Here is a 57,671-nt window from a genome sequence, read left to right on the forward strand (position 1 = left end):
CCAGATGTGGAAGCCCGGTAACGGGTGAAGCTGACTGGTACTAATAGGCCGAGGGCTTGTCCTCAGTTGCTCGCGTCCACTGTGTTAGTTCTGAAATAACGAACGGCTGTGATTACACGCCAGCGTTCTAATTTCATAGTGTTTCGGTGGTCATAGCGTTAGGGAAACGCCCGGTTACATTCCGAACCCGGAAGCTAAGCCTTTCAGCGCCGATGGTACTGCAGGGGGGACCCTGTGGGAGAGTAGGACGCCGCCGAACAATCATTGCGGAAGCCCCGCACCAGACCCGTAAGGGTCCGGTGCGGGGCTTTTCTGCGTTCACGGGCCGTTCGGGGCGCGCCGCCCCAAGTGGCGGGCCGGCTGGTCGGAGACTGGGGGGTCGCGCCGATCGGGTTTCGGAGAGCTGCCCATGCTGGCTTTGCTGGTTGTGCTGTCCCTGCTGTTCGCCTGGGCCCTCGCGGCGGACCGACTGGTCCGCTGGAGCATCACCGCCCCGCTCGCCTTCGCCCTCGCAGGCATCGTCCTGACCCGAGGCTACGATCCCGCCGTCCCCCTCGACCTGGAAGCGCACAGCACCCACCGCGGGGTCGAACTCGTCCTCGCCGTTCTGCTGTTCGTCGACGCCACCGAGGCCGAACACTACGAGGAACTGGGGCAACGCTCCGTCGGGGAGGGCAGGCTGCTGTTCCTCGCGCTGCCGGCGTCGGTCGTCCTCGCGACGCTGGCCGGGGCGGCTGTGTTCCCGGGGACGAACTGGTGGCTGCTCGGGGTCACGGCCCTCGTCGTCATGCCCATGGACCTCGCGCCGATCTCCATGTTCCTGCGTGACCGGCGGGTGCCGCTGCGGGTGCGCGCCGCACTGAACATCGAGGGCGGCTTCAGCGACGGACTGATCTCCCCCGTCTTCGTGTTCTGCATCGCCAACCTGGTCAGCGCCCACTCCAGCTCCTTCGGCGACCTCGTGGTGCACGCCGTGAAGGAAGCCGGGCTCGCGGTGCTCGTGGGGGTCGTGCTCGGCTACCTCGCCTCCCAGCTGGTACGGCGGGCACTCGACGCCGGATGGGCGAGCGCCGGGACCCTGCGGCTGGCGAGCGTCGCGCTGCCCTTCATGGCGTATGCGACCTCCGTATTGGTCGGAGGAAACGGCTTCGTCGCCGCGTTCGTCACAGGCCTGTGCTACTCGGCCGCCGCGCACGCCGTCGGCGGGAACAACCTGGAACTCGTGCACGACACGGCGCAGCTGATGGCCTTCGCCGTGTGGTTCACCTTCGGCAAGCTCACGGCGGACGAGTTCGCGAGCGGCATCGGATGGGCCGTGGTGCTGTACGGGCTGCTGGCGCTGACCGTGCTGCGGTTCGTCCCCGTCTACTTCGCGGTGGTCGGCAAGGGGTTCGACCGGCCCGAGCGGTGCGCGATCGGTTGGCTCGGCTCGCGCGGAGTGACGTCCATCGTGTTCGCGGTCCTCGCCGTCGCGCAGCTGCCGCACGCGGAAGGCCGGTTCGTCGTCAACGCGATGTGCGCGACCGTGCTGCTCAGCGTGGTGCTGCACGGTGTGTCGGTCGTACCCGTCGCCCGCTGGTTCGAGCGGCGGACGACGGCGGGCCCGAAATGAATCACAGGCGGCCGGCGGCCTTGAGGGCGAGGTAGGCGTCGGCCAGGGAGGGGGCCAGGGTGTCCGGGGTGGCGTCGACCACGTGGACGCCGTGCCGGGTGAGCTGGTCCGCCGTGCGGCGGCGCTGGGCCTGGGACTGGGTGCCGGCCGCGGCCTCGTACACGGCTTCCGTGCTGCCGCGGGACGTCGTCATCTCCGCCACGTGGGGATCCGCCACCGAGGCCAGCAGGACCGTGTGGCGCTGTGTGAGGCGGGGGAGGAGGGGCAGCAGGCCCTCTTCGATGGGGGCGGCGTCCAGGCTCGTCAGAAGGACGACCAGGGACCGGCGCGGGGCGTTGCGCAGGATGGTGGAGACCAGGGTGCGCGAGTCCGTCTCGACCAGTTCGGGTTCGAGGGTGGCCATCGCGTTGACGAAGGACGGCAGGATGTCGGCCGCCGGGCGGCCCTGGACCTGGGCGCGGGGGCGGCGGTCGTGGGCCAGCAGGTCCACGCGGTCTCCGGCGCGGGTGGCCAGCGCGGCGAGGAGCAGGGCCGCGTCCATCGAGGAGTCCAGGCGGGGCGCGTCCCCGACGCGGCCCGCCGAGGTGCGGCCGGTGTCCAGGCAGATCAGGATGTGCCGGTCGCGTTCGGGGCGCCACGTGCGGACGGCCACCTTGTGCTGGCGGGCGGTGGCGCGCCAGTCGATGGAACGGGTGTCGTCGCCGGGGACGTAGTCGCGCAGGCTGTCGAACTCGGTGCCCTCGCCGCGGGTCAGGAGGCTCGTGCGGCCGTCCAGTTCCCGCAGGCGCGCGAGGCGCGAGGGGAGGTGTTTGCGGCTGGTGAAGGGCGGCAGGACGCGGACCGTCCAGGGGACGGTGTGCGCGCCCTGGCGGGCCCACAGGCCGAGCGGCCCGTACGAGCGGATGGTGACGCGGTCGGCCCGGCGGTCGCCGCGACGGGTGGGGAGCAGGCGGGTGGTCAGGCGGCGGCGTTCGCCGGCGGGGACGTCCAGCTTGTGGCGGGAGGCGGCCGTCTCCGTTCCCGGGACCCAGCTGCTCGGGGGCCAGGCGTCGCGGACGCGGGCGCGCAGGCGCCGGCCGCTCGGGTTGGTGACGGTGAGGTGGACGTCCGCCGGTTCGCCGAGGCGGACCGAGGTGTCGCCCGAACGGGTCAGGCGCAGGGAACGGACGGGCGCCGCCAGGGCGCAGTCGACCGCGCACGCCAGGGCGAGCGGGCCGTTGACGGCGAGCATCCCCGTCCAGCTCGGTTCGAGGATGCCGACGGGGATGCTGCCGAGGGCCGCCAGGAGGGCGGTGCGTCCGGTGAGGGCCATTACCGGGGGACGGGGACGTGGGAGAGGATCGCGGTGATGACGGCGTCGGCGGTGACGCCCTCCATCTCCGCCTCCGGGCGCAGCTGGACGCGGTGGCGCAGGGTCGGCAGGGCCAAGGCCTTGACGTCGTCGGGGGTGACGTAGTCGCGGCCGGTGAGCCATGCCCAGGCGCGGGAGGTGGCCAGCAGTGCGGTCGCGCCGCGCGGGGAGACGCCGAGGGTGAGCGAGGGCGATTCGCGGGTGGCGCGGCAGATGTCGACGACGTAGCCGGCGATCTCGGGGGAGACGGTGACCTTGGCGACGGCCTCGCGGGCGGCTTCGAGCTGGGCCGGGCCTGCCACGGGACGGATGCCCGCGGCGTGCAGGTCACGGGGGTTGAAGCCGGCGGCGTGCCGGGTCAGGACGCCGATCTCGTCGGCGCGGGAGGGCAACGGCACGGTGAGCTTGAGCAGGAAGCGGTCCAGCTGGGCTTCCGGGAGGGGGTACGTGCCCTCGTACTCGAGGGGGTTCATGGTCGCGGCGACGAGGAAGGGCTCGGGGAGCGGGCGCGGGATGCCGTCGACGGTGACCTGGCGCTCCTCCATCGCCTCGAGGAGCGAGGACTGGGTCTTGGGAGGGGTCCGGTTGATCTCGTCCGCGAGGAGGAGGTTGGTGAAGACCGGGCCGTTCTGGAAGGAGAACTCGGCGGTGCGGGCGTCGTAGACGAGGGAGCCGGTGACGTCGCTGGGCATCAGGTCGGGGGTGAACTGGACGCGCTTGGTGTCGAGTTCCAGGGCGGCGGCGAGGGCCCGTACGAGGAGGGTCTTCGCGACGCCGGGGACGCCTTCGAGGAGTACGTGGCCGCGGCACAGGAGGGCGACGACGAGTCCGGTGACGGCGGAGTCCTGGCCGACCACGGCCTTGCCGATCTCGGTGCGGAGCGCTTCGAGGGAAGCGCGGGCGCTGTCCGCGGCTGCGGACTCGGTGGCCGGGTACGTCATGACGTACGGACCTCTCTTTCGAGGGCGTCGAGGTGGTCGGCGAGCGCGACGAGTGCCGCGTCGTCGGAGGGTGTGGGGCCGAACAGGGTGCTGGTCACGTCGTGGCCGCCGTCGCCGAGCCGGGAGGACACGGCGGGAACCAGGGTGGCGGGGTCGTGGGCCTGGGAGGCCGGTACGCCGACCAGGGCGGCCAGGCGTTCGCGGGTGGCGGCGCGCAGCACGGTGGAGGCGCGGTCGCGGGCGCCGGCCTTGCGGTAGAGGCGGGCGCGGCCTTCGGTGGCCTCGGAGGCGCGGATGACGACGGGCAGCTTCTCGGTGACGAGGGGGCCGAGCCGGCGGGCGCGCCAGAGGGCGGCGAGGGCGGCGGCGACGAAGAGCTGGAGCAGGGCCCAGTTCCAGCCGATGGGGACGAGGTCGAAGAGGCTCTGGTCCTCGCTGTCGCCGTCGGCGGCGGGGTCGGCGTCCGCGAGGGAGGGGATGTACCAGACGAGCTCTGGGCGGGAGCCGAGGAGTTGGAGGGCGAGGGAGGCGTTGCCGTCCTCGGCGAGGCTCTCGTTGAGGAGGATCGTGCCGGAGCCGAGGAGGACGGTGTCGCCGCCGGTGCCCGCCGGGAGGACGAGGAGGGTGGGGTCGCCGTCGCTGGGGTAGCAGGCGGTGGCCCGGGGCAGGCCGGTGCTGTAGCGGCGGTCGTCGCCGGTGGCGGCGGGGCCGGCGGAGGTGGCTGCGGGCAGCGTGCAGGCCGGGGCGAGGGTGTCGGCTTCGGTGGCGCTTTCGGTGCGGACGCCGGGGGCCAGGTCGGTGAGGCTGTGGCTGCCGGGGGCGAGGAGGACGGTGCGGCCGCCGGAGAGGTCCATGGCCGAGCGGATGAGGCCGCGCTGGCGGGTGCCGAGGCGGTCGGGGTCGGTGACCAGGAGGGTGGTGCGGGGTCCGGTGGCGTCGGCGGCCTCGCGGGCGGTGGTGACGACGCGGGTGGTGACACCGCGGTCCTTGAGGAGTTCGGCGACGGCCCTGCTGCCGTAGGGGTCGGCGGAGCGCGGGTCGAGGAGGCCGTGGCGGGTGCCGGAGTTCAGGGCGGCGAGGGCCACCGCGCCTGCTGCGAGGACGGCGGCGAAACCGAGGATCCGCCGGGTTCGCCGGGCGCGCCGGGCGCGGTCCGGGGCGAGGGCGGTGCCCGTCGGGGCGGTTTCCGCCGCCGCGGGTGCCTCGGTCGTGCCGGGGCCGCCGGGGGTGGGGGGCGGCGGCGTGTGTGCGCCGGAACCGGGGGCGGTCATGCGGCGGGTCCCGTCAGGAGCGGCTTGGCGCGGTCCAGGGTGAGGTCGAGGGTGCGCAGGCGGGCGTAGGTGTCGGCGTCGGCGGAGCGGCCGCCGTAGGTGACGTCGTCGAAGGTGCGGGCGGCCGCGCGCAGGTCCCCGGCGTGCTCGGGGAGGGAGACCGCGGCTTCGGCCGCCGCCTCGTCGGCGGTGCGGCCCGGGCGGGGGTCGAGCAGGGTGCGCTCCTCCAGGGAGCGGACGACGGCGCGCATGCGCTCCTGGACGGCTTCGGTCCAGCGGCCCGCGGCGGCGTGGGCGTCGGCGGCCGCGCGGTGGTCGGCGGCGCTGCGGATGCCGTCGTCGAAGAGGACGCCCGCACCTGCGGGGATCCGGGCGGGGGCGCCGAGGCGCCACCACAGGGCGCCGATGGCCAGGGCGACCAGGAGGACGCAGACGGCGAGGCCGAGCGTGCCTCCGGGGGTCGCCCCGGAGGCAGCCTCGAAGAGGCCGTCGATCCATTCGAGGACCTTGCGCAGGGCGCGGTCCAGGAGACCCGGGTCGTTCTCGTGGTACATCGGTTTGGACAGTTCGCGCTCGGCCGCCTCCTGGGCGGGCTCGCGCGGTGTCGTGACCGGTGGTGTCTCGGCGCCCGGCAGGAGCGCCGTGGCGCGGGTGATGAGGCCCCCCGTGCTCATCATGGGTGTGTCAGCCTCCGGTCGTGCCGTAGTTCTCGATGCCGGCGGCCCGGGCGAGCTCCAGGTCGAGTCCCTCGCGGCGGATGCGCTGGTCCACGTAGAGCAGGACGGTGACGCCGGCCAGGATCGGCATCACGATCGTCTGCGCGATGATCGAGCCGATGCCGGAGAGGACGAGCGCTCCCCAGGCGGTGGAGGCGGTGCCGTCTTCCAGGCCGGCGAGGCCGCCTCCGTAGACGGCCATGCCGACGATCGTCAGGGGCCACACGATGATCGCCGAGACGATGCCGGTGATGATGTTGGTGAGCAGGGTGATGCCGAAGATCCGCCACCAGGTGCCCTGGACCAGCTTGGAGGAGCGGCCGAGGGCCTTGAAGACGGTGCTCCGCTCCAGCATCAGCGCGGGCGAGGCCAGGCTGAACTTGATCCACAGCCAGGTGATCAGCGGGAACATCACGATCGCGCCCACGGCGAACAGGCCCGGGTCCTCGGCGATGAGGCCCGGTGCGAGCAGTACGGCGCCCAGCAGGATCGCGCCGAGGCCCATCAGGAGCGTCAGGCCGAACAGGCGCAGCAGCTGGGGACGGGACTCGCGCCAGGCGGCGGAGACCGTGGAGGTGGTGCCGAGGACCGCCCGGCTGTAGATCATCGTGAGCATCGCGGTGGCCACGATGCCGCCGAGGGCCGCGAGGAAGCCGATGCCGACCAGCGCTCCCAGGGCGACGACGATGTCGTTGACCGCCTCGTCGATGTCCGTCCCGCTCTCGCCCGCGACGGCGAGGTCCCCCATGGCGTACTTCTGCGTGAGCAGGCTGAGCACCTGCACCACGGTGGCCACGACCAGCGTGATGGGCAGGACCGAGCGCCAGTGGGAGCGCATGGTGGCGACGGCGCCGTCCAGGATTTCGCCGAGGCCGAGCGGGCGCAGCGGGATCACGCCGGGCTTGGCGGCCGGGGGCTGGCCCCACTGGCCGGGCCCGCCGGGGTAGCCGTACTGACCGCCGTACTGGCCGGGGTAGCCGTACTGCCCGTACTGGCCGCCGTACTGTCCCGGGTGCTGTTCCCAGCCCTGGCCCTGCTGGGGCTGCGGGGGCGGGTCCTGCGGGGGCGGGGCCTGCCCGGGGGCCGGGCTGGTCCACTGGCCCGCAGGCGGCTGTTCGGCCGACCACTTCGGGCCGTCGGAGGCCGGCCGGTCGGTGGGCGCCCCGGGCCGCTCGCCGTCGGAGGGATCGGATCCGGGCGTAGCCCAGCCCGGAGAGTCGTTCATCGTCGCTCCTTCACGTGAACCTGCTGCGGCGGGGGCGCTGGTCGCTGCCATCGTGCCACGTGGGTCACACGGACGGACCAGCGTCCCCCCGGATGATCGGCAGCCCGTACCTTCAATTGTCACCCGGATCCGGGGCAGACTGGTCGACCTGAACTCCACGCAGGTCCGAGGGGCGATTTCCAGCCCTTTTGGCTGTGGGACAGCTCACCGCCAGGTAACGATTAGCTAATGGGATGATGTCAACCATGAAGGGACGCGTCCTTGTCGTCGACGACGACACCGCGCTGGCCGAGATGCTCGGCATTGTGCTGCGTGGAGAAGGTTTTGAGCCGTCGTTCGTAGCGGACGGTGACAAGGCACTTGCTGCCTTCCGGGAGGCGAAGCCGGACCTGGTGCTGCTCGACCTCATGCTGCCCGGACGGGACGGCATAGAGGTGTGCAGGCTGATCCGGGCCGAGTCCGGCGTGCCGATCGTGATGCTCACCGCCAAGAGCGACACGGTCGACGTCGTCGTGGGCCTGGAGTCCGGTGCCGACGACTACATCGTCAAGCCGTTCAAGCCGAAGGAGCTGGTGGCCCGCATCCGGGCCCGCCTGCGCCGGTCGGAGGAGCCCGCGCCCGAGCAGCTGGCCATCGGTGACCTCGTCATCGACGTGGCCGGGCACTCGGTCAAGCGGGACGGCGCCTCCATCGCCCTGACCCCGCTGGAGTTCGACCTGCTGGTCGCCCTGGCGCGCAAGCCCTGGCAGGTGTTCACCCGTGAGGTGCTGCTGGAGCAGGTCTGGGGCTACCGGCACGCCGCGGACACCCGTCTGGTGAACGTGCACGTGCAGCGCCTGCGCTCCAAGGTCGAGAAGGATCCCGAGCGCCCCGAGATCGTCGTGACGGTGCGCGGTGTCGGCTACAAGGCCGGACCCAGCTGAGGTGCAGTCCGGCAAGGGCCGGGGCGGCTCCCGCTGGGGGAGCCTGCGGGCCGGCCGGCTGCTCCAGGAGGGAGCGCCCGGTGCCTCCGTGCTGCGGTTGTGCGTACGTCTCGTCCGCCGGCCGCTGCTCCCGGCTGTCCGGCTGTGGCGGCGCAACATGCAGCTGCGGGTGGTCGCCGCCACCCTGCTGATGTCGCTCGCCGTGGTCCTCGCGCTCGGCTTCGTCGTGATCGCGCAGGTCAGCGAGGGCCTCCTGGACGCCAAGGAGGAGGCGGCGCAGAGCCAGGCCGCCGGCGGGTTCGCGGTCGCACAGGAGAAGGCCAACGCCCCCGCGACCGTCGACGGGCCCGACGCCGCCGACAACAAGGTCGGCCTGGACGCCAGTACCTGGATGAACTCGCTGGTCAAGCAGCTGGCCAGTGGCGGGCAGACCGCCTTCGAGGTGGTCGCGCTCGGCGCGGGGACCGGCGAGCAGGTCCTGCCCGGCACCCAGGGGGTCAAGGGCGCCCGCGCCTCGGGCAACGTGGATCCGACGGCCAGCGTGCCCGTCAAGCTGCGCCGGGCCGTCAACCACTCGGCCGGCACCTTCAAGACCTTCTCGCAGATCCGGTACACGGCCGGGGCCGGCGCCGGGGACAAGGCCCCCGAGTCCGCGCTGGTCGTCGGCAAGCGGCTCACCGACATCAACGGGGACCCGTACGACCTGTACTACCTCTTCCCGCTCACCCAGGAGGAGGAGTCCCTCAACCTGGTCAAGAGCACCATCGCCACCGCCGGGCTGTTCGTCGTCGCGCTGCTCAGCGCCATCGCCTGGCTCGTGGTGCGGCAGATCGTCACGCCCGTGCGGATGGCCGCGGGGGTCGCCGAGCGGCTGTCGGCCGGACGGCTCCAGGAGCGGATGAAGGTCACCGGTGAGGATGACATCGCCCGGCTGGGCGAGGCCTTCAACAAGATGGCCCAGAACCTCCAGAACAAGATCCAGCAGCTGGAGGACCTGTCGCGGATGCAGCGCCGGTTCGTCTCGGACGTCTCGCACGAGCTGCGGACGCCGCTGACGACGGTACGGATGGCCGCGGACGTCATCCACGACGCCCGGGTCGACTTCGACCCGATCACGGCGCGCTCCGCCGAGCTGCTCGCCGGGCAGCTCGACCGCTTCGAGTCGCTGCTGGCCGACCTGCTGGAGATCAGCCGCTTCGACGCGGGTGCGGCCGCCCTGGAGGCGGAGCCCATCGACCTGCGGGACGTCGTACGCCGCGTCATCGACGGGGCCGAGCCGCTCGCCGAGCACAAGGGCAGCCGGATCCGGGTGCTCGGCGACACCCAGCCGGTCATCGCCGAGGCCGACGCCCGGCGGGTGGAGCGGGTGCTGCGCAACCTGGTCGTCAACGCCGTGGAGCACGGCGAGGGACGCGATGTGGTGGTCCGGCTGGCGTCCGCGGGCGGGGCCGTCGCGGTCGCCGTGCGGGACTACGGCGTCGGGCTCAAGCCCGGCGAGGCCACGCGCGTGTTCAACCGCTTCTGGCGGGCCGACCCGGCCCGTGCGCGGACGACGGGAGGTACGGGCCTGGGCCTGTCCATCGCCGTCGAGGACGCCCGGCTGCACGGAGGCTGGCTGCAGGCCTGGGGCGAGCCGGGCGGCGGCTCGCAGTTCCGCCTCACCCTGCCGCGTACGGCCGACGAGCCGCTGCGGGGCTCGCCCATCCCGTTGGAACCCGAGGATTCCCGGGCCAACCGGGCCAGGGCCGCCGCCGAGGCCGCGGGCAGCGCGGCGGACCGACGGCAGCCGGCGGACGCGGGGGACCGGTCACCGATCCCGCCGCGGCCCGCGGCGGGATCGGCGCAGTCCGTACCCGCCGACCCGACGGCCCTGCCGGGCAGCGGCGCCAGGGTCGTGGCCCGGCCGGCCGAGCAGGCACCACAGGAGGAACGAACCGATGCCGATGCCGATGCCGACACCCCGTAGGCCCAGGCCCGCGAGGGCGCGTGCCGGGGCCCGCGGCAGGCGGCCGGGCACCCTGCGGGCGTACGCACTGGCTGTGGCCGGGCTGCTGCTGGCCGGGTGCGCGTCGATGCCCGACCACGGCGAGATCCGCCGGGTGCAGGCCTCACAGGGCGTCGACTCCCAGGTGCGGGTGTTCGGCGTACCTCCCGCCGACAAGGCCAGCGCGGGCGAGATCGTCGACGGCTTCCTGGAGGCGATGACCAGCGACGACCCGCAGCTGGAGACCGCCCGCAAGTACCTGACCGAGGACGCGGCGAAGAGCTGGCGCCCCGGCACGGCCGTCACCGTGCTCTCGGCCGGCCTCGACCGGTTCCCGGTCCGTACCGAGAAGGACCCGGACGGGCCGCGCTGGAAGGTGACCGGCAAGAAGCTCGCGACCGTGGACGAGCGCAGCGCCTACCAGCCGCAGACCGGCGAGTACGCGGAGTTCCTCCAGCTCGTGCAGGAGGACAAGCAGTGGCGGATCTCCACTCCGCCGAGCAGCCTGGTGCTGAGCGAGTCGGACTTCCAGCGCATCTACATGCCGGTCAACAAGTACTACTTCGCGGGCGGAAGCCTGGTCGCCGATCCCGTGTACGTGCGCCAGCGCAGCGACCCCGACTCCCGGATGGACCCCACCACGCAGACCGTGCAGTCGCTGCTGGCCGGGCCCTCCAGGTGGCTGGGGCCGGTCGTCGAGTCCAGCTTCCCCACCGGTACGGAGCTGCGGCAGGGCACCAAGTCCCTTTCGTACGACGGCCAGAACACGCTGCGCGTGCCGCTGAACGACAAGGCCGACAACGTCGCCTCGCCGCAGTGCCAGAAGATGGCGACCCAACTCCTCTACACGGTCAAGGAGCTGACGGCCTCCCGGCTGGACCGGGTCGAACTGCTGCGCTCCGACGGGAAGTCCTCCTCGCTGTGCTCGGTGACCGAGGTGACGGCGGCGGTCATCGCCAACCGGCCCCGGACGCCCGAGTACCAGTACTACGTCGACAACGACCGGCTGGTCCGGATGAAGCTCGACATCACCGCCGAGGACCACCAGCCCAAGTCCGAGCCGGTGCCGGGGCCGCTCTCGGCGGCCGTCGGGCTCAAGGTGAGCTCCGCGGCCGTCTCGTACGACGAGCGGCGCGCGGCCGTGGTCTCCGACGACGGGCACGGGCTGTACGTGGCGTCGCTGACGGGGCCAGGGACGGGGACCCCTCCGCAGCTGGTGCTGACCGGCAAGGGGGCCAAGCCGAACACGCTGACCGCGCCCAGCTGGGACGCGGCGGGCGACCTGTGGGTCGCCGACCAGGATCCGCAGCACCCGGGGCTGTGGCGGGTGCCGAACGGGACCGGGAGCCCCGAGAAGGTGCAGGTGGCCGGGCTCGACGGGCGGATCACCTCGCTGAAGGCCTCCTCCGACGGGGCGCGCATCGCGCTGCTCGTGGAGAACAAGGACCGCCGCAAGGACCTGTGGGTGGGGCGGATCGAACGGCCCGACCCCAAGGGGGACGGTTCGGCGGTGTCGGTGCGCGAGCTGCGCCCGGCGGCCCCGCAGATGGCGGACGTGACGGCGATGAGCTGGGCGCCGCGGGGCCGGCTGCTGGTGGTGGGCCGGGAGAGCGGCGGGGTCGTGCAGGCCCGCTACATGCTGGCGGACGGTTCGGTGGTCGCGGCGAGCCTGCCCGGCGCGACCGGGCTCGTCGCGGTCGCGGTGGCCGCCTCGGAGGACGAGGCGAAGCCGAAGCCGGTGGTGGGGTATTCGGAGGACGGCATCGTGTGGCTGCCGCCGGGGGCGCAGTGGCGCACGGTGTCGGCGGGCGGCCGGGCCCCGGTGTACCCGGGCTGACCTGCGCGTCCCTGGTCGTCCACAGGGGTGGCGGGTCCTGGTGGGGCCCGCCACAGTGGAGGCATGCGGGGGTGGTGGCAGGAGCTCGCCGGGCTGGTCCTGCCGGTGGACTGCGCGGGCTGCGGGGCGGCGCGGGTGCTGCTGTGCGACGGCTGCCGGGAGGCACTCGGCGGGGCCGGGGCGGTGCGGGCGCGTCCGTTCCCGCGGCCCGCGGGGCTGCCGGTGGTGTACGCCGCCGCCGCGTACGAGGGGCCCGTACGGGCCGTTCTGCTGGCGCACAAGGAGCGCGGGGCGCTGCCGTTGGCCGGGGCGCTCGGAGCTGCCCTGGCCGTGGCGGTGGCCGCGGCGGTGGCGGGAGCGGGCGGGCAGGGCGGCGCGGGAGGGTGGCAGGGCGGCGCGGGAGGGTCCGGGGGCGAGGTGGCGCTGGTGCCGGTCCCCTCGGCGCGGCGGCAGGTCAGGGCGCGCGGGCACGACCCGGCGCGCAGGATCGCGCTGGCCGCGGCGGGCCGTCTGCGGCGGGCCGGTGTGGCCGCGCGGGTGGCGCCCGTACTGCGGCTGCGCCGGGCGGTGGCGGACCAGGCGGGGCTGGGGGCGCGGCAGCGCCGGGAGAACCTCGCGGGGGCGCTGGAGGTGCGACCGGGCGGGGCGCGGCTGACGGGCGGGGCCGTGCTCGTGCTCGTCGACGACGTGATCACCACGGGGGCCACGCTGGCCGAGGCGGCCCGGGCGGTGCGGGCGGGCGGTCTGGGCCGGGGGGCCACGCCGCGGGCGGCGGTGGTGGCCGCAACTCGGACAGAGCAAAAAACCCGTGAATAGATTTGGAACTGCCGGGGAAGGCCCATCGTTGCAGGTAGTAAGAGTGGCGGCCACCGGAACGGAAGTACGTTCCGGTAGCGGGTGCCGACAACCGTCATAGAGGGATATGTTCGGTGGTGAGGACTGGCGAGCCTTGGGCCCCACGCATCGCTGTCGCTCGACTCCGAAGTCGGTGGGGTGTTGATCTTGCCGATGGGGGATGAGGAGGTGGAAGTCGCCAAGTCCGAGGCTCCGGCCTTCACCGGAGTCTGGTGCGAAAGGGAGACGCTTCGCCCCGTCGGCGGAGCTATCCGGGAACGGAGTTCTGCGTGGACATCGTCGTCAAGGGCCGCAAGACCGAGGTGCCCGACCGGTTCCGCAAGCACGTGGCCGAGAAGCTGAATCCGGAGCGGATCCAGAAGCTCGACGCCAAGGTGATCAGCTTGGACGTCGAGGTGTCGAAGGAGCACAACCCGCGCCAGGCCGACCGTTCCGACCGCGTGGAGATCACTCTGCGCTCGCGGGGCCCGGTGATCCGTGCCGAGGCCGCTGCCGCCGACCCGTACGCGGCGCTGGACCTGGCTCAGGACAAGCTGGAGGCCCGGCTGCGCAAGCAGCACGACAAGCGCTACACCCGCAGGGGCGCGGGCCGGCTCTCGGCGGCAGAGGTCGCCGACGTCGTGCCGGACGCCGCGCAGCTGAACGCGAATGGCGAGCCGTTTTCCGAGGAGAAGGCGAACGGGGTTCCGATCACCCGGATCGGTTCCATCGAAGTGCAGGGCGAAGGCCCGCTCATCGTCCGCGAGAAGACCCACTCGGCCGCACCCATGTCGCTCGACCAGGCTCTCTACGAGATGGAGCTGGTCGGTCATGACTTCTATTTGTTCGTCGACTCCGAGACCAAGCTTCCCAGCGTCGTCTACCGACGTCACGCGTACGACTACGGCGTGATCCACGTGAACCCCGACGGGGCCTCCAGCTCGGAGGAGCCGCGCGGTGGGGCCGGCGGCGCGCTCGGCGGCTGAGCACCGCACCCATGCCACGTGCCCCCGCGGGACGTTCCGGCGTCCTGCGGGGGCCTTTGTGTGGCGTGTATGCGCCGGGCGGTCCGCGGCGGCCCCCCGCGCCGCGCCGCGGGCATGGAATCATGGCGGGCAGTCAACCGGCGGCGCGGCCGGTCCGGTTGACCCGGCAGCTCGGCACATGCAGGGGGAGGAACGATGGCGGACAGCTTCGGGCCGGTACGCGGTGACGACGGTGCGGGCTGCCGTGGGGCGGACCCGGCGGCGGAGTCCGCCGGTTCGTCGGCGGGGGAGCCCATCCGGGTCCTCGTGGTCGACGACCACGCGCTGTTCCGGCGCGGGCTGGAGATCGTCCTCGCCCAGGAGGAGGACATCCAGGTCGTCGGCGAGGCCGGAGACGGCGCGGAGGCCGTGGACAAGGCGGCCGACCTGCTGCCGGACATCGTGCTGATGGACGTGCGCATGCCCCGGCGCGGCGGGATCGAGGCCTGCACCTCGATCAAGGAGGTGGCGCCCTCCGCGAAGATCATCATGCTGACGATCAGCGACGAGGAGGCGGACCTCTACGACGCGATCAAGGCGGGGGCGACGGGGTACCTCCTGAAGGAGATCTCCACGGACGAGGTGGCCACGGCGATCCGGGCGGTGGCGGACGGCCAGTCGCAGATCAGCCCGTCGATGGCGTCGAAGCTGCTCACCGAGTTCAAGTCGATGATCCAGCGGACCGACGAGCGGCGGCTGGTGCCGGCGCCGAGGCTGACGGACCGGGAGCTGGAGGTCCTGAAGCTGGTGGCCACCGGCATGAACAACCGGGACATCGCCAAGGAGCTGTTCATCTCGGAGAACACCGTGAAGAACCACGTGCGCAACATCCTGGAGAAGCTGCAGCTGCACTCCCGGATGGAGGCCGTGGTCTACGCGATGCGCGAGAAGATCCTGGAGATCCGCTAGTCGCCTCCGACGCGGTGCGAGGTGCGCGGTCCGCGGGGTGCGGTGGGCAGAGTCCGGCCCCGCCGGGGCGTCGGCCGTCGGCCGGGCTGGGCCGGCGGGGGCCGCCAGGGGTGCCGCGCTTACGTGCGGGGGTGCGGTGGGCGACGCTGCCGCTCCGCCCCTTGTGGGACTGCCGGCCGCGCTGGAACCGGCCGCCCGGCGGCTACGGGCGGCGTGCGCGGAGTTCCGCCGTGACGGCCTCGGCCTCCTGCGGGGTGGGGGCGCGCTCCACGCGCACCTCCTCGCAACCCACCCACCGGGCGGCCTCCCACAGGGCCTCGGCCATGGCGGGGGCGGCCTGCGGGGAGACCAGCGACAGCTGGCGGGCCACCAGGGTGCGGCCCTCGCGGGCCGGGTCGACGCGGCCCTGCAGGCGGCCGCCCGCCAGCAGCGGCATCGCGAAGTACCCGTGTATCCGCCGGGGCTTGGGGACGTAGGCCTCCAGGCGGTGCGTGAAGCCGAAGACCCGCTCCGTGCGGGGGCGGTCCCAGACCAGCGAGTCGAAGGGGGAGAGCAGCGTCGTGCGGTGGCGGCCCCGGGGGGCCGTCGCGAGCGCCGCCGGGTCCGCCCAGGCCTGCTTCCCCCAGCCCTCCACCGTGACCGGGACCAGCCCGGAGTCGGCGATCACCGCGTCGACCTGCTCCCCCTTGAGGCGGTGGTAGTCGGCGAGGTCCGCGCGGGTGCCCACGCCCAGCGACTGCCCGGCCAGGGCGACCAGCCGGCGCAGGCACTCGCGGTCGTCCAGGTCGTCGTGGAGCAGCGCGTCGGGCACGGCGCGCTCGGGGAGGTCGTAGACGCGCTTCCACCCGCGGCGCTCGCTGCACACGACCTCGCCGGTGTCGAGCAGCCACTCCACTGCGATCTTGGTCTCGGACCATTCGAACCACTCGCCGCCGTTCTTGGCGCCGCCCAGCTCGGTGGAGGTCAGCGGACCGTCGGCCCGCAGCCGGTCCAGGACCGCCTTCGTCGAGCGGTCCTTGTCCTTGAGGACGTGCCAGCGGTGCCCCCGTGCGTAGCGGGCGCGGCGCCGGAAGGCGAAATGCGGCCATTCCTCGATGGGCAGGATGCAGGCGGCGTGCGACCAGTACTCGAAGGCGTGCCGGTCCGACCAGTACGCCTTCTCCACCGTGTCCCGGCCCACCGCGCCGAGCCGCGCGTACGGGATCAGCTCGTGCGACCGGGCCAGCACCGAGATCGTGTCCAGCTGTACGGCGCCGAGGTGCCGCAGGACGCCCCGTACGCCGGCGCGCCGGTCGGGCGCGCCGAGGAAGCCCTGCGCGCGCAGGGCGATCCGGCGGGCCTCGTCGGCGGACAGGGACAGGGTCGGCTGCGGCAGGCTCGTCATGGTCCGCAGCCTAGGACGCACCACTGACATCGGCGGGCAGGTAGGGGAGCGCGGGAGTCAGCCCCAGGTCGGAGGGGAGCAGGGCGCCGATCCAGCAGTCGCGCGCGGTGCCGTTCCTGATGATGCCGGCGCGCAGCAGGCCCTCCATGCGGAAGCCGACCTTCTGTGCGACGAGGCGGGAGCCCGCGTTGCCGGCCTCGGCCCGCCACTCGAGGCGTACGGCCCCGACTTCGGTGAAGGCCCAGCGGGCCACGGCGCCTGCGGCCTCGGTCATGTAGCCCTGCCCGCGGTGTTCCTTGACCGCCCAGTAGCCGATCTCGTACGAGTCGGGCCCGTGCACGTGGATGCCGACCGCGGCGACCAGCGGGCCGCCGCCCTCCAGGCGCACGGCGAAGGCGTACGCGGTGTCCTCGCGCCAGCCGTTCGGCACGATCTCGTTCACGAAGCCGTGGGCGTGCGCGCGCTCGTAGGGGGAGGGGACCAGAGTCCAGCGCTGGATGTCCGGGTCCAGGCAGGCGGCGTACACCTCGTCCTCGTCGGCGGGGACGAAAGGCCGCAATTCGAGTCGGTCCGTCTTCAGTGTCGTGGGCTCCATGAACGGATTCTGGTGCCCGGGCGGGTGCCGGGGGAACTCTTTTTCACATCCGTGGGCGGGAACAGCGGCACCTTCGGCGTCCCCCGTACGTTCTCAATCCGGGCGCCCACGCCCTTACGGCTACGGCGGACCTCCCGACGCGACCACGTCCTCGCTTACGATGGCCGTTGCGGTGGGGCCCACCTGCCGTGCCCGTGTACGAACAGTGCCCAGGCCCGACCGGCAAGGAGACAAACCTCGGTGTCCGTCTTCAACAAGCTCATGCGTGCAGGCGAAGGCAAGATCCTGCGCAAACTGCACCGCATCGCGGACCAGGTCAACTCCATCGAAGAGGACTTCGTCAACCTCTCCGACGCCGAGTTGCGGGCGCTCACGGACGAGTACAAGCAGCGGTTCCAGGACGGCGAGAGCCTGGACGACCTGCTGCCGGAGGCGTTCGCGACCGTGCGCGAGGCCGCCAAGCGCGTCCTCGGCCAGCGGCACTACGACGTCCAGATCATGGGCGGCGCGGCGCTGCACCTCGGCTACGTGGCCGAGATGAAGACCGGTGAGGGCAAGACCCTCGTCGGCACCCTGCCCGCCTACCTGAACGCGCTGTCCGGCAAGGGCGTCCACCTGATCACGGTGAACGACTACCTCGCCGAGCGCGACTCCGAGCTGATGGGCCGGGTGCACAAGTTCCTCGGCCTGGAGGTCGGCTGCATCCTGGCGAACATGTCGCCCGCGCAGCGTCGCGAGCAGTACGCCTGCGACATCACCTACGGCACGAACAACGAGTTCGGCTTCGACTACCTGCGCGACAACATGGCGTGGTCGAAGGACGAGCTGGTCCAGCGCGGCCACAACTTCGCCGTGGTCGACGAGGTCGACTCGATCCTCGTCGACGAGGCCCGCACCCCGCTGATCATCTCCGGCCCGGCCGACCAGGCCACGAAGTGGTACGGCGACTTCGCGAAGCTGGTGACCCGCCTGACCAAGGGCGAGGCCGGCCAGCCGCTGAAGGGCATCGAGGAGACCGGCGACTACGAGGTCGACGAGAAGAAGCGCACCGTCGCCATCCACGAGGCCGGTGTCGCCAAGGTCGAGGACTGGCTCGGCATCGAGAACCTCTACGAGTCGGTGAACACCCCGCTCGTCGGCTACCTGAACAACGCCATCAAGGCGAAGGAACTGTTCAAGAAGGACAAGGACTACGTCGTCCTCGACGGCGAAGTCATGATCGTCGACGAGCACACCGGCCGTATCCTCGCCGGCCGCCGCTACAACGAGGGCATGCACCAGGCGATCGAGGCGAAGGAAGGGGTGGACATCAAGGACGAGAACCAGACCCTCGCCACGATCACCCTGCAGAACTTCTTCCGCCTCTACACGAAGCTGTCGGGCATGACCGGTACGGCCATGACCGAGGCCGCCGAGTTCCACCAGATCTACAAGCTCGGTGTCGTCCCGATCCCGACCAACCGCGCCATGGTCCGCAAGGACCAGCCGGACCTGATCTACCGCACCGAGGTCGCGAAGTTCGCCGCCGTCGTCGACGACATCGCGGAGAAGCACGAGAAGGGCCAGCCGATCCTCGTCGGTACGACGTCGGTCGAGAAGTCCGAGTACCTCTCCCAGCAGCTTTCCAAGCGCGGCATCCCGCACGAGGTGCTCAACGCCAAGCAGCACGACCGCGAAGCCCAGATCGTCGCCCAGGCCGGCCGCCGCGGCGCCGTCACCGTCGCCACGAACATGGCCGGCCGCGGTACCGACATCAAGCTCGGCGGCAACCCGGACGACCTCGCCGAGGCCGAGCTGCGCCAGCAGGGCCTGGACCCGGAGGAGCACATCGAGGAGTGGGCGCACGCCCTTCCCGCGGCGCTCACCCGGGCCGAGGCGGCCGTGAAGGCCGAGTTCGAAGAGGTCAAGGAGCTCGGCGGGCTGTACGTGCTGGGCACCGAGCGGCACGAGTCGCGCCGTATCGACAACCAGCTGCGCGGCCGCTCCGGCCGACAGGGCGACCCGGGCGAGTCCCGCTTCTACCTGTCGCTCGGCGACGACCTGATGCGCCTGTTCAAGGCGCAGATGGTCGAGCGCGTCATGGCCATGGCCAACGTGCCGGACGACGTGCCGATCGAGAACAAGATGGTGACGCGCGCGATCGCGTCGGCCCAGTCGCAGGTCGAGACCCAGAACTTCGAGACGCGCAAGAACGTCCTGAAGTACGACGAGGTCCTCAACAGCCAGCGCGAGGTCATCTACAGCGAGCGCCGCCGCGTCCTGGAGGGCGAGGACCTCCAGGAGCAGGTCCGCTTCATGATGGACGACACGATCGACGCGTACATCGCGGCCGAGACGGTCGAGGGCTTCGCCGAGGAGTGGGACCTGGAGCGCCTGTGGGGCGCCTTCAAGCAGCTCTACCCGGTGAAGGTCACCATCGAGGAGCTGGAGGAGGCCGCGGGCGACCGGGCGGGCATCACCGCCGAGTTCATCGCGGAGTCCATCAAGGACGACATCCACGAGCAGTACGAGGCGCGCGAGAAGGCGCTGGGCTCCGACATCATGCGCGAGCTGGAGCGGCGCGTGGTGCTGTCGGTGCTGGACCGCAAGTGGCGTGAGCACCTGTACGAGATGGACTACCTGCAGGAGGGCATCGGCCTGCGGGCGATGGCCCAGAAGGACCCGCTGGTCGAGTACCAGCGCGAGGGCTTCGACATGTTCAACGCCATGCAGGACGGCATCAAGGAGGAGTCCGTCGGCTACCTGTTCAACCTGGAGGTCCAGGTCGAGCAGCAGGTCGAGGAGGTCCCGGTGCAGGACGCGGCGCCGTCGCTGACGAAGGAGCCGGTCCGTCCGGAGATCCGGGCCAAGGGGCTGGACGCTCCGCAGCGCCCGGACCGGCTGCACTTCTCGGCGCCGACCGTCGACGGTGAGGGCGGTGTGGTCGAGGGCGACTTCGAGTCCGACGGCGCCGCCGGTGACGGTGACGGGATGACGCGGGCGGAGCGGCGCAAGGCCGCCAAGGCCTCCGGCGGGCGCCGCCGCAAGAAGTAGCCCCCGCGGGGCGACGTTCACGGCCGGGGCCGGGCACCGAGGGGTGTCCGGCCCCGGCCGCTGCCGTTCGCCGCCGGCCCGGCCCGGCCCGGCGAGGCTGGGGTGGCGGTGGACTGCCGGGGCCGGTGGGTGGGGCCGTGCGGCGCCGCTGCGGGGCTCTGCCCCGAACCCCGCGCCTCAAACGCCGGCGGGGCTGGAGGTGGCCCGTGCCTCCTGCGTGGGCGGGGCTGGAGGTGGCCCGCGCCTCCGGCGCCGGTAGGGCTGGGGTCAGGGGCGGGGGCCCTGGAGTTCTACTGCTGCGCAGCGCCAGCGCAGGTCCGGGCCCTGTTCCAGGCGGAAGGCCATCGCCGTCATGCGGTCGCCCGTGGCGATGCGGGCGAAGGCCTCGATGACGCCCGGGCCCGGGGTGAAGCGCCCGCACTGGCGGACGACGGGCCGCAGGCGGTCGCGGAGGTGCTCCGCGTCGGCCAGGGTGACCAGCTGCTCGTAGGCGGGGCCGACGGTGTGGCCGAGGAGCGAGTGGACCGGCCGCAGGCCGCTGACGACCGCCAGGAGGCGTTCGGCGAACCAGTGGTGCGGGCCGAGCCGCAGGGTCCGCGGCGGGGTCGCCGGGCGCCGGGTGTCGCGCCGCCCGGCGGGGCGGGTCCGGGACTGGCCGCCGACCCGGCGGCGGGCCGCCTCGCCGCCGATCGTGCCGCGCATCGTGGTGTCCATCGCGATCTGCCCCCGAACAGGCCGGGCCCGGCGGTACCGGGCGGTAACTTGGTGGGCTTCATTTATGGCGGATCCCTTGCTGTGCGCAATCGGCCGATCACACATCGTGAGGGGTCGGTTCCGTTCACCTATCTGAGTGGCGAGGGGGCTTTCCCGGGGCTTCCGCGGTGCTCCGCCCGGGACCGGAGTGGACGCGGCAGGGGCCCGGCCCCGCACCCCGAAGGGGGACCGGCCGTCACCCGGAGGGCGGCCCGCCGCCGCAGGGGCGACGGGGTCGGCGGTGAGAGGGCGGACCGCCCCGCCGGGGCCGAGGGTGCGCGGCGGTGGCGTGGCCGGCGCACTCCCCGTGGCCTGGGGTGCAGTCGTATCCTGGGGGCGTTTCCGACTACCGAAAGCAGCCGGCCCATGCGCGTGTACGTTCCTCTGACCCTCCCCGGTCTCGCCGAGGCGCACCAGGCGGGTGAGCTGGGCCCCGGCCCGCTGCGTGCGTACGCCGTGACCCCCGGGCTGCGCGAGTGGTACGTGTCGGACGACATCGAGGAGCTGGAGTACGCGGCCCTGAGCCGCGCCGCGGCCGCCTCGCTCCGCCTGATCGCCGCCGACCCGGCCGCGCCGCCCCGGCGGGTCGTCGTCGCCCTGGACGTCGCCGACAAGGCCGCCACCGCCACGCCCGGCGTGGACGAGGCGACCCTCGGTCAGGTCGCCCTCGCCGACGCCGTACGGCTCGCCGTGGCCGCCGCCGTGCACGTCGACGCCGACGACGCCGAGGCGGACGTGTCCGCCGCCGCACGGGCCGTCGAGGCCGCCGACGCGGGGGACGGCGACGCGCAGTTCACCGTGGACGGCGCCGAGGACCACGAGCTGCTGTGGTTCGGGGTGCAGGAGATCCCGGGGCTGCTGAAGTGACGGCGCCCACGCACATCGTGTGGGACTGGAACGGCACCCTCCTGCACGACATCGACGCCGTCATAGCCGCGACCAACGCCTCCTTCGCGGAGCTCGGCCTCGCGCCGATCACCCTCGAGACCTACCGCGACCTGTACGTCGTACCGGTGCCCAAGTTCTACGAGCGCCTGATGGGCCGGCTGCCGACCGACGACGAGTGGCTGGTCATGGACGACGCCTTCCACCGGCACTACTGGGTCGCCGCCGAAGCCGCCGGGCTCGCCGACGGCGCCCGCGAGCTGCTCCAGGACTGGCAGCGCGCCGGACTCACCCAGTCCCTGCTGTCCCTCGCGCCCCACGACAAGCTCGTACCGCTGGTGCGCCTGCACGGCATCGACGGGCACTTCCTGCGCGTCGACGGGCGGACCGGGCCCTCCCACACCAGCAAGGCGGGGCACCTCGTACGGCACATGGCCGCCCTGGACGCGACGGGAGTGACGGCCGCGCGTACGGTCCTCATCGGAGACGCCGTGGACGACGCGCTCGCCGCCGCCCACGTCGGCGCCCGGGCCGTCCTCTACACGGGCGGATCGCACAGCCGCCGCAGTCTGGAATCGGCCGGCGTGCCCGTCGTCGACACCCTGGCGGAGGCCGTCCGCACCGCTCGTGAACTGGCCGAATAGCGACTGCTCCGCAGCCGCGCCCCCGACTCCTCCCCGTCGCTGTCCAGAACGTCAAAGTTAAACCTCAAGTTTTGTACACATCCATGACGTGTGCGGGGTGGGTGGAGATAGCCTGGTACCCGTGATCAGCGCGATAGTCATCGGGGGCACCGACGCCTCCGGCCTGCGCCCGAGGCACCACCGTGCCCGGGCCCTCGCTGGTCCCCGCTGCCGGGACGTGGCGCCTATGGCTTATTCCCTCCCGGCCGGCTCTCTCCACGGCGCAGCGCCGGTTTCGAACGGACACCCCGTCTCGCGGTGCGATGCCACTTCCTTCACCTACGTCACGCAATGGCGCGCGACAGGAGCCAGAGGACATGCAGACCAAGCTGGACGAAGCAAAGGCCGAGCTGCTCGCGCGGGCGGCCCGGGTAGCTGAGAACAGCCCGGCCGGGGGGCTACTTCCGACTGGGTCCGAGCAGGGGGAGCGTCCCGACCGGGACACAGTGCTCGCCTACCTCCAGCGCTACTACCTGCACACCGCCCCCGAGGACCTCTTGGACCGGGACCCGGTCGACGTGTTCGGGGCGGCGCTCTCGCACTACCGGCTGGCCGAGAACCGGCCGCAGGGCACGGCGAACGTGCGCGTGCACACACCGACCGTCGAGGAGAACGGCTGGACCTCCAGCCACTCCGTCGTCGAAGTGGTCACCGACGACATGCCCTTCCTCGTCGACTCCGTCACCAACGAGCTGTCCCGCCAGGGCCGCGGGATCCACGTGGTGATCCACCCCCAGGTCGTGGTCCGCCGTGACGTGACCGGCAAGCTGATCGAGATCCTCGGCCCCGACTGCGACGCGCACGGCCCCAGGACGGCGCGCCCCCACGACTCCCTCGTCGAGTCCTGGATCCACGTCGAGATCGACCGCGAGACCGACCGGTCCGACCTCAAGCAGATCACCGGCGATCTGCTGCGCGTCCTGTCCGACGTCCGGGAGTCCGTCGAGGACTGGGAGAAGATGCGCGACGCGGCGCTGCGCATCGCCGACGGCCTGCCCGACGAGCCCACCGCCCCGGACCTGCGCGAGTACGAGCTCGAAGAGGCCCGCGAGCTGCTGCGCTGGCTCGCCGACGACCACTTCACCTTCCTCGGCTACCGCGAGTACAACCTCGTCGACGGCGACGCCCTCGCGGCCGTCCCCGGCACCGGCCTCGGCATCCTGCGCTCCGACCCGCACCACAGCGGCAAGGACGACGGCCACCCCGTCTCGCCGTCCTTCAACCGGCTGCCGGCCGACGCCCGCGCCAAGGCGCGCGAGCACCGCCTGCTGGTGCTGACCAAGGCCAACAGCCGCTCCACCGTGCACCGTCCCTCGTACCTCGACTACGTGGGCGTCAAGAAGTTCGACGCCGAGGGCAACGTGGTCGGCGAGCGACGCTTCCTCGGCCTGTTCTCCTCCGCCGCGTACACCGAGTCCGTGCGCCGCGTCCCGGTCATCCGCCGCAAGGTCGCCGAGGTCCTCGAAGGCGCCGGCTTCGCGCCGTCGAGCCACGACGGCCGCGACCTGCTGCAGATCCTGGAGACCTACCCGCGCGACGAGCTGTTCCAGACCCCGGTCGACAAGCTCCGCGAGATCGTCACCTCCGTCCTGTACCTGCAGGAGCGCCGCCGGCTGCGGCTGTACCTGCGCCAGGACGAGTACGGGCGCTACTACTCGGCCCTCGTCTACCTGCCGCGCGACCGCTTCACCACCGGCGTCCGGCTGCGGCTGATGGACATCCTCAGGGAGGAGCTCGACGGCATCAGCGTCGACTTCACCGCCTGGAACACCGAGTCGATCCTCTCCCGCATCCACTTCGTCGTCCGCGTCCCGCAGGGCAAGGAACTGCCGGTCCTGACCGACGGCGACGTCGAGCGCATCGAGGGCCGCCTCGTCGACGCCGCCCGCTCCTGGGCCGACGGCTTCTCCGAGGCCCTGGTCGCCGAGCTCGGCGAGGAGCGCGCCGCCGAACTGCTGCGCCGCTACGGCACCTCCTTCCCCGAGGGCTACAAGGCCGACCACTCGCCGCGCGCGGCCGTCGCCGACCTCTGCCACCTCGAGCGGCTCTCCGCCAGCGACCTCCCGTTCGCGCTCTCGCTGTACGAGCCCGTCGGCGCGGGCCCCGGCGAGCGCCGGTTCAAGATCTACCGCACCGGTGAGCAGGTCTCGCTCTCCGCGGTCCTGCCCGTGCTCCAGCGCCTGGGCGTCGAGGTCACCGACGAGCGCCCGTACGAGCTGCGCCGCGCCGACCGGGTCAGCGCCTGGATCTACGACTTCGGCCTGCGGATGCCCGCCGTCGGAGCCAACGGCGACGCCTACCTCGGAGACGACGCCCGCGAGCGCTTCCAGGAGGCCTTCGCGGCCGTCTGGACCGGCCAGGCGGAGAACGACAACTTCAACACCCTGGTGCTGAGCGCCGGGCTGACCTGGCGCCAGGCCGTCGTCCTGCGCGCGTACGCCAAGTACCTGCGCCAGGCGGGTTCCACCTTCAGCCAGGACTACATGGAGGACACCCTCCGCAACAACGTCCACACCACCCGGCTGCTGGTCTCCCTCTTCGAGGCCCGGCTGTCGCCCGGCCGCCAGGCCGCCGGCAGCGAGCTCGTGGACGCCATGCTGGAGGAGCTGGACGGGGCCCTGGACCAGGTCGCCTCGCTCGACGAGGACCGCATCCTGCGGGCCTTCCTCACCCTCATCAAGGCCACCCTGCGCACCAACTTCTTCCAGGAGGCCAGGGGCTTCGAGTGGCACGACTACGTGTCCATGAAGTTCGACCCGCAGGCCATCCCGGACCTGCCGGCGCCCCGCCCGGCGTACGAGATCTGGGTGTACTCGCCGCGCGTCGAGGGCGTGCACCTGCGCTTCGGCAAGGTCGCGCGCGGCGGTCTGCGCTGGTCCGACCGGCGCGAGGACTTCCGTACGGAGATCCTCGGCCTGGTCAAGGCGCAGATGGTCAAGAACACCGTGATCGTGCCGGTCGGCGCCAAGGGCGGCTTCGTCGCCAAGCAGCTCCCGGACCCCTCCGTGGACCGCGACGCCTGGCTCGCCGAGGGCATCGCCTGCTACCGGACCTTCATCTCGGCCCTGCTCGACATCACCGACAACCTGGTCGCGGGCGAGGTCGTGCCGCCGCAGGACGTGGTGCGCCACGACGAGGACGACACCTACCTCGTCGTCGCCGCCGACAAGGGCACCGCGACGTTCTCCGACATCGCCAACGAGGTCGCCCAGCAGTACAACTTCTGGCTCGGCGACGCCTTCGCCTCGGGCGGCTCGGCCGGTTACGACCACAAGGGCATGGGCATCACGGCCCGCGGCGCCTGGGAGTCCGTCAAGCGGCACTTCCGCGAGCTCGGCCACGACACCCAGACCCAGGACTTCACGGTCGTCGGCGTCGGCGACATGTCCGGCGACGTCTTCGGCAACGGCATGCTGCTTTCCGAGCACATCCGCCTGGTCGCGGCCTTCGACCACCGGCACATCTTCCTCGACCCGACCCCGGACGCGGCGACCTCGTACGCCGAGCGCCGGCGCCTGTTCGAGCTGCCGCGCTCCTCGTGGGCGGACTACGACACCTCGCTGATCTCGGCGGGCGGCGGCGTCCACCCGCGCAGCGCGAAGTCCATCCCGGTCAACGCGCACGTCCGGGAGGCCCTGGGCATCGAGGCGGGCGTCACCAAGATGACCCCGGCCGACCTGATGAAGGCGATCCTCCAGTCCCCGGTGGACCTGCTGTGGAACGGCGGCATCGGCACGTACGTCAAGGCCACCTCCGAGACGCACGCGGACGTCGGCGACAAGGCCAACGACGCCATCCGCGTCAACGGCTCCGACGTACGGGCCAAGGTCATCGGCGAGGGCGGCAACCTGGGTCTGACCCAGCTCGGCCGCATCGAGTTCGCCCGCACCGGCGCGGGCGGCGAGGGCGGCAAGGTCAACACCGACGCCATCGACAACAGTGCCGGCGTGGACACCTCCGACCACGAGGTGAACATCAAGATCCTGCTCAACGCGGTCGTGGCGGACGGCGACATGACCGTCAAGCAGCGCAACAAGCTGCTCGCCGAGATGACCGACGAGGTGGGTCACCTCGTGCTGCGCAACAACTACGCGCAGAACACGGCCCTCGCCAACGGCGCGGCGCAGGCCCCCAGCCTGCTCCACGCGCAGCAACGCTTCATGCGCCGCCTGGAGCGCGACGGGCTGCTCAACCGCGAGCTGGAGTTCCTGCCCACCGACCGGCAGATCCGCGAACTGCTGGCCAACGGCCGCGGTCTGACCCAGCCGGAGCTGGCCGTCCTGTTCGCCTACACGAAGATCACGGTGGCGGACGAGCTCGTCCACACCGCGCTTCCGGACGACCCGTACCTGCGCCGCCTGCTGTTCGCGTACTTCCCGGCCGCCCTGCGCGAGAAGTTCCCCGAGCAGATCGACGGGCACGCGCTGAACCGGGAGATCATCACCACGCTGCTGGTCAACGACACCGTCAACACGGGTGGTTCGACCTTCCTGCACCGTCTGCGCGAGGAGACGGGGGCCTCCACGGAGGAGATCGTCCGGGCGCAGCTCTCGGCCCGCGAGATCTTCGGCCTGGCCGAGGTGTGGGACGCGGTCGAGGCCCTCGACAACAAGGTCGCGGCCAGTGTCCAGACCCGGATCCGGCTGCACTCGCGGCGCCTGGTCGAGCGCGGCACGCGCTGGCTGCTGAACAACCGGCCGCAGCCGCTCCAGATCACCGAGACCATCGACTTCTTCGCCGAGCGGGTCGGGCACGTCTGGGCGGAGCTGCCGAAGCTGGTGCGCGGCGCCGACCTCGAGTGGTACCAGTCGATCATGGACGAGCTGATCGGCGAGGGCGTGCCGGAGGAACTGGCCGCCAAGGTGGCCGGGTTCTCCTCCGCCTTCCCGACGCTCGACGTCGTCGCGATCGCGGACCGCACCGGAGTGGCTCCGCTGGACGTCGCCGAGGTGTACTACGACCTCGCCGACCGCCTGGACATCACCCAGCTGATGGACCGGATCATCGAGCTGCCGCGGTCCGACCGCTGGCAGTCGATGGCCCGCGCCTCCATCCGCGAGGACCTGTTCGCGGCGCACGCGGCCCTGACCGCCGACGTGCTGTCGGTGGGCAACGGCAGCTCGACTCCCGAGGAGCGCTTCAAGGCCTGGGAGGAGAAGAACGCGGCGATCATCGGCCGGGCGCGGACGACCCTGGACGAGATCCGCGGCTCGGACGACTTCGACCTGGCGAACCTGTCGGTGGCCATGCGGACGATGCGCTCGCTGCTGCGCGTGCACAGCTAGGGCTTCTTGCCGGACGGGCCGGGCCCGGGACCTTCGCGGTCCCGGGCCCGGCCCGTCCGTGTGCCGGTGCGGCGCCGTTGCCGGGGACGCTGCCCCCCGGGCCCCCTCACACGCCGGCAGGGCCGGATGCGGCCGGGCGCGGCGGGAAGGGGGTCCGTGGCGCGGGCCGGACTGGTCAGCGGGACCTGGTGAAGGCCTCGTACGCGGCGCACACCTCGTCGGAGGGGCCGTCCATGCGCAGGACGCCCGATTCCAGCCAGATCGCGCGGTCGCAGGTCTCGCGGACCGTGTTGATGCCGTGGCTGACGAGGAAGACGGTGCCGGCGCGTTCGCGCAGTTCCTCGATACGGTCCTGGCTGCGCCGCTGGAAGGCGGCGTCACCGGTGGCCAGGGCCTCGTCGATCATCAGGACGTCGTGGTCCTTGGCGGCGGCGATGGAGAACCGGAGCCGGGCGCCCATGCCGGAGGAGTAGGTGCGCATGGGCAGGGAGATGAAGTCGCCCTTCTCGTTGATGCCGGAGAAGTCGACGATGCCCTGGTAGCGCTCCTTGATCTGCTCGCGGCTCATGCCCATGGCGAGGCCGCCCAGTACGACGTTGCGCTCGCCGGTCAGGTCGTTCATCAGGGCGGCGTTCACGCCCAGGAGCGAGGGCTGGCCGTGCGAGTAGACCGCGCCACGGGCCACCGGCTGGAGTCCGGCGATGGCCTTGAGGAGGGTGGACTTGCCCGAACCGTTGGAGCCGATGAGGCCGATGGCCTCGCCCTTGTACGCGGTGAAGCTGACGCCCTTGACGGCGTGCACCTCGCGGATGCCGGGGGCGGGTGTGCGGGAGAAGATCCGGCTCAGCGCGGCGGTGGCGCCGCCCTTGCGGGTGCCGCCGCCGTGGACCTTGTAGACGACGTGGACCTGGTCCGCGATCACGGTGGGGACGCGGGTGTCCGGTGCGGTGTCAGCCACGGCCGTACTCCTCCTCTGCCTTCCAGAAGTAGACGAACCCGCCGGCGCCGGCGAGCAGGGCCCAGCCGATGGCGACCGGCCACGCGTGGTGCGGGAGCGAGTGCGCCGTGAAGCTGTCGATCAGACAGAAGCGCATCAGGTCGATGTAGACGGCCGCCGGGTTGAGCTGGAGCACCATCAGCACCCAGTGCGGCAGGTGGTCGGTCCTGAGCATCTGGTCGATGGACCACATGACGCCCGACGAGTACATCCAGGTGCGCAGCACGAACGGCATCAGCTGGCTCACGTCCGGGCTCTTGCTGCCGATGCGGGCCATGACCAGGGCGCAGCCGGCGGCGAAGACGGCCATCAGCAGCAGCGTCGGGACGGCCAGGAGCCAGGACGGGCCCGGCGTCTGGCCGAAGGCGAGCAGCAGGATGACCAGGGCGCCCATGGTGACCAGCAGCTGCTGGAAGAGCTGGACGACGGTGGCCAGGGGCAGGCTCGCGCGGGGGAAGTGCAGGGCGCGGACCAGGCCGAGGTTGCTGTGGACGGACCGGGTGCCGGCGTTGACGGAGCTGCCGATGAAGTCCCAGACGAAGACGCCGGTGATCAGGAACGGCACGTAGTCGGGCACGCCGTGGCTGGCGCGCATGACGAGGCCGAAGATGAAGTAGTAGACCGCCGCGTTCAGCAGCGGGGTCACCAGGTGCCAGACCTGGCCGAGCTTCGCGGTGCTGTAGGTGGCCTGCATGCGGGCGGTGGCGTACGCCGTCACGAAGTGGCGCCGCTCCCAGAGCTCCGCGACGTAGCGGGGGAGGGAGGGGCGGGCCCCGCTCAGCGTCAGGCCGTGGGCGGCCGCCAGCTGGGCGGCGGTGGGCGGTGTCGCGGGCGTCACGGGGGCGGTCGGGGGTGCGGTCGCGGTGGTCACAAGGGTCGCTTTCGCCGGGGTCGGGGCGTCGGCGGCGATGGGACGGGTCCGTATCGTCGCTACGGCGAGGCTAGGGCGTGGTGCGTCGGAACGCAACCGTATCGTCGTGACGGGAGCGCAGCTATGCTCTGTGCATGACCACGGATCCCGCCGACACCGTCGCCGCCCCCGCCCGCCGCGCCCCCGCCGGGGCCGCCGTCCTGCGCGAGGACGTGACCGCGGCGATCAGGGACGCGGTGGTGGAGGAGCTGGCCGCGGTCGGCTTCTCGCGGATGTCCATCGAGGGCATCGCGCGCCGGGCGGGCGTCGGGAAGACCGCGGTCTACCGGCGGTGGAAGTCCAAGCTGCACCTGGTCCTGGACCTGGTCGGCGCCTTCGCCGCGGACGGCCTGCCGGTACCGGCGACGGGCTCGCTGTACGGGGACGTACGGGCCCTGCTGGAGGTCATGTCCCACGTACTGCGGCACCCGGTGGCCTCGGCGGTGATCCCCGACCTGCTGGTCGAGGCGGCGCGCAACCCCGAGATCGCCGAAGCGGTACGCGGGGCCCTGCTCGACGGCCAGCACCGCATGGCGCAGGGCATCGTCGCGGATGCCGTCGCCCGCGGCGAACTCCCCGAGGGCATCAGCCCCGACCACGCCCTCGACCTGCTGATCGGCCCGCTCTACTGGCGCCAGGTGGTGGTCCGCGACGCGGTGACGACCACCCACCTGGACACCCTGGCCCACCAGGTGGTGGCGGGTCTGAAGGCGGCTGAGGGCTCCCCCTGAGCCAACGCCGCCCGCGTCACGGGCGCCCGGGCGAGCGGGAAGGCGACCGGACCCCCGGCGGCTACGGCCAGACGGGGGCCAGGGTGGGCTCCGCAGACGTGGGCGACGACGAGGGCGGGGCGGCGGCGGATGCCGCGGGCGCCGGGCGGCGGTCCTCCAGGGGCGTGATCGCCGGGATCGGGGTGGACTGGCCCAGGAAGATCCGGCGCACCACGCGCTCCGCCGCGTGCCCGTCGTCGTACGAGCTGAAGCGCGCCCGGAACGCCGCCCGCAGCTGCGCCGAGCGCGAGCCCTGCCAGTGGCCCGTGGCGAAGATGTCCACCAGCTCGTCCTCGGTCCGGGCGATCGCGCCCGGCGGACAGGTGCGCAGGTCGAAGTAGGTGCCCCGGGCGGCCTCGTACGCCTCCCAGTCGTCCGCGTGGATCACGATCGGCCGGTCCAGGGCCGCGTAGTCGAACATCAGGGACGAGTAGTCCGTGACGAGCGCGTCGGAGGCGAGGCAGAGCTCCTCCACCGACGGGTGGGCGGAGACGTCCAGGAGCCGGGGGTGCGCCTCCACGGGCGCGTGCGCGTCGGTGCCCGCGTACGTGAGGTGGGTGCGGCGAAGGATCGTGAAGCGCGGCCCGAGGTCGCGCAGCACCCGCTCGAAGTCCAAGTGGTCCGGCCGGCTGCGCCGGTAGTCGCGGTGCGTCGGCGCGTACAGGATCACGGTCGAGCCCGCCGGGATGCCGAGGCGCTCGCGCAGGGCGAGGACGTCGGCCCGGGTGGCCCGGTGGAAGACGTCGTTGCGCGGATAGCCGTACTCGAGGGTGGTGTAGGAGGAGGGGAGGGCCTTCTCCCAGACCAGGGTGGAGTGCCGGTTCGCGGAGAGCAGGTAGTCCCACTGGTCGGCGCCGCGCAGCAGCCCCGCGAAGTCCGTGGTGGGGGTGGCCGCCGGCCGGTCCTGGAGGTCGAGCCCTACCCGCTTGAGCGGGGTTCCGTGCTGGGTCTGCACGACGATCTGGCCCGGGCGCTTGACGAGGGTGCGCTCGCAGGGGACGTTCGTGACCAGGTACGTGGCCCTGGCCAGGGCCGTCCAGTACGCGGCGGAGCCCGGACGCAGGAAGGCCGTCTCGCGGGGGAGGGTCGCGGCGTGCCGCGGGTCGCAGATCCAGGCCGTGCGCATCCGGGGCGCCAGCTCCCGCAGCTTCGCCTCGATCGCCGCCGGGTTGCAGGCGTAACCGCCGTGCCAGTACGCGGAGAAGACCGCGAGCTCCGGGCGCAGGGGCAGGAGGCGCTGGGTGCGGTAGTGCAGGCGCAGGGCGCTTTCGCGCAGCCCCCGCCACAGGGTGGAGGCCCCGCGTCCGGTGCCGAGGCAGACCGAGCGCAGGGACGACAGCAGCCCGTACGCGCGACGGGTGCCCAGCCGCATGAGGAGGTGGCGGACCCGGTCGGTCCGTGACAGGGACGACGGCGGTGCTCCCGGGGCCCGGTAGCGGCGCAGCAGGGTGGAGGCCCGGCGGAAGAACTCGGCCCGGCCGGCGCGCGGGAGGCGGCGCGGGTCGGAGTACAGGGCGCAGAAGTGCTCGGCCATCCGCCGGTGCACGGCCGGGCGCCAGCGCTCCAGCTCGGGGCGGCCGGCGAGGTAGGAGAAGACCCGGTCGTACTGGTCGAAGACGTCCAGGTGGCGGCGGCTGGAGGTGGTCAGGATGGAGCCGGTGCGGCGCTGGCGGTAGTGGACGCAGACCCGGTCCAGGACGGCGACGGACTCCGCGGCCAGCAGCGCCGGGTAGGTCCAGGGGGTGTCCTCGTAGAACCCGGACGGGAACCGGAAGCCCTCGCGCTCCACGTACTCGCGGCGGTAGGCCTTGTTCCACACCACCATCAGCATGCCGAGCAGGGCCGGCCGGTCGGCGAGGCGGAAGCTGGCCGGGCCCTCCTCGCGCAGCCGGTGCGAGAGGCGGTTGCGCACGGTCTCGCCGGTCCAGAAGGTGCGTGCGTAGTCGTAGACCAGGACGTCGGGGGAGCCGGTGGCCTTCAGCCGGTCGGTGACGGCCTGCAGGGCGCCGGGGGCCAGGGTGTCGTCGCCGTCGAGGAAGACCAGGTAGTCGCCGGTGGCCCGGGCCAGGCCCGCGTTGCGGGCCGGGCCCAGTCCGAGGTTGTGCGGCAGGTGCACGGCGGTCACGCGCGGGTCCCGGGCCGCGTACTCGTCGATGATCGAACCGCAGGCGTCCGGGGAGGCGTCGTCGACCGCGATCAGTTCCAGATCCGGGTACGACTGGGACAGGACCGAGTCCAGACTTTCCTGGAGGTACGCCTGGACCTTGTACGCGGGCACGATGACGCTGAACCGGGGCACGGCACATCCAGGGGTCGGCGCGGGCATATGGCCCAGGAACCCCCGGTGTGGTGTTCGGGTTACGCAGCGTGTGGCAATCGGGTTACGCAGCGTCAACACCGCACGTCGGCGCGGGCCGCTACTTGATCGCCCCGGCCATCACCCCCGAGACGAACTGCCGCTGGAAGGCGAAGAAGACGATGAGCGGGATGACCATCGACAGGAACGCGCCGGGCGCCAGCACGTCGATGTTGTTCCCGAACTGCCGTACCTGCTGCTGGAGCGCCACCGTCACCGGCGGGTTCGCGGAGTCCGCGAAGACGAGCGCGACGAGCATGTCGTTCCACACCCACAGGAACTGGAAGATGCCGAGGGAGGCGATGGCCGGTCCGCCCAGGGGCAGCACCACCCGGGCGAACAGCCGCAGTTCGCCCGCCCCGTCCAGGCGGGCGGCCTCCAGCAGCTCGCGCGGGATCTCCGCGAAGAAATTGCGCAGCAGGAACACGGCGAACGGCAGCCCGAACGCGGTGTGGAAGAGCACCACGCCCGCGGTGGTCTCGAACAGCCCGATGGAACCGAACAGTTCGGAGACCGGGATCAGCGCCACCTGCACCGGGACGACCAGCAGCCCGACGACGACCAGGAAGAGCCAGTCCCGGCCGGGGAACTCCAGCCAGGCGAAGGCGTATCCGGCGAACGCGCCCAGGACCAGGACGAGCAGGGTCGCCGGGACCGCGATCGCGACGGTGTTCAGCAGCGAGCCGGTGATCGTGTCGTTCGCCAGGAGCCGCTCGTAGTTGCCGGCCGTCAGCCGTGCGGGCGCGGTCAGCACCTGCCACCAGCCGCCCTTGTTCAGGTCGGTGGGGGAGAGGAAGGAGGAGATCAGCAGTCCGAGGGTGGGCAGCAGCCAGAAGAGCGCGGCCGCGACCAGGAACACCCGCAGCAGGCCGCCTGCGGCGAGCTTGGCGTAGGCGGGCCGGGCGGACGTGCCCGCTGCCGGCGCCGCCGCCGGTGTGGCCGTCGTCGTTTCGGCCGCCGCCGGGCCGGTCGCCGCCGGGCCGGTCGCCGCGAGCGGGTCCTGCGGCTGGTCGGAGTGGATCATCGGGAACGCTCCTTCCGCAGCCGACGGATGTTCACCAGCATCACCGGGACCACCAGCACCAGCAGGAGCACGGCGATGGCGCTGCCCAGGCCCGGATCGGCGTCCGTGCCGAAGGAGGTCCGGTACAGCTGCAGCGCGAGCACGTTCGCGTCGTCCTGCACGGCTCCCGGCGCGATCACGAAGACCAGGTCGAAGATCTTCATCACGTTGATGACGAGCGTGACCAGGACGACCACGAGGACGGGCGCGAGCATCGGTACGGTGATCCGGCGGAACACCTGCCACTCGTTCGCCCCGTCCACCCGCGCGGCCTCCAGCAGCTCCCGCGGTACGGCGGCCAGCCCGGCCCCGATCAGCACCATCGCGAAACCGGCCCACATCCACACGTACGCCCCGATGACCGCCGGGGTGACCAGCCCGGGGCCCAGCCACTCGACCCCCGCGTACGCCTCGCGGAAGTTCGCGGCGGGCAGGCGCAGCTGCGCGCCGTCGGCCTTCGCGGACAGCGTGAAGGTGCCGTCGGCGCGGGCCGTCGCCGTGTCGACGACCCGGCCGTCCTTGACCGCCTCGATCCGCATCCCGGCGAAGGCCTGCTCGGCCGGGTCGACCGCGTTCGTACGGCCGCCCCCGCCACGGGTGAAGTCCTGCCAGACCGTGCCGGTGACCTTGCCGGGCTCGGCGTCCGCCGCCTTGGCCGTACGGGTTGCCTCCGGCAGGGCCTCCGGGGCCACGCCCACCAGCGGCAGCAGCACCGGGACGCCCGCCCGGACGGGGTCGCGGGTCAGGAAGGCGCCCCCGCCCGCGTCCGCGAGCGGGGAGTCCCGGCCCGGGCGTGCCTTGGGGAAGGCCGAGGACTCCGCGAAGGTGTCGTGCACCCCGACCCAGACCGCGTTGGCAACTCCCCGGTCGGGGTCGTGGTCGTAGACGAGGCGGAAGATGATGCCCGCCGCCAGCATCGAGATCGCCATCGGCATGAACACCAGCAGCTTGAACGCCGTTCCCCAGCGCACCCGTTCGGTCAGCACCGCGAAGATCAGGCCGAGGGCGGTCGCCGTGGTCGGCGCGAGCACCACCCACAGCGCCGTGTTCTTCAGGGCGGTGCGGATGGTCGGGTCGCTCAGGATCTCCCGGTAGTTGTCGCCGCCGACGAACCCCGTCCCGGGGCGGTCGAAGAAGCTGCGGTAGATCGAGTAACCGATCGGGTGCACGACGAGCGCGCCGAGCAGCACGAGGGCCGGCAGGAGGAACGCCGCCGCGATCAGGCGGCGGCGCCTCGCCTCGGCCGAGCGGGCGTTCCTGCCCGCCGGGGCCGCCGGGGCGGCGGCCGGGGCGGTGGCCTTGGCCGTCACCGGAATCAGTTCCCGTAGGCCTTGGCCGCGTCCGCCTCCAGTTTCGCCTGGGTGCCCGCCACGTCCGACGGGTTCGCCAGGAAGTCCTGGAGGGCCTTCCACTCGCCGGCGCCCGGCGTTCCGCCGAAGGCCGCCGGAGCCTGGTCGGACATGTCGAAGCGGAAGTCGTCGCCCGCCGCGATCAGCGCCTTGGCGATGCCGCGCTGGATGTCATTGGGGTACGCGGCCAGGTCGACCGCCTTGTTGGGGGAGATGAACCCGCCCTCGCGGGCCTGGATGGCGGCCGCGTCCGCCGAGGCCAGGAAGGTCAGCAGCGCCTGCGCGCCCTTCGACGGCTTCAGCGCCACCGCCACGTCACCGCCCGAGACCACGGGCGCCTTGGCGCCGACGGCCGGGAAGGGGAAGACCAGCGCGTCCGTGCCCACCTTCGCCTCGGTCTGCGCGATGTTCACGGCCACGAAGTCGCCCTCGTAGACCATCGCGGCCGCCGGCCGGTCGCCGCCCGTGAACGTCTGGGTCACCGACTTCGGGAACTCGGTGGACAGGGCCCCGCTCGGCCCGCCCGCCAGGAAGTCCTTGCGTCCGAACAGCTCGGCCAGCGTGGTCAGCGCCTGCTTGACGCTGTCGTCCGTCCACTTGATCTGGTGCTTGGCCAGCTGGTCGTACTTCTCCGGGCCGGCCTGCGAGAGGTAGACGTTCTCGAACCAGTCGGTGAGGGTCCAGCCGTCCGCGCCGGCCACGGAGACCGCCGGGGTGCCGGAGGCGGACAGGGTGTCGGCCGCGGTCAGCAACTCCTTCCAGGTCGACGGGGGCTGGACGCCCGCCGCCTCGAAGGCCTTCGCGTTGTACCAGATCAGCGACTTGTTCGCGGCCTTGTAGTAGACGCCGTACTGGGTGCCCCCGACGGCCCCGAGCGTCTTCCAGCCCGCCGAGTAGTTCTTGTCGAGCTGCGCCTGGGCCTCCGGGCCGACCGGCTGCGCCCACTTGTTCTGCACCGCCGATACCAGCGCCCCGACCTGGGGCAGCAGGGCCACGTCCGGCGGCGCCCCGCCCGCGATCTTCGAACCGAGGAACGTGACGATCGGGTCCTGGGCCGGGACGAAGGTCACCGAGGCCCCCGTCCGTTTCTCGAACTCCTTGAGGACCTTGCCGAAGTTCTCCTGCTCCGGTCCCGTCCAGACCGCCGCGACCTCCAGCTTCTCGCCGTTCAGCTGCGGTAACGCCACCCCCGGGGTCTGGAGGGCTCCGCCCGGGGCCGGCTGGTCCTTCCCGCCGTCGCCCCCGCCGCACGCGCCGAGCGTGAGCGCGCCCGCCGCGGCCAGTGCCGCCCAGCTCAGTGTCGTACGGCTCGTTCCGTGCCTGCGCATGGTTCTGCCCCCGATGCCCGTGGTGTGTCCCGGACCACAAGGTCTACGCCGAGCCGCGCGCCCCCGCAATACCGCCTCGGGCGGCCGGCGGGGGGTCAGGGGGGTGCCGGGGCGGGCCCTAGGGGGCGGCGGGGAAGAGCACGGGTATCGCCGAGACCAGGTGCGAGGCCCGGTCCAGGGCACTGGCCAGCAGCGCGAGGTCGGTCGGTCCGTTGCCCAGCTCGCGCACCGGGCGGCGGGCCGGAGGATCACCCATCCGCTCCCACTCCACCGGCACCACGGTCGGCCGCTGGGTCGCCGTCCTGGGGATCCGGCCGGTGACCCGGCCTGCCTGGAAGGGAACCGTCCGGCCGTCCGGGTAGCGGAGCAGGCCGCGGCCGGGGCCCGGCCGGTCGGGGGCGTCGAGCTCCACGTGCAGGGTCGAGTGCCGGGCCAGGACGGTGTCGGCCGTACGGTCCGGGCGGGCGCTGGTGGTCACCAGGTGCACCCCGAGCCGGGCGCCCTCACGGGCCACCGCCTCCAGCGCCCGGACCACCGAACCGGCGGCGGGCCGGCCCGTGCTGCCGAGTCCCGGAGCGACCAGCGCGTCGAAGTCGTCCACGAGCACCACCAGGCGGGGCAGCGGACCGGGCCCCGCCGGTTCGGTGCGGGCCGCCGCCGTCGACGGGCGCAGCCGCAGCGTGCCCGAGCGCTGCGGGTCGAGGTCGCCGCGCAGCTCGCCCTCCGTGGGGCGGCGGGGCGAGACCATCCGGTCGGAGAGCTCGCGCCGCGCGTGCCAGTCGGCGAACGCCGTCCCGTCCAGCAGCTCGGCACGGCGCTTGAGCTCCGCGCCCAGGGCCTGGGCGAACTCCCGCATCCGCAGCGGATCCGAGGCCACCAAGTGGGCCGAGACGTGGGGGAGTTCCGTACAGGGCAGCAGCCCGTCGCCCCTTTCGGCGTCCGCCCCGTCGAGCAGGACCAGCCCGAGCCGGTCGGGCCGGGCGCCCGCCGCCAGCGAGGCGGCCACCGACCGCAGCAGCTCGGTCCGGCCGCTGCCGGCCGGTCCCTCGATGAGCAGGTGGGGGCCGTCGTGGACCAGTTCGGTGCCGACGGGGCCGCGCCGCCCGCTGCCCAGCACCAGCTCCACCAGGCCGCCGACCCCCTGTCCCTGCTCGGTGGCGGCGGCCCAACGGGCCATCAGGGAGGCCGGGGTGGCCCGCGCCAGCCCCAGCTCGTCCAGCAGCCGGGCGGTCGCGGGCAGGGTGGCGGCGGCCCGCCGGCTGGGCCCGGCGGTGGGGGCGCCGTCGGCGCGCAGCGGTGCCAGGGCCCGCGCGAACCGCTCGGCCCAGGCCGCGGACACGGCGTCGGCGGTGGCCGTCGTGCCGGTCGGGTCCGGCCGGCCGCCGCGGACCGCGAAGGTCCGTACGGTCGTGGCCACGTCCCCGCTGAGCAGCGCCGCCGTGCCGCAGTCCCGGAAGGCCGGGGTGCCGGCACAGGCGGTCTCGTACGTCTCGGTGACCGGGGAGGCGGGGGTGGCGGGCGGAGCCTCGGCCAGCGCCAGGACGTGGATCCCGGCGGCCGGGCCGTGCGAGGCCAGCCGCCCGGTGATGTCGCGCAGCGCACCCGCGCCGGGATCGCCGTCCAGGACGAGGAGGGTGTGCGGGCCTTCGTAGGCGTCGGCGGCCTCCCGCACGCGGCCCGGATCGGCGGCGGCCCAGTGGGTGCCGAGCGGACCGTCGTCGAGGCGCCGGGTCAGCTCACCGGCACGGGCGGCCGCCTGGTCGCGGTCGTAGGCGAGGAGCAGCCGGCAGTCCTGGCCGTGTGCGGGGCGTACGTGGGGCAGCCAGCCGAGCCAGCCCCAATCGCGGCGGCGTTCGGCCAGGGGGCGCGCCCGGTCGGTGGAGACCAGCACGATCTCCAGCTGCCCCGGCGCGTGCAGGCCCGCCAGCTGCGCGATCACCCAGCGGGCCAGTCCCGTCAGCCGGGTGCGCGGGCCGGCGATGCCGAGGGCTCCGGCGGCGCGCAGCGGCACCCGGCTTCCGGCGCCGAGCCCCACCTCCAGCACCCGGGGGTGGCCCGGCGTACGGGACCACAGCCGCTCGGTGGGGCCCAGGGCGGCCAGCAGCAGCGCGGCCGGGTCATCGGGGTCGGGTACGGCGGCGGTGGTCACGGCGGCCGGTCCGGCGGGGGCCTCGGCGGCCTCCTCGCCCCGTACCCACTTGCGGGCCCAGGCGCCGAGCCCCTTGCGCCGGCCGGCGGCAGGTTCCTGCGGGGTGCTCGCCGCAGCGGGCGCGGGCGCCGCCGCGGGTCCTTCGGCGCAGGAGTCCGGCGCGTAGGGGTCCGGTGCCGAGCCGGGGGTGCCGGTCCAGCCCGTGCCGGGCAGCGCGGGGCGCGCGGCCGGGGGCGAGCCGGGCGGCGGCGTGGCGGGGGCGGCGGCCGGACCGCGGCCCCCGAGGGCGAGGTGGCCCTCGTGGTCCGGGGTCACGGGCAGCGGGGCGGCGGCCGCGGGGGCCAGCCGCAGGGTGGACTCGCCCACCCGCAGCAGGGCGCCCGGCGGCAGGGCCACCGGCTGCGGCCCCACCGGGGAGTCGTCCAGGGTGGTGCCGTTCGTCGAGTCCAGGTCGGCCACCGCCACCCGCCCGTCCCACATCACGGTCACCGCGCAGTGCAGCCGGGACACGTCGGGGTCGTCCAGCGGGACGTCGGCGTCGGCGGAGCGGCCCACCTTGATCTGGCCGCTGTGCAGCAGGTGCACTCCGCCCGCGTCGGGCCCGGCCACCACGTGGAGCTGGGGCGCGCCGAGGCTCTCCTCCGGCAGGACGTCGGGGACCGGGCCGTGCAGGGCCACCACCGCCCCGTCCACCAGCGGCGGTTCGCCCAGCACCCGCCGCTGCAGGTCGAGCCGCTCGGCTCCGGCGTAGAGGACGACCGTGCCCCCGGTGTCGGGTCCGCCGACGGTCGCCGCGAGCCCGGAGGCGACTGCGGCCAGCGCGGTGCCGGCGGGCGCGGTGACGAGCACGTCGCAGCTCACGGGGGCGGTCGAGGGCTGGTGGCCGCTGCGCGACCCAAGGACGGTCAGCCGGATCTGCATCGCCGTCAGCGGTCCCTTCTGCGCGGTGCGCGGTGTGTGCGCCCGGCAGGGGAACGCCGGCGCACGACTGCCCGACCGCCCCCCGCCCGGCACGGACGCGTCGTCCGGTCAGGTCTGCCGGAAGGCGCGGCTCCCGCCCGTGCCGTTCCGTACGGGTGCATCCTCGCACCTGTCGCGGACAACACGCCCGGCACCCGCCGACAATTGATCTTGCTCGGTCGCGGCAGGGCGCGGACCTCACGCGGAACGGACGGCCGGCAGGGGAAAATCGCCTCCGGCATACCCCCCGAACATCACCCTTGGTACATATGTGCGGCAACCAACCTCCGGCACCCGACGTCCTCCATGGGGACACCCCCTAGAGTGGGTCGGAAAATCCGGACGACAGAAGACGACAGCAGGGGAGCGCGAGACGTGCGGCCAGTCGGCAGCAAATACCTGCTCGAGGAGCCGCTCGGGCGCGGCGCCACGGGCACCGTCTGGCGTGCCCGCCAGCGGGAGACCGCGGGTGCCGAGGCGGCCGTCGCCGGGCAGCCCGGCGAGACGGTGGCCATCAAGGTCCTCAAGGAGGAGCTGGCCCAGGACGCGGACATCGTCATGCGCTTCCTCCGGGAGCGCTCCGTCCTGCTGCGCCTGACGCACCCCAACATCGTGCGCACCCGCGACCTGGTGGTCGAGGGCGATCTGCTGGCCCTGGTCATGGACCTGATCGAGGGCCCGGACCTGCACAAGTACCTCCGGCAGAACGGCCCCTTCACCCCCGTCGCCGCGAGCCTGCTGACCGCGCAGATCGCGGACGCGCTCGCCGCCAGCCACGCCGACGGCGTGGTGCACCGCGACCTGAAGCCCGCCAACGTGCTGGTCGACGAGCGCGGCGGGCAGATGCGCCCGATGCTCACCGACTTCGGCATCGCCCGCCTCGCGGACTCCCCGGGCCTGACCCGCACCCACGAGTTCGTCGGCACCCCGGCCTACGTGGCCCCCGAGTCCGCCGAGGGCCGCCCGCAGACTTCCGCCGTCGACATCTACGGCGCCGGCATCCTGCTCTACGAGCTGCTCACCGGCCGGCCCCCCTTCGCGGGCGGCACGGCGCTCGAGGTGCTCCACCGCCACCTCAGCGAGGAGCCGCAGCGTCCTGCGAGCGTGCCCGAGCCGCTGTGGACCGTCATCGAGCGCTGCCTGCGCAAGGAGCCGAACGAGCGCCCCAGCGCCGAGAGCCTGGCCCGCGGGCTGCGCGTGGTCGCCGCCGGCATCGGCGTGCACTCCACGGCCGCCGAGGTGGAGGCCGCGCTCGGCGTCGGCGCGCTGCTCGCACCCGACCCCTCCCCGGCGCCGGTCCCCGAGACCCCGGGCATCGTGGGGGCCGCGGACGCCACCCAGGTGCTGCCCGCGGGCGCCCAGTCACCCATGGGCGCGTACGACCCGAACGCCATGACCAGCGTCATGCCGCCGGTCGGCGCGCCCGGCGGGGCGGACCCGACCTCGGTGATGCCGCCCGTGCAGCAGCCGGACCAGCCGCATCCGTGGGAGTCGCAGATGCGCGCCGCCCGCGACCGCAACGAGCAGACGCAGATCCAGTACCTCGACCCCAGCGAGGACCCGCTGCGCCGCCGCCCGCAGCGGCAGGCCCCTCCGCCGCCGCAGCACAGGCCGCAGCAGCCCCCGCAGCAGCAGTACCAGCAGCCGCAGCAGCCTCAGTACCGGCAGCCCCAGCAGCAGTACGCGCCGCCGCCTCCGCAGCACTACCAGCCGCAGCAGCACCAGCCCCAGCCGTACCAGCAGCCGCAGCCCCCGCAGCAGCCCCAGTACAGCCAGCCGCAGCCGCCTCCCCGGCAACAGCCCCCGCAGCAGCAGCCCCCGCAGGGTCCGCCGCCCCGGCAGCAGGCCCCGCGCGAGCCGCGCCGCCGCAGCGCCAACCCGGTACGGATCCCCGGGCTCGGCTGCCTCAAGGGCTGCCTGGTCATGATCGTCCTGTTCATCGTGGCGGGCTGGCTGATCTGGGAGCTCACCCCGCTCCAGGAGTGGGTTGGCACCGGCCGGGGCTGGTGGGACCAGCTGTGGAGCTGGGGCAGCGGCATCGCCGACTGGATCGGCTCCCTCGGGGACGCGGCGGGCTCCGCTCAGCCCTGACCGGACCCCGTAGCGCCGAGTTCGTTGATTTGTCGACTTCTGGGACGTGATTTCGCCCGCAGAAGTGAAGGTCGCCGCGAATCCGGGCCCCTGCTGGCCCTCAACGCCCACCCGGCCGCGTAGCTTTGGTGCGTACGCCAGCCGCTGAGGGAGCAGTCGTGGCACGGAAGATCGGCAGCCGGTACACCGCGCACCAGATCCTGGGGCGCGGCAGCGCGGGCACGGTGTGGCTGGGCGAGGGGCCTGACGGGCCCGTCGCCGTCAAGCTGCTGCGCGAGGACCTCGCATCCGACCAGGAGCTGGTCGGACGGTTCGTCCAGGAGCGCAGCGCCCTGCTCGGCCTGGAGCACCCCCACGTCGTCTCCGTCCGCGACCTCGTCGTCGACGGCAACGACCTCGCCCTCGTCATGGACCTCGTCCGCGGTACGGACCTGCGCACGCGCCTCGACCGCGAGCGCCGCCTCGCCCCCGAGGCGGCCGTGGCCATCGTCGCGGACGTCGCGGACGCGCTGGCCGCGGCGCACGCGGCCGGGGTCGTCCACCGCGACGTCAAGCCCGAGAACGTCCTGCTGGACATGCAGGGCCCGCTGGGCCCGGGCGGTGCGCACCCGGCGCTGCTGACCGACTTCGGCGTCGCCAAGCTGATCGACACCCCGCGGCGGGCCTCCGCGAGCCGGGCCTCGGCGCCGACCACGCGGATCATCGGCACCCCGGACTACCTCGCCCCGGAGATCGTCGAGGGACTGCCCCCGCGGGCGGCGGTGGACATATACGCCCTGGCCACGGTCCTGTACGAGCTGCTGGCGGGGTTCACCCCGTTCGGCGGGGGGCACCCGGGAGCGGTGCTGCGCCGGCACGTCACCGAGACCGTGGTCCCCCTTCCCGGCATCCCCGACGAGCTGTGGCAGCTGATCGTGCAGTGCCTGGCGAAGGCCCCCGCGTCGAGGCTCCGCGCGTCGGAGCTGTCGGTCCGCCTGCGGGACCTGCTGCCGCTGCTGGCCGGGATGCCGCCGCTGGACGTGGACGAGCCGGACGACGCGGATCCGGAGCCGGCCCCCGCGCAGGAGCCGGCCGCCGCCGATCCGGTCCGCCGCCGGGGCGTGGTCCCCCTGGTCCCGGGCTCCGCCACGGACTCCAACCGCGACACCCACACCTCGATGCGCGTGCCGGGGCCGGACGAGCTGGCGGGCGGCGCCCTGGGCACCGCCCGGGTCCCCCGCCCGGCGGGCGGCCACCGCCCGGGCTCGGCCCGCCACCGGGCGGAGGCCGCCCGCAAGCGGCGCCTGGTGCTGTCGGCGTCCGCCGTCGCCCTGGCCGCGGCCGTCGGCCTGGGCGCCTGGATCGCCGCCTCCGGGGACGACGCCCCGCCGCCCCCGCAGGACACCAAGCAGTCGAGCCCCCGCACGCCGTAGGGCAGACGCGGCGCCGCGCGCTACGCCGCGACCAGCTCGGGGTGCCAGCGCCGCGCCACGGCCGGGTGGGCGCGGACCCAGCCCTTCAGCTCGTTGCGCCCGTACTCCGCGTGCAGCGGGTTCGACGCGTCGTGCGCGATGCCGGGCGCCGTCGCCAGGTAGTCGCCCGGGACCGTCTCCACCACCGCGTCCAGCCGCGGGTTGTAGAAGAACGGCACCGAGTACCGCTCCACCGCGCCCGGCGGGCTCACCACCCGGTGGTCCGTCGCCGTCAGATAGCCCTCCGTCGCGATCTCCAGCAGCTCGCCCAGGTTCACCACGAAGGCACCGGGCACCGGCGGGATGTCCACGTAGCCCCCGTCCCGTACCACCTGGAGGCCGCCCACCGAGTCCTGCAGGAGCAGGGTGAGGAAGCCGTAGTCCTTGTGCGCGCCGACGCCCTGGTCCTCGCCCGTCGGGGCCGATCCCGGGTAGCGGATCAGCTTCGTGTGCAGGTGGGGGCGGTCCGCGAAGGCCTCGTCGAAGAAGTCCGGCGGGGCGCCGATGGAGGCCAGGATCTCCCGCAGCAGCCGGTGGGCCACGCCCGCGAGGCGGGACTGCCAGTCCAGGACCACATCGCGCAGCTCCGGCAGCGCCGCCGGCCACTGGTTCGGGCCCTCCAGCCACAGGTACGCCGGGTCGTCCGGCCCCACCACCGGCGCCGGACGCTCCGCGCCCACGTCCAGCTGGTCGCGCCAGTCGAAGGCCCCGCCGGTCAGCTCGTGGCCTATCCGGGTGTAGCCGCGGAAGTGCGGGGAGTTCAGATTGCTCACGGCGAGCCGGTCGGCTTCCGGAAGGGCGAAGAAAGCCCTGGTCAACTCCAGCATCCGGGCACTCTCGGCGTCGGTGACGCCGTGCCCGGTGAGGTGCAGGAACCCGGTGTCCCTGGCCGCTGCGTGCAGCGTCTTGAGGAAGTCGGCCCGCTGGGCCGGGTCGTCCGCCCGGGAGAGGTCCAGGACGGGCAGGGAGGAGTGCGCGGACGGCATGACGGCTCCGTTTCGGATGTCACGGGGTCCTGTTCCCCTTCGGGTGGCGGGGGCCGCGGGAGGAGGGGGCCGCCGGCAGGGATGGCGCCGGGACCGCTTGGGCCGCGTACAGGACCAAGTCGGATCGGGGTGGATCAGGCTTGGGGATGGTCCGGCGGCAGACAGCTCGACGTCGTGACGCGCATGTGGTCGACATGGCGGCGCTTCACGAGGCGCGTGACGAAGAGAACGGTCATACCGTGAGCGTACGCCCGTGCGACCGGCCATCAGTACGGGTGATCCGGCCTGCCCGGACGGCCCCGCCCGCGGACCGGCTACGCTGGACCCGTGGCAGTCGTCGATGTTTCCGAAGAGCTGAAGTCCCTCTCCTCGACCATGGGGTCGATCGAGGCCGTCCTGGACCTCGACAAGCTGAGGGCAGAAATCGCCGTGCTCGAGGAGCAGGCCGCCGCGCCGTCCCTGTGGGACGACCCGGACGCCGCTCAGAAGATCACGAGCAAGCTTTCGCACCTCCAGGCAGAGGTCCGCAAGACCGAGAACCTGCGCGGCCGGATCGACGACCTCGCGGTCCTCTTCGACCTCGCCCAGGAGATGGACGACGCGGACACCCTCGCCGAGGCGGAGACCGAGCTGGTCGCCGTCCGCAAGGCCCTGGACGAGATGGAGGTCCGGACCCTGCTCTCCGGCGAGTACGCCGAGCGCGAGGCCCTGGTCAACATCCGCGCCGAGGCCGGCGGCGTGGACGCCTCCGACTTCGCCGAGCGCCTCCAGCGCATGTACCTGCGCTGGGCCGAGCGCCACGGCTACCCGACCGAGGTCTACGAGACCTCGTACGCGGAAGAGGCCGGCATCAAGTCGACCACCTTCGTCGTCAAGGCCCCGTACGCCTACGGCACGCTCTCCGTCGAGCAGGGCACCCACCGCCTCGTGCGGATCTCGCCCTTCGACAACCAGGGCCGGCGCCAGACCTCCTTCGCGGGCGTCGAGGTGCTGCCGGTCGTCGAGTCCAGCGACCACGTGGAGATCGACGAGGGCGAGCTGCGCATCGACGTGTACCGCGCCTCCGGCCCCGGCGGCCAGGGCGTCAACACCACCGACTCGGCGGTGCGCATCACCCACATCCCGACCGGCATCGTGGTGTCCTGCCAGAACGAGCGCTCGCAGATCCAGAACAAGGCCAGCGCCATGAACGTCCTCCAGGCCAAGCTGCTCGAGCGGCGCCGCCAGGAGGAGCAGGCCAAGATGGACGCCCTCAAGGACGGCGGCAGCTCCTGGGGCAACCAGATGCGCTCCTACGTCCTGCACCCGTACCAGATGGTCAAGGACCTGCGGACGGAGTTCGAGGTCGGCAACCCGCAGGCGGTGCTCGACGGCGAGATCGACGGCTTCCTGGAGGCCGGCATCCGCTGGCGCAAGCAGCAGGAGCAGACCGCGTAGCCCACGGCCGCGCGCAAGCACGCGGAAAGGGCCCGGACACCAGGTGTCCGGGCCCTTCCGCGTGCTTGCATGATCGGTACGTCTACGCGGTCTGCTGGGCCACCAGTGCCAGCGCGGCCACCAGGATCACCATGAGGGCGACGAGCGCCACGGGATTCAGGCCGGAGAAGGGGCCCTCCTGCTGGAGGCGCTCCCGGTTCGCCCGGCACACAGGGCAGCGGCCCTGGCTTACGGGTGCCGCGCAGTTCGCGCACACGAGCCGGTCATATGTCATGCGCTCCTCCTCTCGTCCCCTTCACACTGCGACACCGACTACAACGCGGTGGGGAACGAGACCGTTCCCCCTACCACTGTGCCAGCTTCGCCGGCATTCGGCGCGGCCCCTCAGGGCAATCGCGGACCCGGCCCGCTCCGGATCCTCCCGGACCAGGGGATAAAAGGGGCAAGTCCGGTTGCCGGGTCCACACCCCGCGCCCGTTCGCGTATGGTCACGCACACCTACTCCCGGCGACCGTGGTGCACCGTGATCCGATTCGACAGCGTCTCCAAGTCCTACCCGAAGCAGAACCGCCCCGCACTCAGAGATGTCTCCCTGGACATCGCCAAGGGCGAGTTCGTCTTCCTGGTCGGCTCCTCCGGCTCCGGCAAGTCCACCTTCCTGCGGCTCATCCTGCGCGAGGAGCGGGCGAGCCACGGCCAGGTCCACGTCCTGGGCAAGGACCTCGCCAAGCTCTCCAACTGGAAGGTGCCGCAGATGCGGCGCCAGCTGGGGACCGTCTTCCAGGACTTCCGCCTGCTGCCCAACAAGACGGTGGCCGAGAACGTCGCCTTCGCGCAGGAGGTCATCGGCAAACCGCGGGGCGAGATCCGCAAGGCCGTCCCGCAGGTCCTGGAACTCGTGGGCCTCGGCGGCAAGGAGGACCGGATGCCCGGCGAGCTCTCCGGCGGTGAGCAGCAGCGCGTGGCCATCGCCCGCGCGTTCGTCAACCGCCCCGCCCTGCTCATCGCGGACGAGCCCACCGGCAACCTCGACCCGCAGACCTCCGTCGGGATCATGAAGCTGCTGGACCGGATCAACCGGACCGGCACCACCGTGATCATGGCGACCCACGACCAGCAGATCGTCGACCAGATGCGCAAGCGCGTCATCGAACTCGAACAGGGCCGACTCGTGCGCGACCAGTCGCGCGGCGTCTACGGCTACCAGCACTGAAAGGTCCCTGAGACGCAATGCGCGCCCAGTTCGTCATGTCGGAGATCGGCGTCGGTCTCCGTCGCAATCTCACCATGACCTTCGCGGTCATCATCTCCGTGGCCCTGTCGCTGGCCCTGTTCGGTGGCTCCCTGCTCATGCGCGAGCAGGTGAGCAAGATGAAGGGCTACTGGTACGACAAGGCCAACGTCTCGATCTACCTCTGCAACAAGTCGGACGCCGAACAGGCCACCGAGGCCGCCAACAAGGCGGCCGGGTCGGGCGACCTGGGCGTCGCCACCTGCCGCAAGGGCGCGGTGACCGACGAGCAGAAGAAGCAGATCGAGGCCGAGCTCAAGCAGATGTCCCTGGTGAAGTCCGTCGCCTACGAGTCGGCGGACGAGGCCTACAAGCACTACCAGGAGCAGTACGGGCACACGGCGCTGGCCTCCTCCATCACCCCCGACCAGATGCAGGAGTCCTTCCGGGTCAAGCTCAAGGACCCCGAGAAGTACAAGGTCGTCACCTCGGCCTTCACCGGCCGGGACGGCATCCACACCGTCGACGACCAGCGCCAGGCCATCGACGACCTCTTCAAGATCCTCAACTACCTCAACGTCGCGGCCCTCGCCATCATGCTGATCATGCTGATCGTGGCGCTGCTGCTGATCGTCAACACGGTGCGCGTCTCGGCGTTCAGCCGGAGGCGGGAGACCGGGATCATGCGGCTGGTGGGTGCCTCCAGCTTCTACATCCAGGTCCCCTTCATCATGGAGGCGGCCGTCGCCGGGCTCATCGGCGCCCTGTTCGCCTGCGTGATGCTCGTCTCGGGCCAGTACTTCGTCATCGACCACGGCGTCGGCCTGCGGGACAAGATCCAGATCATCGACTTCATGGGCTGGACCTCCGTCCTCGCCAAGCTGCCGTACGTGCTCTTCATCGGGCTCCTGATGCCCTCGGTGGCCGCGTTCCTCGCATTGCGCAAGTACCTGAAGGTGTGACAAGCGCCCCGTGAGCGGTCCGGTCAACCCACCGTACCGGCGCGGGGCTTGTCCTAGACTCGGCGCCATGCTGGGCTTGCCGAGTATTCCCGCCTCGTGTCTGCGGCCCCGCGACCTGCGTCGCGGGGCCGTTTTGACGTTGGCTTTCCTCGCGGCCGTCGCAACCGCGGCGAGCACCGGCTGCTGGGACCGCGAGGACGCCACCGCCGCCGCCCTCACCGCCCGTACCGGGACCGCGGCGGCCGAGCCGCCCCGGGCCGCGGGCACCGCCGACCGCGAGGCCGTGGCCCGCGCCGCCGCCGAGGCCGTCGCCGACGGGAAGTCCGGCAAGAAGGCCGCCCAGGAGGTGGTCAGCCGCAGCGGCGACCGCTGGGGCACCGTCTACGACCAGGGCGAGTACGCCGCCTTCGCCGAGGGTCTCGACGGCCGCTGGACCGGGGTCGGGCTCTGGGCCCGGCGCGGACCCGAAGGCCGCATCGAGGTCGACAAGGTCCAGCCCGCCGGCCCCGCCGCCCGGGCCGGCGTACGCGCCGGGGACCGGCTGCTGAGCGTCGACGGGCACGCCGTCACCGGCCTCGCCGTCACCGACGTCATCGCCCTGCTCCGCGGCGAGGCCGGCACCCCCGTCGTACTGAACCTGAGCCGCGAGGGCGCCGACCTCACCGAGACCGTCCGCCGTGAGCAGCTGCGCACCGAGCCGGTGACCGTACGGCAGCTCCGCGACGGGATCACCGTCATCAAGGTGGCCTCCTTCACCCGCGGCTCGGGCGAGCGGGTCAAGGCCGCCGTCCGCGCGGCCCCGGCCGGCGCCGGGGTCATGCTCGATCTGCGCGGGAACCCGGGCGGGCTGGTCGCGGAGGCGGTGACGGCCGCCTCCGCGTTCCTGGACGGCGGGCTCGTGGCGACGTACGACGTACGGGGCGACCAGCGCGCCCTGTACGCCGACCCGGGCGGGGACACCGCCCGGCCGCTGGTGGCCCTGGTGGACGGCGGCACGATGAGCGCGGCCGAGTTGGTCGCCGGCGCCCTCCAGGACCGCGGCCGGGCCGTGGCGGTGGGCAGCCGGACCTTCGGCAAGGGCTCGGTGCAGATGCCCACCGAGCTCCCGGACGGCTCGGTGGCCGAACTGACCGTGGGCACGTACCGCACCCCGGCGGGCCGCAGCCTCGACGGCGGCGGCATCACCCCGGACGTGGCGGCGGGCGCGGGCGTCGAGGAACGGGCCGCGCAGGTATTGGGTGGCCTCGGGGTGGGTCCGTAGTGCGAAAATGACCGCACTATGGCTAAGGAAAAAGGGCGCAAGCTGATCGCCCAGAACAAGAAGGCGCGGCACGACTACACGATCCTCGACACCTATGAGTGCGGTCTCGTGCTCACGGGCACCGAGGTCAAGTCCCTGCGCCAGGGCCGTGCCTCGCTCGTGGACGGCTTCGTGTCGGTGGAGGGCCGTGAGGCCTGGCTCTACAACGTGCACGTGCCGGAGTACAGCCAGGGCACCTGGACCAACCACAGCGCCCGGCGCAAGCGCAAGCTCCTCATGCACCGCGAGGAGATCGACAAGCTGGAGCGCAAGGCGGACGAGTCGGGTCACACGATCGTGCCCCTGTCGCTGTACTTCAAGGACGGCCGCGCGAAGGTCGAGATCGCGCTGGCCAAGGGCAAGAAGGAGTACGACAAGCGGCAGACGCTCCGGGAGAAGCAGGACACCCGCGAGACGAACCGGGCGATCTCGGCGATCCGCCGCAAGCAGCGGGGCACGGTTTAATCACCTGGCACGTGGTGGTCCACTTCGCGTACCATGGCGTCAGCGCCGCCCCCCGGGGTGGAGCACATTGTTAAAAAAACATGGGGATGATCGGTTTCGACAGCGGATGTCGATGCAGGGGAAGCGAGCCGAGGAAGCGGCAATGATCTCGCTAACCACATGTCGCAAACAATAATCGCCAACTCCAAGAGCGATAACTCCCGCTTCACCCTCGCTGCCTAATAACAGTGAGCTGAAGCCTCTGTGAGGAGCGTCAGCCCGGAAGTGGTCCCGGTCCGGATCCTGGCGTCAATGAGGGATCTAAACCTCTAGCCCCGGTCACGGGGGTTGGAGGGAAATCAAACAGTGACTGAGCCCGTCGGAGACTTGTCCGTGTGATCTCCGGGGCCGAGAAAAGCGCAGCGGACTGCGCTCGGAGAAGCCCTGCTTCTGCACCGTTGGACGCGGGTTCGATTCCCGCCATCTCCACTCATCCCATGTGGGCAAAGGCCCCTCGACCTGCGAAAACTTCGCGAGGTTGGGGGGTCTTCGTCATGTGGGAGCACGACGGGAGCACCACCCTTCAGGGAGCGTGACGGATGCGGTGGTGCGTCAGGTGCCCGGGTGTGGGGGCTGACCGTCGTTGGCGGTGAGGACCTCGATCCCGCAACGCGGCTTCTGAACGCCCCGTTTGATGCGAGCGTCCGCCGTCAGCAGGGGGACGCCCAGTGCCTCGGCGAGGGCGACGTATGTGGCGTCGTAGGCGGAGAGGCTGGCGTACAGCTTTCGGATCCGGGCGAGCAGCGGGCCGGTCTCGTGCCGCTGTACGCGCAGCCCCTGGTAGGTCTTGAAGTGCTCGTCGAGGCTCGTGGGGTCGATTTTGGCGCCGCGGGCCAAGCCCAGGAGAGCGGACGCGACCTCCGTGTCCAGGAGGTAGGGAGCGGCGAGAGTGTCTTCCTCGCCGATGCGCCGGCGGGCGGCGGCGCCACGGGAGCCCCTGTCCGTGAGGAACAGGACCAGGGCGGAGGAGTCCACGACGATCAACGGCCCGCCCTGCCCGCGTCGATGACGTCCAGGACGTCCTGGACGTCGATGTCGTCCGTGGCGTAGCGCTCGGCGCGGTCGGCCATTTCGGCGAGCGTGGGCTGGGTGGCGTCTTTGGTGACGAGGCTGAGCAGGTAACTCTGGAGGGACTGTCCGGCCTCGGCGGCTCGGACCTTTATGCGGCGCGCGATCTCATCGGGGACGTCCCGGATCGTGAATGCGGTCATGACTGCATTTTATCGTCAATGCAGTCACTTCACAGTCGCTCGACGGTGGGCGTCCAGGGTTCGATTCCCGCCATCTCCACTCATCCCATGTGGGCAAAGGCCCCGCAGCCTCTCGGCTGCGGGGCCTTCGTCATGTCCCCCGGGCGGGGGCGGCTGCTAGCAGAACGGGACCTTGTTGAGGTTCAGGGCGTAGCGCGCGGAGATCCAGCCACGGCCGTCGGCGAGCTTGTACCAGATCGAATTGCCTTCGACGTTCTGGCCGTTGACCTTGCACTGGAGCGCGACCACCGTGCCGGTCAGGGCCTTGCCCTTCTTCGCGTACTGCGTGCCGGGGCCGGAGCGGATGCCGAGGCCCTTGCCGGGGGCGACGATCTTGGCCTTCGGGGCCTTGGACGGCTTCGGCGGCTTCGGCTTGTCGTCGTGGTGGCCGCCGCACTTCTTGCAGCGGCCCGGCTTGCCCTTGTCGCCCTTGTCGCCCTTCGGTCCCTGAGGTCCGGCGGGTCCCTGGGGTCCGGCGGGACCTTGAGGTCCGGCGGGTCCCTGCGGGCCGGCGGGGCCTCCGGAGGGGCCCGTGTCGCCCTGCGGTCCCTGGGGTCCGGCGGGTCCCTGGGGTCCGGCGGGTCCGGACGGGCCGGACGGGCCGCTGGAACCGGTCGCGCCCTGCGGTCCCTGAGGTCCGGCGGGGCCCTGCAGTCCGGCCGGTCCCTGCGGACCGGCGGGTCCGGCGGGACCGCTGGCGCCCGTGTCGCCCTTGGGGCCGGCGGGTCCCTGGGGGCCGGCGGGGCCTCCGGAGGGGCCCGTGTCGCCCTGCGGTCCCTGAGGTCCGGCGGGGCCCTGAGGTCCGGCGGGGCCCTGGGGGCCCTGGGGTCCGGCGGGGCCGGCGTCACCGCGGTCTCCCCGGTCGCCGCGGTCGCCCTTGGGACCGCGCTCACCCTGGTCGCCGCGGTCTCCCTTGTCCCCCTTGTCGCCCTTCTCGCCCTTGGGGCCGGGCTTCCCGGGCTTGCCGTCGTGGCCGGGGTGGCCGGGCTTGCCGTCGTGGCCGTCGTGGCCGTGGTGCCCGTCCTCGCCCCGGGGACCGGTCGGGCCGGTCACCGCGGTGGCCACGGCGAACAGGGCGGGCGCCTCGGCGCCGGTGGCCCACTCGCCGCCGTCCAGCGTCGTGCCCTCCGGGGCGTTCGCGTCCACCCGGACGGTGACGCCGAGCCGGGTCTGCTCGTTGGCGGGGAAGACGAAGCCCGCACGGGTCGCGGCCTCGCAGGTCAGCTGCCGGGCGTCGCGCGAGAGGGTGCACGGGGAGGCCGCGCGCCGGCCGTTCCAGTAGAAGCGGGCCTCGGGGAAGGTGGTCCGTTCCGGAGCCGTGATCCGGAAGGTGCCGCTGACGGCCCGCTCCGTCCCGTTGGCGGCGGCGATGAGGACGCGGCCCGTCCGGCCCGGAGCGATCGAGGGGACGTACGGCTGCGAGAACCGCAGGCCTGCCGAGTCGGCCAGGGCGGGTACGGCCGGTACGAGACAGGAGGCGGTGACGGCCGCGACGATCACGGCCGCCGAAACGGAGCGGTGAGCAGACAAGGATGTTCCTCCGCGAAGGGAAAAGCGCTGGGGGAAGGCACCCCCAGTTATTGCGGATCACGAGCTGCGGCGGCGCGTACCACGCGGGAACGATCACCCGCCCGCCGGATCAATCGCCCTGCCGACGCAGCCGCCACGGCGGCCGGCGCGGCCACGGCGGCCGCCGCGGGCAGCAGGTACGACGTCGTCGGCCCCAGGTGGTCGACCGTCAGGCCCGCTGTGGCTGAACCGGCCGCGATGCCCGCGAAGATGGCGGTGACGGCGAGGGTCATGCCCTCGTTCAGGCGGCCCGCGGGGGTCAGGGCGTGGACCCGGGACATCGCGGTGACCATCGTCGGGGCCGTCGCCATGCCGGCCAGGAGCAGGGCCCCGGCGAGCGCCGGCACCGAGCCGGCCGCCGCGGCGGCCCAGGGCAGGGCTATCAGGACGGCCAGGGCGCCCACGCAGGTCCGCAGGGTGCGGGGGCGCAGAATGCCGTAGAGCAGGCCCGCCACACAGGAGCCCGCCGCCTGCAGGGCCAGGACCAGGCCGGAGCCGGCCCCCAGCCCGGCGGCGTCGAGGTAGGCGATCGAGGTGACCTCCATCGACCCGAAGACCAGGCCCAGACAGCCGAAGAGGGCCAGGAGCGGAGCCAGGGCGCGCAGCGGCGAGCCGTGGCGGGGTGACGCCCCCGTCGCCGGGGGTTCCGTCGAGCGCTGGGCGGTGAAGACCAGCATGCCGGTGAGGAATAGGGCCGCACCGGCCAGGGTTCCGGCCTCGGGGAAGACGGCCGTGCAGAGGAAGGCCGCCAGCACCGGGCCGAGCAGGAAGCACAGTTCGTCGGCGGCCTGCTCGAAGGACATCGCCGTGTGGTGCGCGGCGGGGGAGTCGCGCAGCAGGTGGGTCCAGCGGGCCCGGGACATGCCCCCGATGTTGGGGGTGGTGGCGGTCGCCGCGTAGGAGGCGAACAGGGTCCAGGCCGGGGCCCCGGTCCGGACGCACACGATCAGCGAGAGGGAGCCGAGGGCCGCGACCAGGGTGGCGGGAACGGCGATCCGGGCCTGCCCGTACCGGTCGATCAGCCGGGCCGTCCAGGGGGCGGCCAGGGCGGTGGCGGCCAGTCCGGTCGCCGTGACGGCGCCGGCGAGGGCGTACGAACCGCGCTGGCCGGCGATCATCATGACCGCGCTGATCCCGAACATGCCCATGGGGAGCCGGGCGATGAGGTTCCCGGCGGTGAAGGCGCGGGTGCCGGGGAGGGCGAACAGGCGCCGGTACGGGCCGGGAGTGCGGCCCGGGCCGGGGGCCGGGGCCGGAGCAGGGGCCTGAGCAGGGGCAGCGGCAGGGGAGGGGGCGGCGAGGACGAGCGTGGCGCCGGAGACGGTCATGAGGGGCATGGCACCCACCCTCGGCCGGGCCCCGGTCCGGCGTCCAACACCTGTTCCGGGCCCATTCACCGCTTTCCGTTGTTAGTCTCCTGGGGTGAATCCCCGTGATGTGGACCCCCGGCTCCTGCGCGGGTTCGTCGCCGCCGCCGAAGAGCTGCACTTCACCCGCGCCGCCGCCCGCCTCTACATCGCCCAGCAGGCCCTCAGCCGCGATGTCCGCCGGCTCGAACAAGCCCTGGGGACAGGGCTGTTCGTCCGGACCACCCGCGCCGTCGAGCTGACCGCCGACGGGATGCGGCTGCTGCCGCTCGCCCGTCGGGTGCTGGCCGCGCACGAGCAGCTGGCCGCCGCCTTCACCGCCCCCCGCGCGCTCCTGGTCGACCTGAACACCGCCGGCCCCAGCACGGGCCGCCGGGTCCTGGAACGCGCCCGCGAACTGGCCCCGGACCTGGAGCTGATGGCCCGCTTCGAGAGCGGGCTCACCCACGCCGCCGCCGAGATCGCGGCCGGCCGGCTCGACGTCGCCTTCGGGTACGCCGACGGGCTGGCCCCGGCGCTGCGGACGCGCCTCGCGCAGGCGCCCGTACGGTACGAGCCGCTCGCGGTGGTGCTGCCCGAGGGCCACCCCCTGGCCGCGGAGGCCGCCGTACCGCTGGACGCGCTGGCCGGGGAGACGGTGTACGCGGGAGCCGGGAACCCGCGGACCCTGGAGTGGACGGAGCTCGCGCGCGAGCTGTTCGCCGGGCGCGGGATCGAGCTGGCGCCGCCCGCCCCCGTGGCCGTGGGGAAGGAGGAGTTCCGCCGGGTGATGACCAAGACCGGCAATCCGGTCCTGGCCACCGTGGACTTCCTCGACATGCCCGGCTGCGTGAAGCGCCCGCTGACCGACCCCGTGCCGCTGTCCCCGCTGTCGATGGTGTGGCGGCGGGGCTTCGACCACCCCGGTCTGGACGCCCTGCGCGCCGCGGCCGCCGCACTGGCCGCCGAGGGGGGATGGCTCGAACCGCCTGCCGGGAGCTGGGTCCCCGCCCGGCTCACACACGGCCCGGCCACCAGGTGAGAGCAAGGTTTCCCGCCGGTCATCCGGCGGGGACCGGGGCCGAAACGCGCCCTTCCTAGGGTCGTCACCACGGACGCGACAGCTGTGGAGGGCGTGTGATGACCGGTACGACCGCACCGCGCAAGGGGGGCCGCTGGATCGAGCGGTGGGATCCCGAGGACGAGACGTTCTGGCAGGAGACCGGCGAGCGGGTGGCCCGCCGCAACCTGGTCTACTCCGTGCTCTCCGAGCACATCGGGTTCTCGATCTGGACCCTGTGGTCCGTCATGGTCCTCTTCATGGGACCGCAGTACGGGATCGACCCGGCCGGGAAGTTCTTCCTCATCGGCACGGCGACCTTCGTCGGCGCGTTCGTCCGCGTGCCGTACACCTTCGCCGTCGCCCGCTTCGGCGGCCGGAACTGGACGGTCTTCAGCGCGCTGCTGCTGCTCGCGCCCACCGTGGCCGCGATGGTGGTCATGGAGCCCGGGACCTCGTACGGCACCTTCCTGGCCGTGGCCGCCCTCACGGGTGTCGGCGGCGGCAACTTCGCCTCGTCGATGACGAACATCAACGCCTTCTTCCCGTTGCGCAAGAAGGGCTGGGCGCTCGGGCTGAACGCCGGCGGCGGCAACATCGGCGTGCCGGTGGTGCAGCTGGCCGGACTGCTGGTCATCGCCACCGCCGGGGCCGGGCACCCGCGGTTCCTGCTGGGCGCCTACATCCCGCTGATCGTCGTCGCGGCGGCCCTGGCCGCCGCGCGGATGGACAACCTGGCGCCCGTGCGCAACGACACCGGAGCGGTCCGCGAAGCGGTCAAGGACGCGCACACCTGGATCATGGCGTTCCTCTACATCGGAACGTTCGGTTCCTTCATCGGATACAGCTTCGCCTTCGGACTGGTGCTCCAGACCCAGTTCGGGCGCACCCCGCTCCAGGCCGCCTCGCTGACCTTCATCGGACCGCTGCTCGGTTCGCTGATCCGGCCGGTCGGCGGCGCGCTCGCGGACCGGTTCGGCGGGGCGCGGATCACCCTGGGGACCTTCGTGGCGATGGCGGCGGCGACCGGCGTGGTGGTGTTCGCCTCACAGCGGCACTCGCTGGCGGTGTTCCTCGTCGGCTTCGTGGCGCTGTTCGTCCTGAGCGGGCTCGGCAACGGGTCGACGTACAAGATGATCCCGGGCATCTTCCAGGCCAAGGCACTGGCGCGGGGCATGAGCGGCGAGGCCGCGGCCGCCTACGGGCGGCGGCTCTCCGGCGCCTCCATGGGGCTGATCGGCGCGGTCGGCGCGCTCGGCGGGCTGGGCATCAACCTGGTCTTCCGGGAGGCGTTCCTCACCTCCGGGTCGGGAACGGCGGCCTTCGTCACCTTCCTCGCCTTCTACGCCCTGTGCTGCGCGGTGACCTGGGCGGTATACCTTCGCCGGCCGGCGGCCGCGGCGGTCCAGACGGCCGGGGTCGAGGCGAAACCCCAGCTCACGTCGGTGTAACCGGGGCGAAATACGGGTGAACCGAGTCCGACACGCCACCTTGGCAGGCTCGGTCCACCCGTACCGCCCCCCATGCACGTCACTAGGCAGGTCACGATGGACGACACCAAGACCGGCCCGCTCGCGGGCTTCACCGTCGGAGTCACCGCCGCCCGGCGGGCGGACGAGCTCATCGCCCTGCTGCGCCGGCGCGGGGCCTCCGTGCTGCACGCGCCCGCGCTGCGGATCGTCCCGCTGGCCGACGACAGCGAACTGCTCGCCGCCACCAAGGAACTGATCGGCTGCGCACCGGACGCGGTGGTGGCCACCACCGCGATCGGGTTCCGCGGCTGGATCGAGGCCGCCGACGGATGGGGGGTCGGCGAGGAGCTCCTGGAGCGGCTGCGGACCACCGAACTGCTGGCCCGCGGGCCGAAGGTGAAGGGCGCCATCCGCGCCGCCGGTCTGGTGGAGGCCTGGTCCCCCGAGTCGGAATCGCTCGCCGAGGTCCTGGAACGGCTGCTCGCGGCAGGGGTGGCCGGCCGGCGGATCGCCCTCCAGCTGCACGGGGAGCCGCTGCCGGGCTTCGTCGAGGCGCTGCGGGCCGGCGGGGCCGACGTGGTCGTGGTCCCGGTGTACCGGTGGATGGCGCCCGAGGACCTCGCCCCGCTGGACCGGTTGCTGGACGCGGTGGTGGGCGGGGCGGTGGACGCGGTCAGCTTCACCTCGGCCCCGGCGGCGGCCTCGCTGCTGTCCCGGGCCGAGGAGCGCGGCGTACGGGAACCCGTGCTGGCGGCGCTGCGGGGCGGGGTGCTGGCCGCGTGCGTGGGGCCGGTGACCGCGCTGCCGTTGCAGGCGCAGGGGGTGGACACCGTGCAGCCCGAGCGGTTCCGGCTGGGCCCGCTGGTGCAGCTGCTGTGCCAGGAGCTGCCGGGCCGGGCGCGGGTGCTGCCGGTGGGCGGGCACCGGCTGGAGATCCGCGGGCACGCGGTCCTGGTCGGCGAGGAGCTGCGGCCGGTCCCGCCTGCCGGGATGGCCCTGCTGCGGTCGCTGGCGCGGCGCCCGGGCTGGGTGGTGTCGCGGGCGGACCTGCTGCGGGCGCTGCCGGGGGCGGGGAGCGACGAGCACGCCGTGGAGACGGCGATGGCCCGCCTCAGGGTGGCGCTGGGGGCTCCCAAGATGATCCAGACCGTGGTCAAGCGGGGGTACCGGCTGTCGCTGGACGCGGGTGGAGAGGTCAAGTACGGGGACGCCCCGCAGGGTTGAGCCGGTGCGCGCGGGCCGCTAACGTGCCCGGATGATCATTGACGGGGTGGAGATGAGGGGCATCGCACTCGACGATGCCGCCCCTCTGGCCGAGGCCTTCGCGCGCAACCGGACCTCCATGGCCCCCTTCGAGCCGGTGCGGCCGGAGGCCTTCTACACGGAGCAGGGGCAGCGGGCCCGCATCGAGGGACTGCTCGCGGAGCGGGACGCGGGGCGGATGGTCCCGTACGTGTTCGCCGAGACGGCGACCGGTGCGGTCGTCGGCGCGATCAACCTAGGCTCGATCGCGCGCGGGCCGCTGTGCAGCGGGGGCGTGGGCTACTGGGTCGACCGGGCGTGGCACGGCAGGGGGCTGGCCACCGCGGCCGTGCAGGAGGTCTGCCGGGTCGCACGCGACGAGCTGGGCCTCCACCGGGTGGAGGCGGGCACCCTGCTCGACAACCCGGCGTCGCAGCGGGTGCTGGCCAAGGCGGGCTTCGAGCCGTACGGCGTCGCGCCGCGCTACCTCCACATCAACGGCGCGTGGCGCGACCACCGCCTGTTCCAGCGCCTCCTCCACGACGCACCCCCTAGCCGGGCGCAGCCGCCGAGCGCGGATGCGGCGCCGCACCGGAGGGACCGGTTCGGGGGCTTCCGCTGTGCAGCGGGGCGCGGCACTCT

At 72.7% G+C, this 57,671-nt stretch carries 43 protein-coding genes, 1 rRNA gene, 1 other RNA gene and 1 pseudogene; 25 read left to right on the forward strand and 21 right to left on the reverse strand.

Translation table 11 applies throughout. The annotated features are described in order from the left end of the window. The first annotated feature begins 142 nt into the window (after nucleotides 1–142). Together rrf and AB0D44_RS14590 are read left to right on the forward strand one after the other, a co-directional pair. Nucleotides 143–259, forward strand: a 5S ribosomal RNA gene (gene rrf, locus AB0D44_RS14585). Between the two features lie 150 nt (nucleotides 260–409). Continuing rightward, nucleotides 410–1,612, forward strand: a complete 1,203-nt coding sequence (locus AB0D44_RS14590; RefSeq protein ID WP_362589647.1) for a cation:proton antiporter — start codon at nucleotides 410–412, stop codon at nucleotides 1,610–1,612. Between the two features lies 1 nt (nucleotide 1,613). Here AB0D44_RS14590 and AB0D44_RS14595 read toward each other — a convergent pair whose 3' ends face one another. From AB0D44_RS14595 to AB0D44_RS14615, 5 genes are read right to left on the reverse strand one after another with little or no spacing between them, the layout of a single operon-like run. Further along, nucleotides 1,614–2,924 (reverse strand): DUF58 domain-containing protein, encoded by a 1,311-nt coding sequence (locus AB0D44_RS14595; RefSeq protein WP_362589650.1) that lies wholly within the window; start codon nucleotides 2,922–2,924, stop codon nucleotides 1,614–1,616. Beyond that, the gene (locus tag AB0D44_RS14600) at nucleotides 2,924–3,904 is read right to left on the reverse strand and encodes a MoxR family ATPase (RefSeq protein ID WP_362589653.1); all 981 of its coding nucleotides are present in this window, start codon (nucleotides 3,902–3,904) and stop codon (nucleotides 2,924–2,926) included. Before AB0D44_RS14600 ends, AB0D44_RS14595 begins: the two co-directional genes overlap by 1 nt. Then, nucleotides 3,901–5,175 carry a DUF4350 domain-containing protein gene (locus AB0D44_RS14605; RefSeq protein ID WP_362589656.1) on the reverse strand — a complete coding sequence of 425 codons (1,275 nt, stop codon included), beginning with the start codon at nucleotides 5,173–5,175 and terminating at the stop codon, nucleotides 3,901–3,903. Before AB0D44_RS14605 ends, AB0D44_RS14600 begins: the two co-directional genes overlap by 4 nt. Then, entirely contained in the window at nucleotides 5,172–5,852 is a 681-nt protein-coding gene (locus AB0D44_RS14610; RefSeq protein WP_362589659.1) for a DUF4129 domain-containing protein, read from the reverse strand. Before AB0D44_RS14610 ends, AB0D44_RS14605 begins: the two co-directional genes overlap by 4 nt. 7 nt (nucleotides 5,853–5,859) lie before the next feature. Further along, the gene (locus AB0D44_RS14615) at nucleotides 5,860–7,116 is read right to left on the reverse strand and encodes a hypothetical protein (protein WP_362589662.1); all 1,257 of its coding nucleotides are present in this window, start codon (nucleotides 7,114–7,116) and stop codon (nucleotides 5,860–5,862) included. A 233-nt stretch (nucleotides 7,117–7,349) separates the two neighbouring features. On the opposite strand from AB0D44_RS14615, the gene mtrA reads away from it, so the two are divergent. The 6 genes from mtrA to AB0D44_RS14645 all read left to right on the forward strand — a co-directional run bounded on the left by mtrA (nucleotide 7,350) and on the right by AB0D44_RS14645 (nucleotide 14,628). Continuing rightward, the gene (gene mtrA, locus AB0D44_RS14620; RefSeq protein ID WP_189747360.1) at nucleotides 7,350–8,039 is read left to right on the forward strand and encodes a two-component system response regulator MtrA; all 690 of its coding nucleotides are present in this window, start codon (nucleotides 7,350–7,352) and stop codon (nucleotides 8,037–8,039) included. Nucleotide 8,040: 1 nt separating this feature from the next. Beyond that, on the forward strand, nucleotides 8,041–10,005 hold the full coding sequence (gene mtrB, locus AB0D44_RS14625; RefSeq protein WP_362589666.1) for an MtrAB system histidine kinase MtrB: 1,965 nt from the start codon (nucleotides 8,041–8,043) through the stop codon (nucleotides 10,003–10,005). 73 nt (nucleotides 10,006–10,078) lie between these two features. Continuing rightward, nucleotides 10,079–11,860, forward strand: coding sequence for an LpqB family beta-propeller domain-containing protein (locus AB0D44_RS14630; protein ID WP_362589669.1), 1,782 nt, complete (start codon nucleotides 10,079–10,081; stop codon nucleotides 11,858–11,860). Between the two features lie 63 nt (nucleotides 11,861–11,923). Beyond that, entirely contained in the window at nucleotides 11,924–12,676 is a 753-nt protein-coding gene (locus AB0D44_RS14635) for a ComF family protein (protein WP_362589672.1), read from the forward strand. 251 nt (nucleotides 12,677–12,927) lie between these two features. Continuing rightward, on the forward strand, nucleotides 12,928–13,680 hold the full coding sequence (gene raiA / locus AB0D44_RS14640; RefSeq protein WP_362589675.1) for a ribosome-associated translation inhibitor RaiA: 753 nt from the start codon (nucleotides 12,928–12,930) through the stop codon (nucleotides 13,678–13,680). 195 nt (nucleotides 13,681–13,875) lie between these two features. Then, nucleotides 13,876–14,628: a response regulator transcription factor gene (locus tag AB0D44_RS14645; protein WP_362589678.1), complete on the forward strand. Its 753-nt coding sequence runs from the start codon at nucleotides 13,876–13,878 to the stop codon at nucleotides 14,626–14,628. Between the two features lie 202 nt (nucleotides 14,629–14,830). Here the strand turns inward: AB0D44_RS14645 and AB0D44_RS14650 are convergent, their stop codons facing one another. Then, a complete protein-coding gene (locus AB0D44_RS14650; protein ID WP_362589681.1) occupies nucleotides 14,831–16,012 on the reverse strand; it encodes a crosslink repair DNA glycosylase YcaQ family protein in 1,182 nt (393 codons plus the stop codon). A 10-nt stretch (nucleotides 16,013–16,022) separates the two neighbouring features. Next, nucleotides 16,023–16,607: a GNAT family N-acetyltransferase gene (locus AB0D44_RS14655; RefSeq protein WP_362589683.1), complete on the reverse strand. Its 585-nt coding sequence runs from the start codon at nucleotides 16,605–16,607 to the stop codon at nucleotides 16,023–16,025. Between the two features lie 240 nt (nucleotides 16,608–16,847). On the opposite strand from AB0D44_RS14655, the gene secA reads away from it, so the two are divergent. Then, nucleotides 16,848–19,640, forward strand: a complete 2,793-nt coding sequence (gene secA, locus AB0D44_RS14660) for a preprotein translocase subunit SecA (protein WP_362589686.1) — start codon at nucleotides 16,848–16,850, stop codon at nucleotides 19,638–19,640. 267 nt (nucleotides 19,641–19,907) lie between these two features. Here the strand turns inward: secA and AB0D44_RS14665 are convergent, their stop codons facing one another. Continuing rightward, nucleotides 19,908–20,342, reverse strand: a complete 435-nt coding sequence (locus AB0D44_RS14665; RefSeq protein WP_362589840.1) for an Rv3235 family protein — start codon at nucleotides 20,340–20,342, stop codon at nucleotides 19,908–19,910. 417 nt (nucleotides 20,343–20,759) lie between these two features. Here AB0D44_RS14665 and AB0D44_RS14670 point away from each other — a divergent pair, with 417 nt between their 5' ends. From AB0D44_RS14670 to AB0D44_RS14680, 3 genes are all read left to right on the forward strand, one after another. Further along, nucleotides 20,760–21,260 (forward strand): hypothetical protein, encoded by a 501-nt coding sequence (locus AB0D44_RS14670; RefSeq protein ID WP_362589689.1) that lies wholly within the window; start codon nucleotides 20,760–20,762, stop codon nucleotides 21,258–21,260. Then, complete coding sequence (locus AB0D44_RS14675) at nucleotides 21,257–21,922, forward strand: HAD family hydrolase (RefSeq protein ID WP_362589692.1); 666 nt, start codon at nucleotides 21,257–21,259, stop codon at nucleotides 21,920–21,922. The genes AB0D44_RS14670 and AB0D44_RS14675 overlap by 4 nt, the downstream gene beginning before the upstream one ends. 356 nt (nucleotides 21,923–22,278) lie before the next feature. Next, nucleotides 22,279–27,246 (forward strand): NAD-glutamate dehydrogenase, encoded by a 4,968-nt coding sequence (locus tag AB0D44_RS14680; protein ID WP_362589695.1) that lies wholly within the window; start codon nucleotides 22,279–22,281, stop codon nucleotides 27,244–27,246. Between the two features lie 175 nt (nucleotides 27,247–27,421). Here AB0D44_RS14680 and AB0D44_RS14685 read toward each other — a convergent pair whose 3' ends face one another. Both AB0D44_RS14685 and AB0D44_RS14690 read right to left on the reverse strand, forming a co-directional pair. Next, the gene (locus AB0D44_RS14685) at nucleotides 27,422–28,204 is read right to left on the reverse strand and encodes an ABC transporter ATP-binding protein (RefSeq protein WP_362589698.1); all 783 of its coding nucleotides are present in this window, start codon (nucleotides 28,202–28,204) and stop codon (nucleotides 27,422–27,424) included. Further along, on the reverse strand, nucleotides 28,197–29,114 hold the full coding sequence (locus AB0D44_RS14690; protein WP_362589701.1) for an ABC transporter permease: 918 nt from the start codon (nucleotides 29,112–29,114) through the stop codon (nucleotides 28,197–28,199). Before AB0D44_RS14690 ends, AB0D44_RS14685 begins: the two co-directional genes overlap by 8 nt. Before the next feature lie 134 nt (nucleotides 29,115–29,248). On the opposite strand from AB0D44_RS14690, the gene AB0D44_RS14695 reads away from it, so the two are divergent. Continuing rightward, entirely contained in the window at nucleotides 29,249–29,884 is a 636-nt protein-coding gene (locus tag AB0D44_RS14695; RefSeq protein WP_362589704.1) for a TetR/AcrR family transcriptional regulator, read from the forward strand. Between the two features lie 61 nt (nucleotides 29,885–29,945). Here AB0D44_RS14695 and AB0D44_RS14700 read toward each other — a convergent pair whose 3' ends face one another. From AB0D44_RS14700 to AB0D44_RS14720, 5 genes are all read right to left on the reverse strand, one after another. Beyond that, nucleotides 29,946–32,222 (reverse strand): bifunctional glycosyltransferase family 2 protein/CDP-glycerol:glycerophosphate glycerophosphotransferase, encoded by a 2,277-nt coding sequence (locus AB0D44_RS14700; protein ID WP_362589707.1) that lies wholly within the window; start codon nucleotides 32,220–32,222, stop codon nucleotides 29,946–29,948. Between the two features lie 118 nt (nucleotides 32,223–32,340). Further along, entirely contained in the window at nucleotides 32,341–33,303 is a 963-nt protein-coding gene (locus AB0D44_RS14705) for a carbohydrate ABC transporter permease (protein ID WP_362589710.1), read from the reverse strand. Then, nucleotides 33,300–34,565 (reverse strand): sugar ABC transporter permease, encoded by a 1,266-nt coding sequence (locus AB0D44_RS14710; RefSeq protein WP_362589842.1) that lies wholly within the window; start codon nucleotides 34,563–34,565, stop codon nucleotides 33,300–33,302. Before AB0D44_RS14710 ends, AB0D44_RS14705 begins: the two co-directional genes overlap by 4 nt. 92 nt (nucleotides 34,566–34,657) lie before the next feature. Next, nucleotides 34,658–36,019, reverse strand: a complete 1,362-nt coding sequence (locus tag AB0D44_RS14715) for an ABC transporter substrate-binding protein (protein WP_362589713.1) — start codon at nucleotides 36,017–36,019, stop codon at nucleotides 34,658–34,660. A gap of 118 nt (nucleotides 36,020–36,137) precedes the next feature. Next, nucleotides 36,138–39,089: an FHA domain-containing protein gene (locus AB0D44_RS14720; RefSeq protein ID WP_362589716.1), complete on the reverse strand. Its 2,952-nt coding sequence runs from the start codon at nucleotides 39,087–39,089 to the stop codon at nucleotides 36,138–36,140. Between the two features lie 414 nt (nucleotides 39,090–39,503). Here AB0D44_RS14720 and AB0D44_RS14725 point away from each other — a divergent pair, with 414 nt between their 5' ends. Both AB0D44_RS14725 and AB0D44_RS14730 read left to right on the forward strand, forming a co-directional pair. Beyond that, nucleotides 39,504–41,219: a protein kinase gene (locus AB0D44_RS14725; RefSeq protein WP_362589718.1), complete on the forward strand. Its 1,716-nt coding sequence runs from the start codon at nucleotides 39,504–39,506 to the stop codon at nucleotides 41,217–41,219. A gap of 158 nt (nucleotides 41,220–41,377) precedes the next feature. Next, complete coding sequence (locus AB0D44_RS14730; RefSeq protein ID WP_362589721.1) at nucleotides 41,378–42,631, forward strand: serine/threonine-protein kinase; 1,254 nt, start codon at nucleotides 41,378–41,380, stop codon at nucleotides 42,629–42,631. Nucleotides 42,632–42,651: 20 nt separating this feature from the next. On the opposite strand, the gene AB0D44_RS14735 is transcribed toward AB0D44_RS14730, so the two are convergent. Then, the gene (locus AB0D44_RS14735; RefSeq protein ID WP_362589724.1) at nucleotides 42,652–43,656 is read right to left on the reverse strand and encodes a 2-oxoglutarate and iron-dependent oxygenase domain-containing protein; all 1,005 of its coding nucleotides are present in this window, start codon (nucleotides 43,654–43,656) and stop codon (nucleotides 42,652–42,654) included. Between the two features lie 327 nt (nucleotides 43,657–43,983). Between AB0D44_RS14735 and prfB the strand changes: the two genes are divergently transcribed. Next, nucleotides 43,984–45,093: a peptide chain release factor 2 gene (prfB, locus tag AB0D44_RS14740; RefSeq protein ID WP_362589727.1), complete on the forward strand. Its 1,110-nt coding sequence runs from the start codon at nucleotides 43,984–43,986 to the stop codon at nucleotides 45,091–45,093. A gap of 82 nt (nucleotides 45,094–45,175) precedes the next feature. On the opposite strand, the gene AB0D44_RS14745 is transcribed toward prfB, so the two are convergent. Next, on the reverse strand, nucleotides 45,176–45,367 hold the full coding sequence (locus AB0D44_RS14745; protein WP_362589730.1) for a hypothetical protein: 192 nt from the start codon (nucleotides 45,365–45,367) through the stop codon (nucleotides 45,176–45,178). Nucleotides 45,368–45,616: 249 nt separating this feature from the next. Between AB0D44_RS14745 and ftsE the strand changes: the two genes are divergently transcribed. The 5 genes from ftsE (at nucleotide 45,617) to ssrA (ending at nucleotide 49,522) form a co-directional block, all read left to right on the forward strand. After that, a complete protein-coding gene (gene ftsE, locus AB0D44_RS14750) occupies nucleotides 45,617–46,306 on the forward strand; it encodes a cell division ATP-binding protein FtsE (protein WP_069923855.1) in 690 nt (229 codons plus the stop codon). A gap of 17 nt (nucleotides 46,307–46,323) precedes the next feature. Further along, nucleotides 46,324–47,286: a permease-like cell division protein FtsX gene (gene ftsX, locus AB0D44_RS14755; protein ID WP_362589733.1), complete on the forward strand. Its 963-nt coding sequence runs from the start codon at nucleotides 46,324–46,326 to the stop codon at nucleotides 47,284–47,286. A 67-nt stretch (nucleotides 47,287–47,353) separates the two neighbouring features. Further along, nucleotides 47,354–48,547: a S41 family peptidase gene (locus tag AB0D44_RS14760; RefSeq protein ID WP_362589736.1), complete on the forward strand. Its 1,194-nt coding sequence runs from the start codon at nucleotides 47,354–47,356 to the stop codon at nucleotides 48,545–48,547. 18 nt (nucleotides 48,548–48,565) lie between these two features. Further along, nucleotides 48,566–49,051: an SsrA-binding protein SmpB gene (smpB, locus tag AB0D44_RS14765; RefSeq protein WP_362589739.1), complete on the forward strand. Its 486-nt coding sequence runs from the start codon at nucleotides 48,566–48,568 to the stop codon at nucleotides 49,049–49,051. A gap of 82 nt (nucleotides 49,052–49,133) precedes the next feature. After that, nucleotides 49,134–49,522: a transfer-messenger RNA gene (gene ssrA / locus AB0D44_RS14770) on the forward strand. 120 nt (nucleotides 49,523–49,642) lie between these two features. On the opposite strand, the gene AB0D44_RS14775 is transcribed toward ssrA, so the two are convergent. The 4 genes from AB0D44_RS14775 to AB0D44_RS14790 form a co-directional block, all read right to left on the reverse strand. Next, a complete protein-coding gene (locus AB0D44_RS14775) occupies nucleotides 49,643–50,065 on the reverse strand; it encodes a type II toxin-antitoxin system VapC family toxin (protein ID WP_362589845.1) in 423 nt (140 codons plus the stop codon). Between the two features lie 5 nt (nucleotides 50,066–50,070). Continuing rightward, complete coding sequence (locus AB0D44_RS14780; RefSeq protein WP_362589741.1) at nucleotides 50,071–50,301, reverse strand: antitoxin; 231 nt, start codon at nucleotides 50,299–50,301, stop codon at nucleotides 50,071–50,073. Nucleotides 50,302–50,457: 156 nt separating this feature from the next. Next, on the reverse strand, nucleotides 50,458–51,870 hold the full coding sequence (locus AB0D44_RS14785) for an SH3 domain-containing protein (RefSeq protein WP_362589744.1): 1,413 nt from the start codon (nucleotides 51,868–51,870) through the stop codon (nucleotides 50,458–50,460). A 47-nt stretch (nucleotides 51,871–51,917) separates the two neighbouring features. Continuing rightward, entirely contained in the window at nucleotides 51,918–53,237 is a 1,320-nt protein-coding gene (locus AB0D44_RS14790; protein ID WP_362589847.1) for an MFS transporter, read from the reverse strand. Nucleotides 53,238–53,331: 94 nt separating this feature from the next. Between AB0D44_RS14790 and AB0D44_RS14795 the strand changes: the two genes are divergently transcribed. The 4 genes and pseudogenes from AB0D44_RS14795 to AB0D44_RS14810 all read left to right on the forward strand — a co-directional run. Beyond that, complete coding sequence (locus tag AB0D44_RS14795; RefSeq protein ID WP_362589747.1) at nucleotides 53,332–54,297, forward strand: LysR family transcriptional regulator; 966 nt, start codon at nucleotides 53,332–53,334, stop codon at nucleotides 54,295–54,297. Between the two features lie 98 nt (nucleotides 54,298–54,395). Next, nucleotides 54,396–55,766 (forward strand): nitrate/nitrite transporter, encoded by a 1,371-nt coding sequence (locus AB0D44_RS14800; protein ID WP_362589750.1) that lies wholly within the window; start codon nucleotides 54,396–54,398, stop codon nucleotides 55,764–55,766. Nucleotides 55,767–55,862: 96 nt separating this feature from the next. Then, the gene (locus tag AB0D44_RS14805) at nucleotides 55,863–57,011 is read left to right on the forward strand and encodes a uroporphyrinogen-III synthase (RefSeq protein WP_362589753.1); all 1,149 of its coding nucleotides are present in this window, start codon (nucleotides 55,863–55,865) and stop codon (nucleotides 57,009–57,011) included. A gap of 52 nt (nucleotides 57,012–57,063) precedes the next feature. Next, nucleotides 57,064–57,585: pseudogene (locus AB0D44_RS14810) on the forward strand (GNAT family protein); the annotation flags it as partial. Nucleotides 57,586–57,671: the final 86 nt, after the last annotated feature.

The organism is Streptomyces sp. NPDC048349 (genome assembly GCF_040651925.1).
GTDB lineage: Bacteria > Actinomycetota > Actinomycetes > Streptomycetales > Streptomycetaceae > Streptomyces.

Excerpts from the sequence above, each read along its gene's own strand:
- smpB (WP_362589739.1), top strand. The coding sequence starts at position 48,566 with ATGGCTAAGGAAAAAGGGCGCAAGCTGATCGCCCAGAACAAGAAGGCG.
- AB0D44_RS14735 (WP_362589724.1), bottom strand. The coding sequence starts at position 43,656 with ATGCCGTCCGCGCACTCCTCCCTGCCCGTCCTGGACCTCTCCCGGGCG.
- AB0D44_RS14605 (WP_362589656.1), bottom strand. The coding sequence starts at position 5,175 with ATGACCGCCCCCGGTTCCGGCGCACACACGCCGCCGCCCCCCACCCCC.
- AB0D44_RS14705 (WP_362589710.1), bottom strand. The coding sequence starts at position 33,303 with ATGATCCACTCCGACCAGCCGCAGGACCCGCTCGCGGCGACCGGCCCG.
- AB0D44_RS14800 (WP_362589750.1), top strand. The coding sequence starts at position 54,396 with ATGACCGGTACGACCGCACCGCGCAAGGGGGGCCGCTGGATCGAGCGG.
- AB0D44_RS14805 (WP_362589753.1), top strand. The coding sequence starts at position 55,863 with ATGGACGACACCAAGACCGGCCCGCTCGCGGGCTTCACCGTCGGAGTC.
- AB0D44_RS14610 (WP_362589659.1), bottom strand. The coding sequence starts at position 5,852 with ATGATGAGCACGGGGGGCCTCATCACCCGCGCCACGGCGCTCCTGCCG.
- AB0D44_RS14665 (WP_362589840.1), bottom strand. The coding sequence starts at position 20,342 with ATGCGCGGCACGATCGGCGGCGAGGCGGCCCGCCGCCGGGTCGGCGGC.
- AB0D44_RS14590 (WP_362589647.1), top strand. The coding sequence starts at position 410 with ATGCTGGCTTTGCTGGTTGTGCTGTCCCTGCTGTTCGCCTGGGCCCTC.
- mtrA (WP_189747360.1), top strand. The coding sequence starts at position 7,350 with ATGATGTCAACCATGAAGGGACGCGTCCTTGTCGTCGACGACGACACC.
- AB0D44_RS14745 (WP_362589730.1), bottom strand. The coding sequence starts at position 45,367 with ATGACATATGACCGGCTCGTGTGCGCGAACTGCGCGGCACCCGTAAGC.
- AB0D44_RS14655 (WP_362589683.1), bottom strand. The coding sequence starts at position 16,607 with ATGGAGCCCACGACACTGAAGACGGACCGACTCGAATTGCGGCCTTTC.
- AB0D44_RS14645 (WP_362589678.1), top strand. The coding sequence starts at position 13,876 with ATGGCGGACAGCTTCGGGCCGGTACGCGGTGACGACGGTGCGGGCTGC.
- AB0D44_RS14680 (WP_362589695.1), top strand. The coding sequence starts at position 22,279 with ATGCAGACCAAGCTGGACGAAGCAAAGGCCGAGCTGCTCGCGCGGGCG.
- AB0D44_RS14715 (WP_362589713.1), bottom strand. The coding sequence starts at position 36,019 with ATGCGCAGGCACGGAACGAGCCGTACGACACTGAGCTGGGCGGCACTG.
- AB0D44_RS14790 (WP_362589847.1), bottom strand. The coding sequence starts at position 53,237 with ATGACCGTCTCCGGCGCCACGCTCGTCCTCGCCGCCCCCTCCCCTGCC.
- AB0D44_RS14615 (WP_362589662.1), bottom strand. The coding sequence starts at position 7,116 with ATGAACGACTCTCCGGGCTGGGCTACGCCCGGATCCGATCCCTCCGAC.
- AB0D44_RS14650 (WP_362589681.1), bottom strand. The coding sequence starts at position 16,012 with ATGACGAGCCTGCCGCAGCCGACCCTGTCCCTGTCCGCCGACGAGGCC.
- AB0D44_RS14635 (WP_362589672.1), top strand. The coding sequence starts at position 11,924 with ATGCGGGGGTGGTGGCAGGAGCTCGCCGGGCTGGTCCTGCCGGTGGAC.
- AB0D44_RS14720 (WP_362589716.1), bottom strand. The coding sequence starts at position 39,089 with ATGCAGATCCGGCTGACCGTCCTTGGGTCGCGCAGCGGCCACCAGCCC.
- AB0D44_RS14760 (WP_362589736.1), top strand. The coding sequence starts at position 47,354 with ATGCTGGGCTTGCCGAGTATTCCCGCCTCGTGTCTGCGGCCCCGCGAC.
- AB0D44_RS14670 (WP_362589689.1), top strand. The coding sequence starts at position 20,760 with ATGCGCGTGTACGTTCCTCTGACCCTCCCCGGTCTCGCCGAGGCGCAC.
- AB0D44_RS14600 (WP_362589653.1), bottom strand. The coding sequence starts at position 3,904 with ATGACGTACCCGGCCACCGAGTCCGCAGCCGCGGACAGCGCCCGCGCT.
- AB0D44_RS14595 (WP_362589650.1), bottom strand. The coding sequence starts at position 2,924 with ATGGCCCTCACCGGACGCACCGCCCTCCTGGCGGCCCTCGGCAGCATC.
- AB0D44_RS14780 (WP_362589741.1), bottom strand. The coding sequence starts at position 50,301 with ATGACCGCATTCACGATCCGGGACGTCCCCGATGAGATCGCGCGCCGC.
- ftsX (WP_362589733.1), top strand. The coding sequence starts at position 46,324 with ATGCGCGCCCAGTTCGTCATGTCGGAGATCGGCGTCGGTCTCCGTCGC.
- AB0D44_RS14695 (WP_362589704.1), top strand. The coding sequence starts at position 29,249 with ATGACCACGGATCCCGCCGACACCGTCGCCGCCCCCGCCCGCCGCGCC.